At 43.0% G+C, this 48,818-nt stretch carries 43 protein-coding genes, 1 tRNA gene, 3 rRNA genes and 1 other RNA gene (1 of these 48 only partly in view); 15 read left to right on the forward strand and 33 right to left on the reverse strand.

Features of this window, described 5'->3' with window-relative positions; genetic code table 11:
• The 4 genes from AACW06_RS06865 to rlmD all read right to left on the reverse strand — a co-directional run.
• Window positions 1-512, reverse strand: partial view of a CTP synthase gene (locus tag AACW06_RS06865; protein ID WP_053310741.1) — the 5' end (the start) only. It extends 1,129 nt beyond the left edge of the window; 512 of the gene's 1,641 nt are visible here — the first part of the coding sequence; it begins with the start codon at window positions 510-512; the stop codon falls past the left edge of the window.
• Window positions 513-715: 203 nt separating this feature from the next.
• A complete protein-coding gene (gene mazG, locus AACW06_RS06870) occupies window positions 716-1,525 on the reverse strand; it encodes a nucleoside triphosphate pyrophosphohydrolase (RefSeq protein WP_192074525.1) in 810 nt (269 codons plus the stop codon).
• A gap of 90 nt (window positions 1,526-1,615) precedes the next feature.
• Window positions 1,616-3,838 (reverse strand): GTP diphosphokinase, encoded by a 2,223-nt coding sequence (gene relA, locus AACW06_RS06875; RefSeq protein ID WP_192074526.1) that lies wholly within the window; start codon window positions 3,836-3,838, stop codon window positions 1,616-1,618.
• A 63-nt stretch (window positions 3,839-3,901) separates the two neighbouring features.
• Window positions 3,902-5,224, reverse strand: coding sequence for a 23S rRNA (uracil(1939)-C(5))-methyltransferase RlmD (gene rlmD / locus AACW06_RS06880; RefSeq protein WP_192074527.1), 1,323 nt, complete (start codon window positions 5,222-5,224; stop codon window positions 3,902-3,904).
• 185 nt (window positions 5,225-5,409) lie between these two features.
• On the opposite strand from rlmD, the gene barA reads away from it, so the two are divergent.
• The gene (barA, locus tag AACW06_RS06885) at window positions 5,410-8,187 is read left to right on the forward strand and encodes a two-component sensor histidine kinase BarA (protein ID WP_192074528.1); all 2,778 of its coding nucleotides are present in this window, start codon (window positions 5,410-5,412) and stop codon (window positions 8,185-8,187) included.
• A 69-nt stretch (window positions 8,188-8,256) separates the two neighbouring features.
• On the opposite strand, the gene acpS is transcribed toward barA, so the two are convergent.
• From acpS to rpoE, 11 genes are all read right to left on the reverse strand, one after another.
• Window positions 8,257-8,637, reverse strand: coding sequence for a holo-ACP synthase (acpS, locus tag AACW06_RS06890; RefSeq protein WP_053310736.1), 381 nt, complete (start codon window positions 8,635-8,637; stop codon window positions 8,257-8,259).
• A 9-nt stretch (window positions 8,638-8,646) separates the two neighbouring features.
• A complete protein-coding gene (gene pdxJ / locus AACW06_RS06895) occupies window positions 8,647-9,378 on the reverse strand; it encodes a pyridoxine 5'-phosphate synthase (protein ID WP_053310735.1) in 732 nt (243 codons plus the stop codon).
• The gene (gene recO / locus AACW06_RS06900; RefSeq protein ID WP_053310734.1) at window positions 9,375-10,103 is read right to left on the reverse strand and encodes a DNA repair protein RecO; all 729 of its coding nucleotides are present in this window, start codon (window positions 10,101-10,103) and stop codon (window positions 9,375-9,377) included. The genes pdxJ and recO overlap by 4 nt, the downstream gene beginning before the upstream one ends.
• Window positions 10,104-10,153: 50 nt before the next feature.
• Window positions 10,154-11,125: a GTPase Era gene (gene era / locus AACW06_RS06905; protein WP_192074529.1), complete on the reverse strand. Its 972-nt coding sequence runs from the start codon at window positions 11,123-11,125 to the stop codon at window positions 10,154-10,156.
• Window positions 11,118-11,795: a ribonuclease III gene (gene rnc / locus AACW06_RS06910; RefSeq protein WP_053310732.1), complete on the reverse strand. Its 678-nt coding sequence runs from the start codon at window positions 11,793-11,795 to the stop codon at window positions 11,118-11,120. The genes era and rnc overlap by 8 nt, the downstream gene beginning before the upstream one ends.
• Window positions 11,796-11,831: 36 nt before the next feature.
• The gene (gene lepB / locus AACW06_RS06915) at window positions 11,832-12,728 is read right to left on the reverse strand and encodes a signal peptidase I (RefSeq protein ID WP_192074530.1); all 897 of its coding nucleotides are present in this window, start codon (window positions 12,726-12,728) and stop codon (window positions 11,832-11,834) included.
• Between the two features lie 92 nt (window positions 12,729-12,820).
• On the reverse strand, window positions 12,821-14,614 hold the full coding sequence (lepA, locus tag AACW06_RS06920; protein WP_053310991.1) for a translation elongation factor 4: 1,794 nt from the start codon (window positions 14,612-14,614) through the stop codon (window positions 12,821-12,823).
• A gap of 112 nt (window positions 14,615-14,726) precedes the next feature.
• Window positions 14,727-15,197, reverse strand: coding sequence for a SoxR reducing system RseC family protein (locus AACW06_RS06925; protein ID WP_192074531.1), 471 nt, complete (start codon window positions 15,195-15,197; stop codon window positions 14,727-14,729).
• Window positions 15,194-16,171 (reverse strand): sigma-E factor regulatory protein RseB, encoded by a 978-nt coding sequence (gene rseB / locus AACW06_RS06930; RefSeq protein ID WP_192074532.1) that lies wholly within the window; start codon window positions 16,169-16,171, stop codon window positions 15,194-15,196. Before rseB ends, AACW06_RS06925 begins: the two co-directional genes overlap by 4 nt.
• On the reverse strand, window positions 16,168-16,791 hold the full coding sequence (locus tag AACW06_RS06935; protein ID WP_192074533.1) for a sigma-E factor negative regulatory protein: 624 nt from the start codon (window positions 16,789-16,791) through the stop codon (window positions 16,168-16,170). Before AACW06_RS06935 ends, rseB begins: the two co-directional genes overlap by 4 nt.
• Window positions 16,792-16,825: 34 nt before the next feature.
• Window positions 16,826-17,398: an RNA polymerase sigma factor RpoE gene (rpoE, locus tag AACW06_RS06940; protein ID WP_053310727.1), complete on the reverse strand. Its 573-nt coding sequence runs from the start codon at window positions 17,396-17,398 to the stop codon at window positions 16,826-16,828.
• A 491-nt stretch (window positions 17,399-17,889) separates the two neighbouring features.
• Between rpoE and nadB the strand changes: the two genes are divergently transcribed.
• Window positions 17,890-19,497, forward strand: coding sequence for an L-aspartate oxidase (gene nadB / locus AACW06_RS06945; RefSeq protein ID WP_053310726.1), 1,608 nt, complete (start codon window positions 17,890-17,892; stop codon window positions 19,495-19,497).
• 31 nt (window positions 19,498-19,528) lie between these two features.
• On the opposite strand, the gene AACW06_RS06950 is transcribed toward nadB, so the two are convergent.
• Window positions 19,529-19,945, reverse strand: a complete 417-nt coding sequence (locus tag AACW06_RS06950; RefSeq protein WP_192074534.1) for a protein YgfX — start codon at window positions 19,943-19,945, stop codon at window positions 19,529-19,531.
• The gene (locus AACW06_RS06955) at window positions 19,914-20,174 is read right to left on the reverse strand and encodes an FAD assembly factor SdhE (protein ID WP_053310724.1); all 261 of its coding nucleotides are present in this window, start codon (window positions 20,172-20,174) and stop codon (window positions 19,914-19,916) included. The genes AACW06_RS06950 and AACW06_RS06955 overlap by 32 nt, the downstream gene beginning before the upstream one ends.
• 150 nt (window positions 20,175-20,324) lie before the next feature.
• Between AACW06_RS06955 and ygfZ the strand changes: the two genes are divergently transcribed.
• From ygfZ to AACW06_RS06970, 3 genes are all read left to right on the forward strand, one after another.
• A complete protein-coding gene (ygfZ, locus tag AACW06_RS06960) occupies window positions 20,325-21,296 on the forward strand; it encodes a tRNA-modifying protein YgfZ (RefSeq protein ID WP_192074535.1) in 972 nt (323 codons plus the stop codon).
• Window positions 21,289-21,762 carry an aminoacyl-tRNA deacylase gene (locus AACW06_RS06965; protein WP_192074536.1) on the forward strand — a complete coding sequence of 158 codons (474 nt, stop codon included), beginning with the start codon at window positions 21,289-21,291 and terminating at the stop codon, window positions 21,760-21,762. Before ygfZ ends, AACW06_RS06965 begins: the two co-directional genes overlap by 8 nt.
• 564 nt (window positions 21,763-22,326) lie before the next feature.
• Window positions 22,327-22,533, forward strand: a complete 207-nt coding sequence (locus AACW06_RS06970; RefSeq protein WP_053310721.1) for a DUF1107 domain-containing protein — start codon at window positions 22,327-22,329, stop codon at window positions 22,531-22,533.
• A gap of 72 nt (window positions 22,534-22,605) precedes the next feature.
• Here AACW06_RS06970 and AACW06_RS06975 read toward each other — a convergent pair whose 3' ends face one another.
• Genes AACW06_RS06975 through AACW06_RS06985 form a run of 3 tightly spaced genes read right to left on the reverse strand, consistent with a single transcriptional unit; the run spans window position 22,606 to window position 25,614 of the window.
• On the reverse strand, window positions 22,606-23,835 hold the full coding sequence (locus tag AACW06_RS06975) for an FAD-dependent 2-octaprenylphenol hydroxylase (protein ID WP_192074537.1): 1,230 nt from the start codon (window positions 23,833-23,835) through the stop codon (window positions 22,606-22,608).
• Window positions 23,836-23,847: 12 nt separating this feature from the next.
• Entirely contained in the window at window positions 23,848-25,026 is a 1,179-nt protein-coding gene (gene ubiH, locus AACW06_RS06980; protein WP_192074538.1) for a 2-octaprenyl-6-methoxyphenyl hydroxylase, read from the reverse strand.
• A gap of 12 nt (window positions 25,027-25,038) precedes the next feature.
• The gene (locus AACW06_RS06985) at window positions 25,039-25,614 is read right to left on the reverse strand and encodes a YecA/YgfB family protein (RefSeq protein ID WP_192074539.1); all 576 of its coding nucleotides are present in this window, start codon (window positions 25,612-25,614) and stop codon (window positions 25,039-25,041) included.
• A 243-nt stretch (window positions 25,615-25,857) separates the two neighbouring features.
• Between AACW06_RS06985 and AACW06_RS06990 the strand changes: the two genes are divergently transcribed.
• From AACW06_RS06990 to serA, 5 genes are all read left to right on the forward strand, one after another.
• Window positions 25,858-26,166, forward strand: a complete 309-nt coding sequence (locus AACW06_RS06990) for a cell division protein ZapA (RefSeq protein WP_053310717.1) — start codon at window positions 25,858-25,860, stop codon at window positions 26,164-26,166.
• A gap of 19 nt (window positions 26,167-26,185) precedes the next feature.
• Window positions 26,186-26,370, forward strand: a non-coding RNA gene (gene ssrS, locus AACW06_RS06995) — 6S RNA.
• A 2-nt stretch (window positions 26,371-26,372) separates the two neighbouring features.
• On the forward strand, window positions 26,373-26,963 hold the full coding sequence (locus tag AACW06_RS07000) for a 5-formyltetrahydrofolate cyclo-ligase (RefSeq protein WP_192074540.1): 591 nt from the start codon (window positions 26,373-26,375) through the stop codon (window positions 26,961-26,963).
• A gap of 66 nt (window positions 26,964-27,029) precedes the next feature.
• On the forward strand, window positions 27,030-27,686 hold the full coding sequence (gene rpiA, locus AACW06_RS07005; RefSeq protein ID WP_192074541.1) for a ribose-5-phosphate isomerase RpiA: 657 nt from the start codon (window positions 27,030-27,032) through the stop codon (window positions 27,684-27,686).
• Window positions 27,687-27,946: 260 nt separating this feature from the next.
• Entirely contained in the window at window positions 27,947-29,176 is a 1,230-nt protein-coding gene (gene serA / locus AACW06_RS07010) for a phosphoglycerate dehydrogenase (protein WP_192074542.1), read from the forward strand.
• 103 nt (window positions 29,177-29,279) lie between these two features.
• On the opposite strand, the gene ilvN is transcribed toward serA, so the two are convergent.
• The 9 genes from ilvN to AACW06_RS07055 all read right to left on the reverse strand — a co-directional run bounded on the left by ilvN (window position 29,280) and on the right by AACW06_RS07055 (window position 42,072).
• Window positions 29,280-29,774, reverse strand: a complete 495-nt coding sequence (ilvN, locus tag AACW06_RS07015) for an acetolactate synthase small subunit (protein WP_053310713.1) — start codon at window positions 29,772-29,774, stop codon at window positions 29,280-29,282.
• A 1-nt stretch (window position 29,775) separates the two neighbouring features.
• Window positions 29,776-31,515, reverse strand: a complete 1,740-nt coding sequence (locus AACW06_RS07020; RefSeq protein WP_192074543.1) for an acetolactate synthase 3 large subunit — start codon at window positions 31,513-31,515, stop codon at window positions 29,776-29,778.
• A gap of 452 nt (window positions 31,516-31,967) precedes the next feature.
• Window positions 31,968-33,776: an AMP-dependent synthetase/ligase gene (locus tag AACW06_RS07025; protein ID WP_192074557.1), complete on the reverse strand. Its 1,809-nt coding sequence runs from the start codon at window positions 33,774-33,776 to the stop codon at window positions 31,968-31,970.
• A gap of 195 nt (window positions 33,777-33,971) precedes the next feature.
• The gene (gene leuO, locus AACW06_RS07030) at window positions 33,972-34,931 is read right to left on the reverse strand and encodes a transcriptional regulator LeuO (protein WP_192074544.1); all 960 of its coding nucleotides are present in this window, start codon (window positions 34,929-34,931) and stop codon (window positions 33,972-33,974) included.
• A 344-nt stretch (window positions 34,932-35,275) separates the two neighbouring features.
• Window positions 35,276-36,322: an MJ1255/VC2487 family glycosyltransferase gene (locus tag AACW06_RS07035; RefSeq protein ID WP_337923297.1), complete on the reverse strand. Its 1,047-nt coding sequence runs from the start codon at window positions 36,320-36,322 to the stop codon at window positions 35,276-35,278.
• Window positions 36,319-36,852 (reverse strand): phosphatase PAP2 family protein, encoded by a 534-nt coding sequence (locus tag AACW06_RS07040; protein ID WP_192074546.1) that lies wholly within the window; start codon window positions 36,850-36,852, stop codon window positions 36,319-36,321. Before AACW06_RS07040 ends, AACW06_RS07035 begins: the two co-directional genes overlap by 4 nt.
• A gap of 158 nt (window positions 36,853-37,010) precedes the next feature.
• A complete protein-coding gene (locus AACW06_RS07045; RefSeq protein WP_192074547.1) occupies window positions 37,011-40,112 on the reverse strand; it encodes an efflux RND transporter permease subunit in 3,102 nt (1,033 codons plus the stop codon).
• The gene (locus AACW06_RS07050; RefSeq protein ID WP_192074558.1) at window positions 40,109-41,419 is read right to left on the reverse strand and encodes an efflux RND transporter periplasmic adaptor subunit; all 1,311 of its coding nucleotides are present in this window, start codon (window positions 41,417-41,419) and stop codon (window positions 40,109-40,111) included. Before AACW06_RS07050 ends, AACW06_RS07045 begins: the two co-directional genes overlap by 4 nt.
• A gap of 2 nt (window positions 41,420-41,421) precedes the next feature.
• Window positions 41,422-42,072 carry a TetR/AcrR family transcriptional regulator gene (locus AACW06_RS07055; protein ID WP_192074548.1) on the reverse strand — a complete coding sequence of 217 codons (651 nt, stop codon included), beginning with the start codon at window positions 42,070-42,072 and terminating at the stop codon, window positions 41,422-41,424.
• Between the two features lie 397 nt (window positions 42,073-42,469).
• Here AACW06_RS07055 and leuA point away from each other — a divergent pair, with 397 nt between their 5' ends.
• The 5 genes from leuA to AACW06_RS07080 all read left to right on the forward strand — a co-directional run bounded on the left by leuA (window position 42,470) and on the right by AACW06_RS07080 (window position 48,180).
• Window positions 42,470-44,017 (forward strand): 2-isopropylmalate synthase, encoded by a 1,548-nt coding sequence (gene leuA, locus AACW06_RS07060; protein ID WP_053310704.1) that lies wholly within the window; start codon window positions 42,470-42,472, stop codon window positions 44,015-44,017.
• Between the two features lie 76 nt (window positions 44,018-44,093).
• Window positions 44,094-45,185 carry a 3-isopropylmalate dehydrogenase gene (leuB, locus tag AACW06_RS07065; RefSeq protein WP_192074549.1) on the forward strand — a complete coding sequence of 364 codons (1,092 nt, stop codon included), beginning with the start codon at window positions 44,094-44,096 and terminating at the stop codon, window positions 45,183-45,185.
• Window positions 45,186-45,246: 61 nt separating this feature from the next.
• Entirely contained in the window at window positions 45,247-46,671 is a 1,425-nt protein-coding gene (gene leuC, locus AACW06_RS07070) for a 3-isopropylmalate dehydratase large subunit (protein WP_192074550.1), read from the forward strand.
• 10 nt (window positions 46,672-46,681) lie between these two features.
• Window positions 46,682-47,284 (forward strand): 3-isopropylmalate dehydratase small subunit, encoded by a 603-nt coding sequence (gene leuD / locus AACW06_RS07075; RefSeq protein WP_192074551.1) that lies wholly within the window; start codon window positions 46,682-46,684, stop codon window positions 47,282-47,284.
• A gap of 113 nt (window positions 47,285-47,397) precedes the next feature.
• Complete coding sequence (locus tag AACW06_RS07080) at window positions 47,398-48,180, forward strand: DUF547 domain-containing protein (RefSeq protein WP_192074552.1); 783 nt, start codon at window positions 47,398-47,400, stop codon at window positions 48,178-48,180.
• A gap of 44 nt (window positions 48,181-48,224) precedes the next feature.
• On the opposite strand, the gene rrf (AACW06_RS07085) is transcribed toward AACW06_RS07080, so the two are convergent.
• The 4 genes from rrf (AACW06_RS07085) to AACW06_RS07100 form a co-directional block, all read right to left on the reverse strand.
• A 5S ribosomal RNA gene (gene rrf, locus AACW06_RS07085) occupies window positions 48,225-48,340 on the reverse strand.
• 30 nt (window positions 48,341-48,370) lie between these two features.
• Window positions 48,371-48,446 (reverse strand) — tRNA-Thr (locus AACW06_RS07090).
• A 69-nt stretch (window positions 48,447-48,515) separates the two neighbouring features.
• A 5S ribosomal RNA gene (gene rrf / locus AACW06_RS07095) occupies window positions 48,516-48,631 on the reverse strand.
• A gap of 83 nt (window positions 48,632-48,714) precedes the next feature.
• Window positions 48,715-48,818: ribosomal RNA gene (locus tag AACW06_RS07100) — 23S ribosomal RNA — on the reverse strand; the annotation flags it as partial.

The following is a 48,818-nucleotide window of genomic DNA, read 5'->3' on the forward strand; positions in this document are numbered from 1 at the left end:
AACATTGCGTGTTCGCGGCCAACTTCAATCGCTAGCTGACGAATAGCTTCCATGAACGGCAGTGATTCGATATCACCCACTGTACCGCCAACCTCAACGATAGCCACATCGTGACCTTCGGAGCCTGCGATAACGCGGTCTTTGATAGCGTTAGTAATATGAGGGATAACCTGAATAGTTGCACCTAGATAATCACCACGGCGCTCTTTACGCAATACATCGGCATAAACACGACCAGCAGTAAAGTTATTGCGCTTAGTCATTTTGGTACGAATGAAACGTTCGTAGTGACCAAGGTCAAGGTCAGTTTCAGCGCCATCTTCCGTGACAAACACTTCACCATGTTGAGTTGGGCTCATTGTGCCCGGGTCAACGTTGATGTAAGGGTCAAGCTTCATCATAGTCACTTTAAGACCACGAGCTTCTAAAATCGCCGCAAGAGATGCTGCCGCAATACCTTTACCTAGAGAGGATACAACCCCGCCAGTAACAAAAATGTAATTTGTCGTCATGTTTAACCTGAAATTGGTTGAATGAGGGAAATGGATTTCTTCTGGACGGGATGAAAATATACCAGAAGCCCTTATCCGCTACAACGTGAAATCTATCACACTGTTGTTTTTTATTTTTTGCTTCAAATCAAAGTGCACCATTCGATATGACTTATTGCACCACGCAAAAGCAGAAAATTAGCCTCAAAAAGTCAACATAGCCTTCAATATTTATTTTTTGCTGTTTCTGATCTTTTCACTTCATTCCACATCGCATCTAACTCATCCAATGACAAGTCCGTTAGCTGTTTTTCATTTTCTGCCACCATAGCTTCAATCGCTTGAAATCGGCGAGAAAACTTGCGATTTGCTTTATTCAACGCCACTTCTGGGTCGGTTTTTAAATGCCTAGCCAAATTAACCGTAGCGAATAGCAAATCCCCCATTTCATCTTCCACTCGTGCAAAGTCAGGATTGACTTGCAAAGCTTCTTCCATGACCTCGTCGATTTCCTCATGAACCTTGTCGACAACAGGCCCAAGTGAATTCCAATCAAAACCATATTTAGCACACTTTTTTTGGATTTTTGTAGCACGTAAAAGTGAAGGGAATGATTGTGGTATTGAGTCTAGAATACTTTGTTGTTTTTTGCCTGCTTGCGCTTTCTCTTTGGCTTTTTCTGCTTCCCAATTGGCGTTAATTTGAGCTTCATTCTCAAACTTAGTATCAGAAAAAACATGCGGATGGCGACGCGTTAGCTTTTCATTGACCGCAGCAACAACTTCTGAAAAATCAAACAAACCTTGTTCTTTGGCCATTTGGCTATAAAAAATCACTTGGAAAAGTAAGTCACCTAATTCTTCTTTTAGGTTTGGCCAGTCTTGATTATGAATGGCATCGACCACTTCGTAAGTCTCTTCAATAGTATAAGGAACCACACTTTCAAAAGTTTGCTTATTATCCCAAGGGCAACCATTTTCTGGGTCACGCAATTGCGCCATGATCCGTTCAAGTTGTTCAATTGGATGACTCATTTTTTTTGTCCTTAACATCAATTTTTAAAGAAAAAGGTGAGTAGCTAAAGCCACTCACCTTTTAATCGCATTTTGTATTCACTAATTAAATCAGCCAAGACGCTTCACTAACATCACATCTTTCAACTGTTCAAGTCGTTTAATCACTCGTGATAATACTTCAATATTATTGAGTTCAAGATCAAAGTCCATAATCAACAATTGGCGCTTATAATCCACTCGGCTTTTCATACTCGGCACTTTGATTTTTTCGTTGGCTAACAAGGTGGTAATGTCTTTGATTAGTCCACTACGTTCCATTGCCTCAATGCGCAGCGTTAGAATGTACAAACCAACAGAACCCCCACCCCATACGGTATCAATGATACGCTCTGGAGCATGATGACTAAGTTCTTCGAGCTGCTCACAATCACTGCGATGCACTGAAATACCTCGCCCTTGAGTAATGTAGCCCTTGATGAGATCACCAGGAATGGGCTGGCAGCAACGCGCTAAATGGGTCATTAAGTTGTCAACCCCTTCCACTACAACTGCATCTTTATGTGGCCTGCTTTGTTGTGGTGTACGAGCTTCCGACTCTTGAAGCTTTTCGAGCGCCTGTCGATCTTCTTGTTCAGCCGTTGGCTTATTGACTAAGGCATTAATGTGATTAACGATTTGGTTAATGCGCAAATCACCGCTACCAATACCGACAAATAGCTCATCCGGTGTATTTACGTTAAAGCGTTTTAGAGCATATTTTTCGGCATCTTTTAATGTCGCGCCAATTTTAGCTAATTCATCGTCGAGAATTTCACGCCCAGCTTCTAGGTTCTTTTCACGACTCTGCTTACGGAACCATGCGTTAATCTTTGCGCGCGCACGACCAGAATGAACAAAACCTGTCGATGGGTTTAGCCAATCACGCGATGGGTTGGGCTCTTTCTGTGTGATAATCTCAACTTGATCACCCATTGATAATTTATGGGTAAAAGGCACGATACGTCCTGCCACTTTAGCCCCAATACAACGGTGCCCAACTTCAGAGTGAATATGGTAAGCAAAGTCGAGTGGTGTCGCTCCCATTGGCAAATCGACGACATCACCACGAGGGGTAAACGCGTATACGCGGTCATCAAATACCTGGCTTCGAAGTTCATCTAACATTTCGCCAGAATCAGACATCTCTTCTTGCCAATCAAGTAGCTTACGTAACCACGTAATTTTCTCGTCATAGCCACTTCGGGCGTTTGATGCACCTTCTTTGTATTTCCAGTGCGCAGCAACCCCTAGTTCAGATTCTTCGTGCATCTGTTTGGTTCGAATTTGGATCTCGATGGTTTTGCCTTCCGGCCCTAAAATCACAGTATGGATGGATTGATAACCATTGGGTTTAGGGTTAGCGACATAGTCATCAAACTCGCTAGGAAGATGTTTATATTTAGTATGTACAACCCCTAATGCGGCATAGCAGTCTTGCAGTTTATCAGCAATAATCCGTACGGCACGCACATCAAATAGCTCATCAAAAGCGAGGTTTTTCTTCTGCATTTTTCGCCAGATACTGTAGATGTGCTTAGGACGACCACTCACTTCAGCATTGATATTACATACTTTCATTTCAGAGCGTAAATCATCGACAAAATCGCGAATGTAATGCTCCCGGACAATACGCCGTTCTGACAGTTGTTTTGCTATCTGTTTGTAGGTCTCTGACTGCTGATAACGAAACGCGTAATCTTCAATTTCCCATTTAAGTTGACCAATACCTAAACGGTTAGCTAACGGCGCGTAAATATTAGCGCACTCTTTAGCGGCAAGGCGACGCACTTCATCCGGCTCATCTTTCACTTCACGTAAATTACAAATACGTTCAGCCAGTTTAATCACTACGCTGCGAAAATCATCAACCATCGCCAGTAACATACGACGTACATTGTCGACTTGTTCTGATGCTTCACTACCTTGCATCGTCACATTAAGCTGACCAATCGCGGCCATTTCTTCCACGCCATCAATCAGTTTAACGACCTCTTTGCCGTAGGTTTCTTCTAGCACTTCACGCTCAACAATACCGCTAGTCGCAATAGGAAACAATTGGGCGGCAACCAAGGTGGCTCGGTCCATAGAAAGCGTGACCAGTATTTCGATCATCTCTCTGCCACGCCAAAGCAATAGGGTCGATTTTGAGTGACCAGCCAATAAGGTTTCGCATTGGCGGTATACTTCCGTCAGTTTCGCGGAGGTATTTTTCTCTTGCTTTAAGCTCGTAATCCATTTTTTTAGCTCAAACTGTTCGTCTGGATTTAAGTGTGCGCTTCGAACCGCAACCATCTAATTCGTCCTAGTTTTATAGTTTGTGTTATTCGACTAACCGTCTAAAGATTAGTTCTCTCTTTACCGATTTTTTACAAATAGCGCCATAGATTCTAAATGACTCGTATGCGGAAACATATCCAACATGCCTAATTTTACTAATTTATAACCTTGGCTTATCAAGCTTTGACTATCTCGAGCAAGCGTCGCTGGGTTACAAGAGACATAAACAACACTTTTAGCGCCTAAACGAGAAAGTTGATCAACAATACCAACTGCTCCTGCACGTGCTGGGTCGAGCAGTACTTTAGCAAATTTTTCCTTTGCCCACTCTTGGCTCGACAAATCTTGTTCCAAATTTGCTTGGTAGAACGCGATATTGTTTATATTGTTGTGCTTTGCATTCTGTTGTGCTTGTATGACCATCTCGTCAACGCCTTCAACACCAACCACAAATTGTGCACGCTTAGCTATCGGCAAACTAAAATTACCCAAACCGCAGAATAAATCGAGTACCCGATCCTCTGGAGAAATCTGTAACCAGTCCATCGCTTGCTCAACCATTTTCTGGTTCACGTAACGATTGACCTGAATGAAGTTCGACGGCAAAAATGGAATTATCACCCCGCCCTCACTGTAAGAGGCTTCTTTTCCTAAGAGAATTTCAAGTTGCTCACTTTGCGGGACAACGTACAGCGTTGCCTGATGCTGCGCAGCGAATTCAAGTAAGGCTTGTTTATCTTCTGGAGCTAATGCTTTGAGGTGCCTTAGCACAATGACTGCACCTTGTTCACCTAACACCAGTTCTACATGGCCGAGCTGTGCTTGCTGTTTAAACGTGGTTAATAACGCCTTTAAAGGGGCAAGTAGCTGGTTTAACTGCGGCTCTAATACCGAGCAGTCTGTGATGTTTACTATCTGTTTGCTCTGTTTTTTTCGAAAACCAAATAGCAGTTGCTGCTGTTTTTTATCCCACAGTAAGCTGATACGTGCCCGACGACGATAACCTTTATCGGGGCCTGAAACCGGCTCAGACAATGTCAACGTTTGGCCTGCAAATTTTGTCATTAATTGACTGAGCGTTTGCTGTTTATGCTCGATTTGAGCCTCATGGGTCAGATGTTGTAGATCGCAGCCGCCACATTGTGAGTAATGCGGACAAAACGCATTAATGCGCTGCTCACTTGGCTTTAACACTTTGATTAATTGGCCACGAGAAAATTTACTTTTACTTTCACTAAGCTGTATAAGCACTTGTTCGCCCGGCAGAGCACCATCGATAAAGATCGGTTTCTTTTGCTGATAAGCAATGCCTGCCCCTTGGTGATCAAGCCGCTCAATCAATACCGTTTGATGTTTGGTCTCTAGTTGCGTTTTCTTTTTCGGTTGGAAAAAACGTGCCATGCTTTATGCCTACGTAAGATTTAATCGGTGTTTTTCTGCCCTAGCGTCACTATTTAGTGCGGGGATGATTGTCGAATTTACTCGATTTGATTAAGCTAACCGCTAATTAAACGATTTTCGTACTAGCTTCGCTTGTCAAACTGCGGGCTATTTTCCCATATCCACACCACGATGTTTAGACAATAATGACCAGATATGGCTTACGCGCGCGCGTTATTACCTTAACCCTAGCTCCAACCTTGATTATCGGCTTATTGCTGAGTGCTTTCTTTTCCTTTAATCGCTACCACGATCTTGAAAATCAGGTGATTAATGCAGGGGCGAACATCATTGAACCCTTAGCGATTGCTAGCGAAGAGGCGTTAAAGAATCAAAGCCGAGAATCAGTACGACGTATTATCAGTTATGCACACCGCAAAAATTCGAAATTAGTTCGCAGTATTGCTGTATTTGACGCCAACCACGAATTATTTGTAACGTCTAACTTTCACCCCAATTTTGAAAGCCTGACTTACCCAAAAGATAAACCGATACCGATCCTTAGTAGCTCACACCTGACCGAGAATACGTTAATTTTACGCACTCCCATCCTCGAAGAAAGCCGTCTAATTGAAGGTGGGGGCTCTGAAGCCACCACGCCAGCATTAGGTTATATTGCGATAGAGTTGGATCTTTCATCTTTGCGCTTACAGCAGTATCAAGAAATTTTTTCAGCCTTTTTGGTACTAGCGCTTGGGTTAGGGTTATCAGGAGCCTTCGCATTTCGACTATTGCATGACGTCACACGTCCTATTACCCATATGAAAAATATGGTGGACAGAATTCGCCGTGGTCATTTAGATGTGCGCATTGAAGGTAAAATGCACGGCGAATTGGATTCGCTCAAAAAAGGTATCAATGCGATGGCAGTTTCGCTATCGGAATATCATGTTGAGATGCAACACAGCATTGATCAAGCGACCTCTGACTTACGTGAAACCTTAGAACAATTAGAAATTCAAAACGTCGAACTCGATATTGCTAAAAAACGCGCCCAAGAAGCGGCACGCGTGAAGTCAGAGTTTCTTGCAAATATGTCACATGAACTGCGCACGCCACTTAACGGTGTGATCGGTTTTACCCGTCAAATGCTGAAAACACAGCTCAGCAACAGTCAAATGGATTACCTCCAAACCATCGAAAAATCAGCAAACAACTTATTGAATATCATCAATGACATCTTAGATTTCTCTAAGCTTGAAGCGGGTAAATTGGCATTAGAAAACATTCCATTTGAGTTCCAAGAAAGCCTAGAAGAAGTGGTGAATTTGCAAGCCACCAGCGCTCATGAAAAAGGGCTGGAAATCACGCTTAAAGTTGACCAAAAAATCCCAGCTGGCTTAGTTGGCGACCCACTACGAATTCAGCAAGTACTGACCAACCTTGTGGGTAACTCGATTAAATTTACTGAACGCGGCAATATCGATATTAGTGTCGAAATGCGCTCGCAGCGCGATGATGTGGTAGAGCTACAGTTCATGGTTCGCGATACGGGGATTGGTATTTCTGAGCGCCAACAAGCTCAACTATTTCAAGCATTTAGCCAAGCTGACGCTAGTATTTCGCGTCGCTATGGTGGCACGGGCTTGGGACTAGTTATTACTCAGAAACTGGTCAGTCAAATGGGGGGGGAAATCAGCTTAACCAGCCGCCTACACCAAGGTTCAACCTTCTGGTTTACTCTGAGGTTGCACATCACCGAAATGCCAATGAGTGATTGGTTGGACCCTCAGATACTCAGCAGTAAACAATTATTACTAATTGAACCCAATATGCAAGCAGCCTCGATTACACAGCAGATGTTGGTTCAAGCGGGGCTACATGTTACTTATCGTTCAGTGATGCCTGAAGAGTCAGAACATTTTGATTATGTGCTACTTAATTTAGCACCGAGTAAAGAAACTGACATTAAGTTAGTTGAACAATGGGTCAACAACGCCGTTAATATAGCAAATAATGTCATTATTGGTACGCCAAGTACTGAGCTTGCGCTATCCGATCATCTGATGCAGCAATATCCAGTACAGTGCATCACCAAGCCGCTATCGCGGAAAAAACTGCTGCAAATATTGATTGCCCACCAACCCGCCATTCAAGAGGTACCGGAATCACCTAGCGAGTTTGATAAACTACCACTGAAAGTCATGGCGGTTGATGATAACCCAGCCAACTTAAAATTGATCATGGCACTGCTGCAAGAGCGCGTAGAAACCATTGTTTCTTGTACCAATGGCCAAGATGCCATCGAACAGGCGAAAGATCATAAGTTCGATATTATTTTGATGGACATCCAAATGCCGCATATGGATGGCGTTACCGCATGCCAGGAAATCAAAAAGACCCAGCTTAATGCTCAAACCCCCGTTATCGCTGTTACCGCTCATGCCATGGTTGGGGAGCGAGATCGTCTCTTGAAAGCTGGTATGGACGATTACCTAACCAAACCTATCGAAGAACATATTTTGCAGCAGGTATTGATTCACTGGAATCCACACACGACTAGCCATGAAGTTGAAAAGCTAGAGCTCCTTGAGCACTTGGAACCGATGATAGAGGCTCAAGAAGTCGCACATATCGACACCATCATCATTGACTGGCAAACGGCCCTCAAACAGTCAGCCAACAAGGAAGACTTAGCAAAAGATCTACTGAAAATGTTGGTAGAGTCGATCCCTGAAATTAATCAAGTCGTTGCAATGGCATTAGAAGATGATGAATATTCAACGCAAGATCTGCTCCATCATGTACACAAACTGCATGGTAGCTGCTCGTACAGTGGCGTTCCGCGCTTGAAAAAAGTGTGTGCCACTATTGAGCAAGCTCTACGAGCAGGACAATTGATCAGTGATATTGAGCCAGAGATATTTGAGCTGCAAGATGAGATGGAAAAAGTAGTCGTCACGGCAAAACCTTATCTGGTTTAGCCATTAAACCTGAACAATAAGAATAGGTTGGAGTTGCGCCATATTATGGCGCAACTCCAATGAGCATAACTACGATTCGAATATCACCGTTGCGACCGCATAGTGACGTTCATCCGATATCGTTAAGTGGATATGTTGCACACCAGCAACTTCAGCCAATTGCGCAGCCTTACCAGAGAGCGTCAACAGTGGTTTACCATTTTGATCATTGCTAATCGTGAAATTTTGAAAACTCACGCCATGAGCAATACCTGTACCTAGCGCTTTCGATGCTGCTTCTTTGGCTGCAAAGCGCTTGGCAAGATAGCGGCCCTTTTGCTTCAATGACGTAAATACAGCGAGCTCTTGCGGTGTCAAAATACGCTCGGCAAAAGCATCACCACTGCGTGATAATGCTTTTTCTATACGTTCGATTTCTGCGATATCACTACCTAGACCAACAATAGCCACTCGTTACCCTTATTTACGCGCCGCTTGCATGATTGCTCTCATGTCAGCAACAGCTTTATCTAAACCGTCAAACACGGCGCGACCAATGATAGAGTGGCCAATATTCAATTCATAGATTTCAGGCAATGCAGCGATAGCCGCTACGTTATGGTAAGTCAAACCATGACCAGCGTTAACTGTGATGCCAAGGTCACTGGCATAACTTGCCGCTGCTGCAATTTTCTTCAACTCATCTTGTTGATCCGTTTCCGTTTCAGCGTCAGCATAATGACCAGTATGCAGCTCGATAAATGGTGCACCGCATGCTTTAGCGGCGTCAATTTGTTCACGATCAGCATCAATAAAGAGCGATACTTTAATCCCTGCCTCCGTCAGCTTTTCGGTTGCTGCTTTGACTTTTTCAAGCTGACCAAGAACGTCCAAACCACCTTCAGTGGTCAGTTCTTCACGCTTTTCAGGCACTAAACAAACAAATTCAGGTTGTGTTTTTAGAGCAATATCGACCATTTCATCAGTCACGGCCATTTCAAGGTTCATACGAGTTTGCAGCGTTTCACGCAAAATACGAACATCGCGATCTTTAATATGGCGTCGGTCTTCACGCAAATGGATTGTGATGCCATCAGCACCCGCGCGTTCAGCGATTTCAGCAGCGTGAACTGGGTCTGGATATTTGGTACCACGTGCATTACGTAAAGTTGCGATATGATCGATATTAACGCCTAAATAAATTGCGCTCATTTTCCTATACTCCGTACTTTGGAAAAACTGGTCATTGGCAGGAAAAGTTCCCTGCTCTTTAAAGGTTTACCGCCAAGATACGGCTTTAAGGCTATACGTGTAAAGCGTTTTGCCGCTTGAAGTTGTTCTTTGGTCACGAAGCGACGTTCACTAATTGCGATCAACTCATTCCCCATAAAGGTTAAGTTATCTCGGCGCACTGACGCAATAAAGCCTTTCTGTTCGCGATAACGATACGTCATCTCTGGGTCAATCGCTTCGCCTGTTCCTGCGCAATGTAAAAAATCCACGCCATAGCCCATTGCTGCGAGCAGGGCGAGTTCAAAACGTCTCAGTGCAGGCTCTGGATTATCACATTGAGCAAGTTCGGTAAGGGCATGCAAGTAGTCATGAAACAGACCGGGAGCAGGCACTTCTTGTGCTAACACTCGCCCAATCAATTCATTCACGTACATCGCAGAGTAGAGAGTAATGCCATAAAGAGGTAACCCTAAACTGATTGGTTCTGCTTGGCGAAGGGTTTTCATCGAGCTGTTGCCCGACCATTTGAGTAATAAGGGGGTAAAAGGTTGTAAAGCACCTTTGAGATTCGAACGTTTGCTGCGCGCACCTTTAGACATCAAAGTAACACGACCATACTCCTCGCTAAAAACATCAAGGATCAAACTCGACTCGCTATAAGGACGTCGATGGAGGACAAAACAACGTTGTAAACCTTCAGACATAAAGTAACTCAGAGATGAGCAGCACTATGACTACTCATCTCTAATATGGGTTATAGATCGTCAATATAACCTAGGCTACGAAGGGCGCGTTCATCATCTGCCCACCCGGACTTCACTTTCACCCAAGTTTCGAGGTAAACCTTGCGACCAAATAGCTCTTCCATATCTAAACGGGCTTCGCGGCCGATGGTTTTAATTTTCTCACCACCTTTACCAATCACCATTTTCTTCTGACCGCTGCGTTCGACTAGGATCAAAGCATTGATATGAAAGCCATCCGTTTCAGGGTTGTAATCGAAGCGTTCAATTTCAACCGTAACAGAATAAGGTAGCTCTTCACCGGTAAAGCGCATCAATTTTTCACGTACAATTTCAGATGCCATAAAACGCTGAGAACGGTCAGTCACATACTCTTCAGGGAAATGGTGTGTCGCTTTCGGCAAATGCTCACACACGTGTTTACGTAATACATCGACATTTTTACCGTGTTTAGCGGCAATCGGTACGATATCGACAAACTCCATTTTCTTAGATAGTTCAGACATGTGCAGCATAACGTCATTACGATCTTTCACGTTATCAACTTTATTCACACACAGAACAACAGGGAAATTAGCGTTACGTAGTTTGTTAAGCACCATTTCATCATCAGCAGTCCACTGAGTGCCATCGACAAGAAACAGCACTAAGTTGACATCACTTAAAGAACTGCTCGCCGCTCGGTTCATTAAGCGGTTGATGGCACGTTTTTCTTCAATGTGTAGCCCTGGAGTGTCGACATAAATCGCTTGGTATTGACCGTCAGTTTCCACGCCCATAATACGATGGCGAGTAGTTTGCGGCTTACGCGATGTGATCGAAATTTTTTGCCCAAGTAGGTTATTTAGCAACGTTGATTTACCAACATTAGGACGGCCAACAATGGCGACAAAACCACAGTGTTGATCATCGGGTGCCGTTGCTTCATTAGCGCTAGTATTTGATGCAAAGTATGCATCTAAGTCGAATTCGTTATCAGCCATTTGTTAGTTGCTCTAGTGCAATTTCAGCAGCCGCTTGTTCAGCTTTGCGACGGCTAGTGCCTTTACCAATTACAGGGGTTCCTACTCCTGCGACATCACACGACACCGTAAACTCTTGGTTGTGTGCTTCACCTTTAATATTAGTCACTGTATAGATTGGCAGCTGTTTTCTTCTGCCTTGCAGAAACTCTTGAAGGCGAGTTTTTGGATCTTTTTGTGAAACGCCGGGCTCGATGGCATCTAAACGATCTTGATACCAACTCAAAATAATACCGCGTATCACTTCAACATCGCTGTCTAAGTAAATAGCACCAATGATGGCTTCTACGGCATCAGCAAGGATTGAATCACGACGAAAACCGCCACTTTTCAACTCACCTGGACCTAATTTTAAGTAATCTCCTAGGCAAAATTCTCGACCTAGTTCCGCCAGAGTATGACCACGAACTAACGTAGCGCGCATACGACTCATATCCCCTTCATTCACTTTAGGGAAACGATGGTATAGCTCATCGGCGATGACAAAACTTAAAATTGAATCGCCCAGAAACTCAAGACGTTCATTGTGCTTACCATTTGCACTGCGATGTGTCAGTGCTAAGGAAATAAACTCGGGATCATTAAATTGATAGCCGAGTTTAGTTTCTAATTTGCTAATTGGAGAATTCATGCTCTCTCGATGTAATGATGGCTAGCCAAGGCTAGCCTAGTTAATACCACCAATGCGGTTAAAACGCACACCAGTTGGAATCCATGAAGGTAAAACGCTATCGGCATCACGCTCAAATTTGAAGCTGATCCAAATAGCAATGGCTTTACCGACTAAGTTTGCTTCTGGGACAAAACCCCAGTAGCGACTATCAGCACTGTTGTCACGGTTATCACCCATCACAAAATACTGACCTTGTGGAACAACCCACTCGTTAACACCATGACGAGGTTGATACGCATCAACGCGATCACGACGCAATGGATTGATCAAAATTTGGTGTTCAACCTGGCCTAGCTTTTCATTCACTTGAATTAAAGGGATACCATTTTGGTTGAACTCACTCTCTTCAACATTGGACAGTTTGACCTGTTTACATTCTGTTGAACCTTGAGCTTGGATGCAAACTTCCTTGTTACTGCTATAGCGAACCGTATCTCCAGGCATACCCACTACACGTTTGATGTAGTCAATGCTTGGCTGTGGTGGATATTTAAAAACCACAATATCTCCACGCTCAGGCTTACCCGTTTCAATCAATTGAGTACGCCATACTGGGTCTTTCAAACCATAAGCATATTTCTCAACCAGAATAAAATCACCAACCAATAGTGTTGGCATCATTGAACCAGATGGAATTTGAAACGGTTCATAGATAAACGAACGCAACACCAGCACCAAAGCAATCACAGGGAAAATAGAGACACTATTTTCTACCCACCATGGTTGAGCGGCGACTTTAGCCGTCACACTGGCATCTAATCCATTGGTTTGCGCTTCAATACCGGCCACTTTGTGCTGGCGTTTCTTTGCCCAAACCAACTTTTCGAGCACCCAGACAACTCCGGTCACTAAGGTCACGATCACCAAGATGAGTGAGAATGTATTTGCCATGGACTTCCCTTATCTAAAAATACGAAAGTGAAAGAGCCGAAACTCTTTCACTTATGATTACTGCATGATGAACGGTACATTCAACGCAATGATTAATCTTTACCAACATGAAGAATCGCAAGGAACGCTTCTTGTGGTAACTCTACGTTACCAATTTGCTTCATGCGTTTCTTACCTTCTTTCTGTTTCTTCAACAGTTTCTTCTTACGACTCACATCACCACCGTAACATTTTGCTAGTACGTTTTTACGTAGCTGTTTGACGGTTGAACGAGCAATAATATGGTTGCCAATCGCGGCTTGAATCGCAATATCAAACATTTGACGAGGGATGAATTCTTTCATCTTCTCAACAACTTGACGACCACGTGTTTGCGAGTTGTCTTTATGCGTGATGATAGCCAAAGCATCCACTTTGTCACCATTAAGCAAAATATCAACACGAACCATGCTTGATGCTTCAAAACGTTGGAAACCGTAATCCAATGATGCGTAACCACGTGATGTCGACTTCAAACGGTCAAAGAAATCGAGTACCACTTCAGCCATAGGAACGTCGTAAGTCAGTGCTACTTGGTTGCCGTGGTAAACCATATCAACCTGCACACCACGCTTTTCAATACACAAGGTAATCACATTACCTAGGTATTCAGACGGTACCAGAATGTTACAACGAGCAATCGGCTCACGAATTTCTTCAATGTCATTAACCGCTGGCAATTTAGCAGGGCTATCAACATAAAGTACCGTACCGTCAGTTTTTTCAACTTCATACACTACCGTTGGTGCGGTGGTGATAAGATCAAGGTCGTATTCACGCTCTAGACGTTCTTGAATAATCTCCATATGGAGCATACCCAAGAAGCCACAACGAAAACCAAAACCTAGTGCTGCCGAGCTTTCTGGCTCATAAAAAAGTGATGCATCGTTAAGGCTAAGTTTACCTAATGCATCGCGGAAATTTTCATAATCATCAGAAGAAACCGGGAAAAGACCAGCATAAACCTGAGGTTTCACCTTTTTAAATCCTGGTAACGCTTTTTCACATGGTGTTTTTGCTGAAGTCAACGTATCGCCAACTGGCGCACCAAGGATGTCTTTAATGCCACAAACAACCCAGCCCACTTCACCAGTATTTAATTCAGTTTGGTCGACTTGTTTTGGCGTAAAAATCCCCAAACGATCAACACCCCAAATTTGCCCGGTACTCATCACTTTAATCTTATCATTCTTCTTCAATACGCCGTTTTTCACGCGTACAAGAGAAACCACACCTAAGTAGTTATCAAACCAAGAGTCAATGATCAAAGCTTGCAGTGGCGCATCAGGATCACCTTCTGGCGCCGGAATACCAGAAACGATCTTTTCGAGTACATCATCAACCCCGAGACCAGTTTTAGCTGAACAACGAACAGCATCAATCGCATCAATACCAACGATATCTTCAATCTCTTCCGCTACACGCTCTGGTTCTGCGGCTGGCAAATCAATTTTGTTAAGAATAGGAACAACTTCCAGTTCCATTTCAATCGCAGTGTAACAGTTAGCCAAGGTTTGAGCTTCAACACCTTGACCTGCATCCACTACTAATAATGCACCTTCACAGGCGGCAAGAGAACGGGAAACTTCATAAGAAAAGTCAACGTGTCCAGGAGTATCGATAAAGTTGAGCTGGTATGTCTCGCCATCTTTTGCTTGGTAGTCGAGCGTCACACTCTGCGCTTTGATGGTGATGCCACGCTCACGTTCAAGATCCATAGAATCGAGAACTTGAGCTGCCATTTCACGATTACTCAATCCACCACAAACTTGGATTAAACGGTCAGAGAGGGTCGACTTACCATGGTCGATGTGGGCGATAATCGAAAAGTTACGAATGTGCTTCATAGGTTTGGGATGACTAAACTCTTGCAAAAAGGAACATAAGAACGCGACATCAAGTGGCGTTTCCATAAAGTTGGCAGATTCTACCCAATTTCGATAGGGATCGCATCATAAATTAGGCAATGGGCTCACCGAGGACTCGAACCAAAACCACTTCAAGCTGTGAACGTTTTTCAAGAACGGTGGAGAATTGCTTGGCAATGATGATCCCAACGGCGATAAAAAGTGCCGCGCTCATAATCACCAAACCTTCGTCACCATTAAACATAGGGGCAATAACAGCATCACCGAGCCAAGCTCCAAGCATCATCATAAATAACGGTACTAGGTAAACCAAAGCCGCCGATTGAAGTAAGCTTTTTTCAGGAAAACCAATTTCAATCACCTGACCAGGCTTGACTGTTTTGTCTGTATTGAGTTGCCAGTGCAGTGTTTTGTTGCCCACAGCTTTAGAAACAATCCCCGTCCCACAACTTTTTGATGAAGAACAAGTGCTGCAACTGGTCTGCTGTTCACAACTGAGTTCAACATGAAACCCTTGTTGCTTTAATTGAACAGAAGTCACTGTCGCCAACGCCGTCATCATGGTGCCATCACCTTATTGGTTTTGTTTATCGCTTTAAACGTAATTGACTGAGCAATACGCTTAGCGGTTTCTGGTGGAATATCACCCACCACCGAGACCTCATTATTGCCTTTCACAAAACTATGTAAAGTACGGCGACCTTGGCGAACCAATTGACCTTTTAACGAATAATTGTCGCTATCTGAAATATACACAGAGAAACTGAACAAACCATCGCTAAACATTTGGCTTTCAACCAAACGTTCAGTAATGGCCATACGGTAGCGGTTCAGTTCTTTGGGTTCGAAACCACCAGGGGTCCAACCTACATTCCAAAAACTTTCGTTAAGGTTACCCTTTGGTAAAGACAATACTTCCGGAAGTTTGACGGCATTGAGCCCTTCCATCGCATCGGCAAGTTTGTCGCTGATCGCATAAGATATGGTGCGATATTGCTCTAATACTTCACCATCTCTATCAACTAAATCTGCTCGTAGTGGCAAATAACTGGCTTCATCAACCCATAAAACATAGGAATAACGCAGCCCATCTTTAGGCACAATACGCACAACCTGACAAGCAGTACCCGCTTCGCGAGCACGACCGACTTTAACAAAGTCGTAATATTGGCTTAATGCGCCAACATCGCTATCGAGCATAGGAATCGTCGGTGCAACCATTGAGCTCGACTCGATGGTGAACGGATCTACGCCTGGCTCAATGTAACTGACTTCATCACCACGACGAATCACTTCTCTGACCGGCCCACTGAGATAGACGAGGTGAGCAAATTGTTGGTTACTTTTACTCGCATGACGATACAGTAAAGGTTCGATACTGCTTTTCTTAATAAGAATGTAAGACAGCTCATAATTTAAGTGCTGACTGGCTTCGTTCATTTGAAGCAACAAAGCCTCTGCAGGTTGGTCATCTGCAAAGGCTAATGTAGAGTTCAAACTGAACAGCGCCAACGCACTGATCAGGTATTTATTCATTCAGCTACCGATTGATGTACATCGTTGTGCAAACTAGCATTTTCACTATTTAAGCGAAGTTGCAGCTCGTAATCTTGTAATAACGCGTTAACGCGGCGGCGTTGCTCTTGCATATTAGCATCATTGTTGTGTCGCTTGACAGAATCACGAGTCAAGCTAACCGGTTCAACACTACCAGTGAACGGTACTGTTTGTAATACAGGTAATTGATCACCTTGAGTAGCGGTTGGATCACTACCACTGTATTGCTGCACCCCCAAAACAACCACAAGCGAGACACAAGCAGCCACAGCGACTTGTCCAAACTGAGAAAGCCATGCTGGTAATTGTCGACGGGCTTGCGATGACGTAGGTTGAGACTCACGATTTCCATGCTGAATATCAACAACAGAGGCCGAATGTAAACGACTGTGCGTAGGCTCACTTTCCAATGCTAACGCCACACTTTCTGCAATATTCCATTCAACTCGTACTGGGGCATCACCACGCATCACATCACCAATTACATGGTAATTCTTCCACGTTTGTAAACTTTCTTGGTCAAGCTCTAATTCTTGGATTAGTGCCTTATCGACCATTTCCCCATCCATGAGTGCTGAAAGTTTTTCTTTGTCAGCCATTATTTATTCACCATATTCATTACTGGTTTGAACGCTATAAAAGAGGTTTTATCTTCTTTTCTACCGCTTCACGAGCACGGAAGATACGCGAACGCACCGTTCCTACAGGACAATCCATAACTTCTGCGATTTCCTCGTAACTTAAGCCTTCAAGCTCACGCAACGTCATCGCCGTTTTTAAATCTTCAGGTAACGCTTCTATCGCACTGAACACTACCTGTTGCAATTCTTTGGACAACGTAATGTTCTCAGGGTTCGATATTTCTTTTAGCGCATTACCATTTTCATAATATTCAGCATCTTCAGCATCAACATCATTTGCGGGTGGCCTACGGCTCTGCGCAACAATGTGATTTTTAGCAGTATTGACAGCAATACGGTATAGCCAAGTGTAAAACGCGCTTTCTCCACGAAAAGTTGGGATAGCACGATACGCCTTGATGAATGCCTCTTGGGCGACATCCGCTACATCTCCAGAATTGCTCACATACCGAGAAATAAGGTTGCAGACTTTATTTTGGTATCTTAAGACCAAAAGGTTAAACGCTTGCTTATCCCCACTCTGAACTCGCTCAATCAATACCTGATCGGTCAACTGCTCGTTCATTCGAGCGTGTACTCCTATTGTTATTCCCCTTACCTTCTCAGATATGGGCATTCATTATGCAAAGTGTAGTATTGACACCACCGCTTACATGAGCACTATTGTGACTCAAGGAAGAATGGGAAGTTCCATTCTGTCTAAAAATATTTGCCATTCACAATCGATAAGTGTGACGTAACTTCAATTCGGCAAACCTCACAACATAGTGAGGGTCGATAGTACGAAAGACAATGGCATTGACTAAAGTATTGCATTTTAACGAGATAATTTACCTTTATTTTATCTAGATGATCGAAGTCCCGCTTACGCAGCTAATGGATATACCAAAACTACTTGGAGTTACAGGTAAACGAACGCCGCCAACACCGCAGCATCTTCAAGTAAGAAGGGATAAAACCTTGCGACTTAAGCACTTCAAGAGTATAGATACATGCAGTACATTTTTTAAATAAGAGTTGGATAACTCTACTATAGTTCGGGAATTTAAAAGTTTTATGAACGCAAACCGTGAACATCAATGTGATGTATTAGTGGTAGGTAGTGGTGCAGCAGGCTTGTCGTTAGCTCTGCGTGTAGCAAAACATGGAAAAGTAATTGTTCTAAGCAAAGGACCTCGCAGTGAGGGGGCCACCTATTACGCTCAAGGAGGAATTGCGGCTGTTTTTGACGAATCAGACAGTATTGAATCACACGTTGAAGATACACAAATCGCAGGGGCTGGTATTTGTGAAGAAGATACCGTGCGCTTTATCGCAGAACACGCGAAAGAGAGTGTTCAGTGGCTAATTGATGGCGGTGTTCCTTTCGACAGAGAAGAAAATGACAGTGATGAAGCTCCTCGTTATCATTTAACTCGCGAGGGTGGTCATAGCCATCGACGTATCCTTCATGCTGCCGATGCAACTGGCATGGCGATGCAAACTTCCCTTCAAGATAATGTTCATAACCACCCAAACATCACCATTCTTGAACGTCATAATGCATTAGATTTGATCACTGAAGACAAAGTTGGTGGTGACAAACAAAAAGTCATTGGCGCTTATGTTTGGAACCGTAATCAAGAACACGTTGAAACCATCCGCGCGAAATTCGTGGTCTTAGCCACAGGGGGCGCATCGAAGGTATATCAATATACATCCAATCCCGATGTCTCTTCTGGTGATGGCATTGCCATGGCTTGGCGCGCAGGATGCCGCGTTGCAAATTTGGAGTTTAATCAATTCCACCCAACCTGCTTGTTCCATCCTGAGGCTCGTAACTTTCTTTTGACAGAAGCATTACGTGGCGAAGGAGCATTTTTAAGACGCCCTGATGGCTCACGCTTTATGCCTGATTTTGATGAGCGTGGAGAACTGGCACCGCGTGATGTGGTTGCCCGAGCGATAGATTTTGAGATGAAACGCCTAGGTGCTGATTGCATGTACCTAGACATCAGCCATAAGCCTGCTGATTTTATCGAAAAACACTTCCCCACCATCCATTCTCGTCTAATGGAATTGGGGATTGATATGACCAAAGAGCCGATCCCGATAGTGCCTGCTGCACACTATACTTGCGGGGGGGTAATGGTCAACAAGCAAGGTCAGACCGACATCAAACACCTTTATGCAATCGGTGAAGTCAGCTATACCGGGCTACATGGTGCTAACCGTATGGCTTCAAACTCGTTACTTGAGTGTGTTGTCTATGCATGGTCTGCGGCGCAACATATTCTGAAAGCACTGCCTGAAGCACAACTTCCTCCAAGTTTACCAGCTTGGGATGAAAGTAAAGTGAATAACTCAGATGAAGAAGTTGTTATTCAACATAACTGGCACGAGCTGCGTCTATTCATGTGGGATTACATGGGCATCGTACGTACTGACAAGCGTTTGGAGCGTGCATTACGTCGCATCCAATTGCTGCAACAAGAAACTCATGAGTACTACAGTCATTTCCGTGTTTCGAACAATTTATTGGAACTGCGAAATTTATTGCAAGTCGCCGAGCTGATGGTTCGCTGTGCAATGCAACGCAAAGAAAGCCGTGGTTTGCATTACACATTGGACTACCCACAATTGGCCGAAGATAGCGGGCCTACAATTCTGACACCGCAAGGCTAGGAATAAACATGTAGTTAAACAAAAGGAGTCTTTATGGCTCCTTTTGTTGTTTATTGATTTGCCCTAATCGAACCAATAGCTGTCGATACAGTTCATCACTACAAGTGTCTCGCCACAATAGATAGCGCTGCCCACATTCTGAGTACAGCACAAGCACCATAAACGAAAATTGCAATGAGACCTTTTCAATAATAAATGTCTGTTCAAGCCACTGACATCTGTCATCCTTATGCAAGGTAACATCACCGCTAACACATGGAGGCAATAGATCGAATTGGTAACCCGCTGACAATAAGAAGATGATAAAGAAGAGAGTCGAAACAAGAGGAAGAGGAGAAATCAACAACGCCCATATGACCAACATCAACAATATGATATGAGCCAAACAGGCGAAATAAGAAGCTTGAAGTGTAAACTTAACGTACTTTGCTGAGGTTATGAGCGACAATCTTGTCCACCATAGCGGCATGCCCTAAATTTTCACTGCGACCATGCCCCATGATCCACATGAATAGATCTGGATCATCACACTCCAGTAGGGAAACGAAATCTCGTTGTTCAGTTTCACCAAGCGAGTCGAAGCATTCTTCAAAAAATGGCATTACAACCACATCTAACTCTAGCATTCCTCGACGGCAGGCCCACTTAATTCTTGCTTTTTCTTCAGTGGTGTACATCGGTTTTCCTCACCTTATGTTTATTTGCGCAGAGTGTATCAAGCGGATGGTAATTCAACTAGTAGATGAGTCACAGTCCCTGTTCAAGCTGACAAAAAAACTGAACCAGACTAACATAGTGTCTACATTTTACTTTTTAGGTAGACAAACATGGACTGGCAAAACGCATTTACACCTCTCTCAGTGACCGCCAATGACACGCTTCCCCCCTTAATGATGTCTCATCTCAATTCATGGGGAGCAATCACCATGAAGGGCGATGACAAAAAAGCCTATTTGCAAGGTCAAGTGACCTGCAACGTAGTTACCCTTGAGGAAACACAATCCACATTCGGTGCACATTGTGACGCCAAAGGTAAGGTTTGGTCAGTGTTTCGCCTTTTTCACCACAATAATGGTTATGCGATGTTCCAACCATTATCAGCGATAGAAGCAGAGCTCAACGAACTGAAAAAGTACGCGATTTTTTCAAAAGTAGAGATAAAACAAAGTCAAGATGTTGCTTTAGGTGTATTCGGTGACAACGCTGAACAATACATTAATGCATTAACTAAAGATCAAGGTGATGTTCGCAGTATTGAAGGTGGTAGCGCTGTAAAAATATCACCACAACGTTGGCTATTACTGATAACTGAACCTATCGCACAAAAGCTCATCAGCAGCAGTGATGCCACTAAAGTCAGCGAAGTACTTTGGACACGTTTTGATATCGAAGAAGGTATTCCGCTTATCACTCAAGTAGATCAAAGAGAACACATTCCTCAAGCGTTGAACTTGCAAGCGCTGAATGGAATTAGTTTTAGTAAAGGTTGTTATACTGGTCAAGAAACAGTAGCTCGCGCTAAATACCGTGGTATCAACAAACGGGCCATGTACCTTGTGCAAGGCAATACCGAGCAAGCATTGAACAGTGATGAACCCATTGTATTGGAGCGTTCGGTCGGTGAGAATTGGCGTAGTGTTGGGCACTTACTCGCCTATTATACCTTTGCCGATCAAACAGCCATTGGCTTGATTGTGCTGCCTAACAATTTAGAAGATGACACTCAATTTCGTCTAGCTAATAAACCTAGCACTCGTTGGTTGATCCAAACGTTGCCTTATTCTCTTGAAGATGAATAACACATTCGATACACACATCACTCGTTATTTAACAGAGCAAGGGGTCTCTTATCGCCTAATGCCCCATCAAACTCCAGCGAAAACGATTGAAGATGCCGCCAAGCAGCGCGGCATTCACCCAAAGCAAATGGTAAAGTCGATAGTTTTAAAAGAGTTAGGTGGCCGATATGCACTCGCCTGCGTTCCGGGAAATAAAGCTGTTGATCCCAAAAAAGTACGCGCCATATTTCAGGGACGTCGTATGACCTGTGTGAATATCGAAGACGTTGCACTCATTACAGGCTACCAAGTAGGCACTGTCACGCCATTACTGCTACTCACATCAATGCCTATCATATTTGATAGGCAACTACTGAATGAGCAACAAGTAACTATCAGCAGTGGTACCCAAATGGCTGGAATCGCACTTCGCTGTCAAGATTTAGTCGCGCTTTGCCATCCAATTATCGCAGACATCGTCCGCTGAACAATGAAACAATGTAATCCATTACATTATTTCGTGAGCAATTCCGAAATACATTAAAATTGACGGTGAATTTTTAGTCAAAATTAAAACATAAATAGTCATTGCGAGTTTTTTAACGTACTCTTGCAGACGTTGGTCAAAGCATAATCAGAATGAACATTCTTTTGTATCCTTCACCAACAAAAAAGTGAATCCACTGATTGTTTCAGGACATCCACTTTTTGTGTAATGCATCTGTGACTATTCGCCCGCACATTTAGCGGGCATTTTTTTGTCAGAAAATTCACCAAAAATTATCACATTTAAATAAAATGCAACTATTATTAAAAGTGTCATATTGTTCGGGCTTAATAAGCACCGAGTAAAACAAGGGCAAGTTCATTAGCAAACCCTGTTTTGAGGAAAACATCACACGAACTTGGATATTTATCCAAAATTTTGCCAACAGCAGCACAAATATCCAAACAAGTTAGGCTTTACTGCATAATCCCCTATTAATATCACACTATTTTTAACGGGGGTTTAATATAATTTGCAGTGCAAGAACAATAGAAGGATCGTAGTATGAGACTGTTTAAGCGCTATACACCGGGGATGATTGCAAAACACGTAAGTCGTCTTTTTAAAGGAAGAATTTACATTTACGGTGTGGGAAAATTTGAATTTAATAATGGCAAATTGGTCTTGCCAGAGCGTGCAGAGAAACGCCATTTCCAAACAGTAAAAGAAGTGAATCAGGAAATAATGAGATTACGTTGCGCTTACGCTTGATGCAGTTTTAACGACAGAATTTACAAGGGTTGGCGATTTGCCAACCCTTTTGCTTTGTATCAAGTAATAACTTTAAGGTTCCAACAACACCATTTTGCTTTTTGCCAAATCAGGTAGGTGGCCTTTTAAACCTAATGCTCTCTTCATAATCTCGTCTTTTGCTCCGGGAAGATGGCCAGCTAAACGCATCCCAATACCTCGAATCAATTTCTTCGCTGGGTTGTCACCTTCGAACAAATCTTTAAAACCTTGCATCGCTGCTATCATTTTCGCCGCTTCCGCTTTACGCCAACGCTCATAGCTACGTAGATTACTCTTAGTCCCCACATCTTCACCTTTAGACCAAAGTGCAAGCACTTCTTGAGCTAAACTGGCGGCATCTAATAATCCGAGGTTAACGCCCTGCCCCGCAAGTGGGTGAATGGTATGTGCAGCATCGCCAACCAACGCAATACGCTCAAGGGCAAAGTCTCTTGCATAACGCATTTTTAGTGGGAAAGCCGCTCGTTCTCCAACCACTTCACATAGACCTAAACGGTGATCAAACTCTACAGTTAGCATCTTATTGAACTCATGCTCCGACAAATGTACCAAGCGTTCTGCGCGGCTTGGTTCCGTTGACCAAACAATGGAACTCATATGAGGATCATTCATCGGTAAGAATGCCAGAGGACCTTGCGGTGTAAAGATTTGTCTTGCCGTTGATTGGTGAGGCTCACTTGTGCGAATGTTAGCAACAATCGCACTGTGCCCATAATCCCAGTGAGTCAGAGGAATATCCTGCTGTTGACGGACCCAAGAATTCGCACCATCAGCTCCGACAACCAGTTTCGCCGTCAATGATTGCCCATTATCTAATGTCAACCAAGCCTCACTTTCACCGACAGCCAAAGATTGACATTTTGTTGGCATGTATAGCGTCACATTAGCCTGCTTTTTCACTTGCTCTAGCAGCGCTAACTGAATCACTCTGTTTTCGACAATATGTCCTAAGTCTGGTTGAGTCAGTTGGTTAGCACTAAATTCAATGCGTGCAAAACTGTCACGCTCCCATACTTCCATCGCAGAATAAGGTGCAGCACGGCGCTGCAAAATACCCGACCATGCATCAAGATTACGCAAAATCATTTCGCTAGAACGACTTAAAGCTGACACTCGTACATCGGGTAGTTCGTTAAGCTCACCATTGGGGACATTACCCTCGATCACGGCAATACGAAGATCGCTGTGCTTAAAGGAGGCCGCTAATGCTAAGCCGACCATTCCACCACCAACAATCGCAATATCAACGCTTTGCATCATATTCAAACCTTTTTATCGATTAACCACGCCGAGTGTACGACGCAGCAGAGGCATTTTTAGCCACGGTAAATTATCCATCATCGCCAGTCCTACATTTCGACCAATGCGAGTCGCTAACCAATCATTAGAAAACAGATGCACCAGTGATGAGGTCAAGGTAATCGTCGCTAATCTGTCTTGCTCGCGGCGCTGTTTAAAAGCATGTAAACCACGATACTCCCCCACATCACTCAATTGCTTGACCAGTTCATCGGCCAAACTAACTACATCTCGAATGCCTAAATTAAAACCTTGCCCTGCGATAGGATGTAAGGTTTGAGCCGCATTACCAACAATAGCAAAACGATGCGATATATTTTGCTCTCGGTAGCGTAATATTAATGGGTAACTGGCACGAGCACCCACTTTATTCATTTTACCTAAACGCCAACCAAATGCTTGTTGAAGCTGCAATAAGAAAGCGTCATCGCTTAAGCTGAGTATCTGTTGTGCTTTTTCTGGTGGTAAACACCACACTAAAGAGAGGCGATTATCACTCATGGGTAACAGTGCAACAGGGCCATCTGCAGTAAAACGTTCGAAAGCTCGTCCCTGATGCGGTTGCTGAGTCAGTACATTGGCAATAACAGCAACTTGCTCAAAATCATGCTCATATAGAGCTAACCCCACCTGTTCACAACAAGTGGAAATAGCGCCATCTGCCGCAACCAGTAATTTCGCCGCTATGTTTTGCCCATCAGCCAGTGTTACTACTACACTTTTCTCACTGCGTTCAACTTGCAGAACTGATTGGGGACAAAACAATTCAATGTTTGAACATTGCGCTATTTGCTGGGCATAAATCAGCCCGACATCAGCTAATTCAACCACATAACCCAACGCATCTAAACCCAATTGATGATGAGTTATATCCGTCATTCCCGCATGAGTACGATCTGACACGTGAATGTGTTCAATGGCGGTTGCTACCTTTTGTAGCGAATTCCATAAACTTAGGCGCTGTAGAATTTGCACCGTACCATACGACAAAGCAATGCAACGAGAATCAAAGCCTGGGTGAGCTTCACTATCGGCTTGATACGCTTCAACTACAGCAATGGTTAACTGACCTTGAGACAGGCGATCTAGCGCCAAAGCAAGTGTTGCACCAGCCATTGCGCCACCCGCAATAATCACATCAAATTGCTTCACAACAACCTCACATTAATGAATAGTTGGCTTAGTTTCTTGTACTGGTTTAATGCCAAATTCCGCATGAATGATCAGTACGCAAGCTTTGATGTGTTCGATCACTTGTTCCAATAGCTGGGCTTGCTCATTTAAATCGTCATCTTCATCAATGCCCAACTTGGCGATTTCTTCTAAATCCGCTAATGCTTCTTTAGATTCTGCAGATGCTTTTTTTAACGCCGTGCCCACCAATCCTAACCCAGAGATGAAGTGGTTCACCCAATCTGCGACGCCATCGACTAAATCAAATAAGCTAGCCCCTGCCTCATCATCTGGTAGTAACAAAGAGAGTTCGATATCTGAACCTGTGATTTCATTTTTGGTGATTTCAAGCGTTTGATCAGCAAGTGTCAATGCGCGATCCGGCCAACCCATACCATCATTGGTATAATCAAAAATCAAAGGCTGCCAGCTTTTGTCACTGAGGCTTAAGCCACCCGCAAGCATACCAGCGAGTAACCCGTGTAATTCAGCAGGGTTTACTGCAAGCGCCGCCGATTGAAGTTCAGTGGCAAAGGAAAGATAAGTTGGCAGTGTTTTTTCGCTCATGAGTGACTCATTCTAAAATCAAATAAACTTGATCCTACCACTTCGCTCCAACTGCGAAAATGCTCAAAGCACCAATTGTGAGTAGCTTTTGTTCAATTTGTCCAATTACTGTGTTTTTAGTCCCTCATTTTTATCGCTCTTGTCTGAAAAGCTTGAATCTTAGTGACGCTTTACCTATAGTTTCCACCTCGATGGTCATGTGAGTAGCACCATCTTAGACAGCGCGAAAAGAGTTCATCCATCATGAGTAATCAAGCGGTAGACGTAGAAATTTTAGGAAAATTGACTCGTGTTAATTGTCCATCAGGACAAGAGCAGTCATTGATCCAAGCGGCTCAAGATCTTGATAATCGATTGAAAGAGATGGCAGAGCGTACTAAGGTTACTAATGAAGTAAAACTACTGACCATTGCTGCATTGAATATTTGCTATGAGCTACAAACCAAGCAAAATGAAAGTGCAGGCAAACAGAATCAATTAACCGAGCGTATGGAAAAGCTCGCCGCATCATTAGATGATGTACTTAGTAAAGTAAAGCACGGACAGCAGTAGCATTACAGTAAAAACCAAATTTACCCTAGAGTGTTCGTCAGGCGGATTTAAGTCCCTGAGCCGATAAGCAACACCAAAGGGTTAGTATTTGGTAACTATTGAGCAAGCTCGGCTCGTACCGAGAAGCCTACGGTTATCATTGCTGATCCGCCTTGAACCAGCTGGTTCAAGGGCCAAAATCCTCAACGGCACTCCGGGGTATTCCTATGCAACTTTCTCGTCAAACCATTAGAAAAAACATTCGCCAACAACGTAACCAATTATCATCGGCTCAACAGCATAACGCTGGGCTTGATCTTGTTACTCAATTTTCTACGTTAGATGAACTAGATATAAGCCAACATATTGCCTTATATCTAGCAAGCGATGGTGAGTTAGACACTCAACCACTCATAGAATGGCTATGGCAACAAGGCAAATACACTTACCTTCCCGTTTTACACCCGTTCTCTGCCGGCCATTTACTGTTTCTTCATTATGATGCCAATACACCAATGGCAACCAATAAGTACGGTATCGCCGAACCCAGACTCAATCAGACTTTGGTCCTTCCAGTAAATCAACTCGATATCATCTGTACACCACTGGTCGCTTTTGATAAACAAGGTCAGCGACTCGGTATGGGCGGTGGATATTATGATCGAACTCTAGAGACGTGGTTTAAAACTGGAATAGGAGCACAACCGATTGGACTAGCCCACGATTGTCAATATGTTGAAAGCCTCCCAAGCCAAGCGTGGGATATCCCTTTACCTAAAATAGTGACCCCGAGCCGAATCTGGCAATGGGAATCGTAAATTATTGAGGCTATAATCGCGCCCGCTAAGACACGTTACCCCATTAATCGATATCAGGAGATTGGCATGACTCAAGATGAAATGAAAAAAGCCGCCGGCTGGGCTGCTCTAAAATACGTAGAAAAAGGCAGCATTGTTGGTGTCGGTACAGGCTCAACTGTGAATCACTTCATCGATGCATTAGGCTCAATTAAAGATGATATTAAAGGTGCCGTATCAAGCTCTATCGCCTCAACAGAAAAACTGAAAGGCTTAGGTATTGAAGTATTTGACTGCAATGATGTAATTAAACTTGATGTTTATGTCGATGGTGCTGATGAAATCAACCCAACCCGCGATATGATCAAAGGTGGTGGCGCAGCACTGACTCGTGAAAAAATCGTTGCGGCAATTGCCGATAAATTCATTTGTATTGTTGATGGTACAAAAGCGGTCGATTTCTTAGGCAAATTTCCATTACCTGTCGAAGTGATCCCAATGGCTCGTTCTTATGTTGCTCGTGAGCTCGTCAAGCTTGGTGGTGACCCAGAATATCGCCACGGTGTCGTCACCGATAACGGCAACATTATTTTAGATGTGCATGGCCTAAAAATTACTGATGCAAAAGCACTGGAAGATAAAATCAACGGCATTGCAGGAGTAGTCACCGTTGGTTTATTTGCTCACAGAGGGGCTGATGTGGTAATCACCGGTACTGCAGAAGGTGCAAAAATCGAGGAGTAACGCACATAATTGCGAAACTTTCCGTTATTTGATTACAAACGGTACCATTAGGTGCCGTTTTTCGTGGCTATCTTGCAGAAAATTATTCCTTATTCCGTAATTTTCTTACCCAAAACAAAAAAAGTTTGTTACTTTATTATTCAGAAGACGCACAGGGAAACGCTTATCTTCCTGCAAAATGGTTAATCATCCTCTTTATTTAACTTTTTTGCTCTATGTGCGCCGCATTTGCCCACCTTTCCATTTTAAGGACGAGAATAATGGCCAAAGTTTCACTGGAAAAAGAAAAAATCAAGATTCTGCTTCTTGAAGGACTTCATCCTTCTTCTGTTGAAGTACTGCAATCAGCCGGCTATACCAATATAGAATACTATAAAGGCTCTCTGGATGACGCAGAACTGCTTGAAGCGATAAAAGATACGCATTTCATCGGTATTCGTTCCCGCACAAATTTGACGGAAAAGGTCATTAATGCCGCAGAGAAATTAGTGGCTATTGGCTGTTTTTGTATTGGTACTAACCAAGTGAATCTTGACGCAGCAGCCAAGCGCGGTATTCCAGTATTCAACGCCCCATTTTCAAACACTCGCAGTGTCGCAGAGCTTGTTCTTGGTCAAATATTGCTTCTGCTACGTGGTATTCCTGAAAAAAATGCGCTGGCTCACCGCGGTATCTGGAAAAAAAGCGCCGACAATTCTTATGAAGCTCGTGGTAAACGCTTAGGCATCATCGGTTACGGCCATATCGGTACCCAACTTGGTATCATTGCTGAGAACTTAGGGATGCGAGTCTATTTCTACGACATCGAAAATAAGCTATCACTCGGCAATGCGACACAAGTTCACACCATGAGTGAGCTATTGAATAAATGTGATGTGATTTCATTGCATGTACCAGAGACTCCTGACACAAAAAACATGATGGGCAAAGAGGAGTTTGCACGCATGAAGCCTGGAGCCATTTTTATCAATGCGGCTCGTGGAACTGTGGTTGATATTCCAGCATTATGTGATTCTTTAGAGTCTGGTCATTTGGCTGGTGCGGCGGTTGACGTATTCCCAGAAGAGCCGGGAACCAATTCAGATCCGTTTGAAACACCATTGATGAAGTTTGACAATGTTATCCTGACTCCTCATGTTGGTGGCTCAACACAAGAAGCACAAGAAAACATCGGTATTGAAGTTGCTGGCAAGTTAGCGAAATATTCAGATAACGGTTCAACGTTGTCGAGCGTTAACTTCCCTGAAGTATCATTGCCAATTCATCGTAACAGTTCACGTTTACTGCACATCCATGAAAACCGCCCTGGTATTCTGACACAAATTAACACCATCTTTGCCGAAGAAGGGATTAACATTGCTGGTCAATATCTACAAACGTCTGCTGAGATCGGTTATGTGGTTATCGATGTAGAAACGGCACGCTCAGAAGAAGCATTAGCGAAACTGAAAAGCATTGCAGGAACAATTCGCGCGCGTATTCTTCACTAATCCGCACGTTGACAACATTCGCTACCTTTAAAGAGGATGGCGAATGTAGGAAAAAGTAAAGAGGCCACAATTGTGGCCTCTTTCATTGTCGATTGTTAACCAATCACGCTTTAAGTGCTCGCTCTCCGCGAGCAATGCCAACCACGCCACTACGCGCTACTTCGATAACATCAGTTACTTCAGATAAGGCCTGAATGAAAGCGTCTAATTTCTCGCTCGTTCCAGTCAATTGAACGGTATATTGTGATGCTGTGACATCAATAATCTGACCACGGAAAATATCAGCGGTACGTTTCACTTCGGCACGAGCAAAACCACTCGCTTTCACTTTAACCATCATTAACTCACGTTCAATATGCTCGAGCTCAGAAACCTCTTGCACTTTAAGCACATCAATCAACTTATGCAGTTGCTTTTGGATCTGCTCAAGTTGCATTTCAGTGCTCTTGGTTGTGATATTTAAGCGCGATAGCGTTTCATCATCCGTTGGCGATACGGTAAGTGATTCAATGTTATAGCCACGTTGAGAGAATAGACCAACAACACGAGACAACGCTCCTGGTTGGTTTTCCAATAATAGTGAAATAATATGTCTCATATTAGGTTCTCTCCGTTTTGCTTAACCACATTTTATCCATCCCTTCGCCTTTAATTTGCATTGGGTACACGTGCTCAGTTTCATCCACATTGATATCAACAAACACCAATCGATCTTTCATATCGAGCGCTTTTTTGAGGCCCGCTTCCAGTTCATCTGGTGTTGAAATGCGAATTCCGACGTGTCCATAGGCTTCCGCAATGGCAGCAAAATCCGGTACAGAACTCATATAAGAATTAGAGTGACGACCTTGATAAATGATGTCTTGCCACTGTTTTACCATGCCAAGAAAACGGTTGTTGAGATTGATAATTTTAACTGGGATATCGTATTGCAATGCTGTCGACAGCTCTTGAATGTTCATCTGAATACTGCCATCACCGGTAACAACAACAACCTCTTCCTCTGGCATAGCGAATTTAACACCCATGCCCGCCGGCAAACCAAAGCCCATCGTGCCTAAACCACCAGAATTTATCCATCGACGCGGCTTATTGAATGGATAATACAATGCCGCAAACATTTGGTGCTGACCGACATCCGATGCGACATACGCATCACCATTAGTTAGTCTATGTAAGGTTTCAATAACCTGTTGCGGTTTAATCCGTTCACTAGAGGTTTCATAAGTAAGGCATTGACGATCACGCCACACTTGGATCTCTTGCCACCATTGTTCAAGCGCTTGCTCATCATTGGTGCCACCTTGTTCCACCAGCAAATTGAGCATGGTTTCTAATACTTGATCAGCTGAACCAACTATCGGTAGATCAACCGGAACGTTTTTAGAGATTGACGATGGATCAATATCGATGTGCATGATCTTCGCATTAGGACAATATTTCTCAAGGTTATTAGTGGTACGGTCATCAAAACGTACCCCCACACCAAAAATTAAATCAGCGTTATGCATAGCCATATTTGCTTCATACATGCCATGCATACCAAGCATACCTAACGCATTTTTATGAGTTCCCGGGAAAGCACCTAACCCCATTAATGTACTCACAACAGGTAAATTTAGTGTTTCTGCTAGTTTTAGAATGTATTGATCCGCCCCCGAAATAACAGCACCGCCACCAATATATAACACTGGTTTTTTTGCTTCTAATAATGCTTTCAACGCTTTTTTTATCTGCCCTTTATGACCAGACATTGTTGGGTTATAGGAGCGTAACTTGATTGATTCAGGGTAAGCGTATGGAAGCTTGAGCTGCGGGTTCATCACATCTTTAGGCAAATCAATCACAACAGGGCCAGGGCGCCCTGTGGATGCGATGTAAAAAGCTTTTTTAATCGTTTCAGGAATATCTTCTGCTTTTTTGACCAAAAAACTGTGTTTTACGATAGGTCGAGAGACACCCACAATATCACACTCTTGAAAGGCATCATTACCAATCAGGTTATTTGGCACATTGCCTGAGATAACGATCATTGGGATGGAATCCATATAGGCGGTAGCAATACCTGTAACGGTATTGGTTGCTCCAGGTCCAGAGCAAACTAACACAACACCAGCTTTGCCTGTTGCGCGTGCATAGCCATCAGCCATATGAGTCGCAGCCTGTTCATGGCGAACCAGTACGTGCTTGATTTGGTCGGTTTTGGCGTGCAGTGCGTCGTAGATATCAAGAACAGAACCGCCAGGGTAACCGAATATTTGTTCTACACCTTCTTCGATCAGAGATTGAACCACCATCTCTGCACCAGATAACATCTTTTCTTCCGATAACATTGCCATCTTTTCTCCTTACCAGTTGCCATTCACATGGTCAGTGAATTAATCTGGTTTTACATAGTCTAGGGCTTATTCGTAGCCTAATTCGAAAACTTTCCACTTTCGGCTATGTCTTGCTCTTGTCATAACAAAAAGCAAGGTAACGCAACAACTTTAACCCTTTCTTATCATCGGGTCTAACGTTCAATAGCGCACATTTCGGAGAATATCTGGTTGGAAAGGCTGAATTCAGATAACTATCTCGACCAAACACCAAAAATTAGTTCAATAATAATAAAATAAAATAAAATAAAGCGTTAAATTTCTCAACCAACACTACTGAACATCAAAAAAGTGAGTAGATTAAAGGAATCGAATCCTCTATCCATACCATTAAAACAAAAAAATCCCCCACAAATAGAAGACCTATCACTATGGAGGATTTTTAAACAACTGAATATTTATCTTAGATAAAATTAATCGCGTTTCGACTTTTCTTTGTACATTTCTTCAATTTCATTTTGATAGCGATCATTAATCACTTTCCTACGCAATTTTTGCGTTGGAGTCAGTTCACCTTTGTCCATTGAGAAAGCTTTCGGTAATAATTTGAACTTTTTCACTTGCTCAAACTTAGCCAGCTCTTTTTGTAAATCATTGACGCGCTTTTCTAGCATCTCAACCACTTGGTTGTTTTTAATCAGCTCAAGTCGGTCATGATATTTGATGTTTAGCTCTTTCGCATACTCTTCCAAACTATCATAGCAAGGAACGATCAAGGCCGAGACAAATTTACGCGTATCAGCAATGACTGCAATTTGTTCGATAAAATGATCTTTACCAATAGCGCCTTCAATCACCTGAGGTGCAATGTATTTACCGCCAGAGGTTTTCATTAACTCTTTAATACGGTCAGTAATAAACAGATTCCCTTGTTCATCAATATGCCCTGCATCGCCTGTTTTCAAAAAACCTTGCTCATCAAACGACAGTGCGGTTTCTTCTGGCATCTTATAATAGCCACGCATCACCATCGGACCACGTATCAATATTTCGTTATTTTCACCAATTTTGACTTGCGCACTAGGCATCGACATACCGATCGAATCAGGGTTGAAACATTTATCATCCCAACATGATACCGTAGCCGTTGTTTCCGTCATTCCATAGCCAAGTTTTACGTTGATGCCGATCGCATGGAAAAATCGCCCAATCGTTTCATCTAACTTAGCGCCACCACATGGCATAAAGTTAATATTTCCACCAAGCAAAGCACGCAATTTTGATAACACAAGTTTGTCAGCAAGGGCGTAGCTTTTCTTAAGCAACAACGAAGGTTGACGATTTTCTTGATGACATAACGCCATCTTCGCCCCCATATTCACCGCCCATGTGAAAAGTACTTTTCTAATCAAAGGTGCTTTTGATACTTTTTCATGAATGGCTGAAAAGATTTTTTCGTAGAAGCGCGGTACTGCGCACATGACGGTTGGCTTTATCTCGCCCAAAGCATCACGTACCTGCATGGTATCTTGCAAATAGCAGTTAGTTGCACCGCTATATAGAATATAAAAAGTCCAAGCACGTTCAAAAACATGTGACAACGGTAAGAAACATAGTGAGACATCATCGTTAGAGATATTTAATCTCTCATCATGTCCCTCAAGCTGAGCGGCAATGTTAGCGTAGTCAAGCATGACGCCTTTCGGCTGTCCTGTTGTGCCAGAGGTATAGATAAGTGTCAGCAAATCATCCATATTGAGCTGCTCAAGGCGAGCGCCTAATTCAGATTGCTGCTCCTCTGCCGACGATTCAACAAAAGAGTGCCAGTGAGTTGCAGAGGCAAACCCTTTAAGATCAATGTTATCACTCATGGCGATAATCAATTCGAGCTGTTCACACTCGTCAAAAAAGCTCATCGCTGCATCGTATTGTTCCTGTTCACCAACGAACAGCACTTTTACATCAGCATCTTGCACAATATAGCTAGCTTGATCAGCAGTATTGGTTGGGTAAATAGGAACGGTTACCGCTCTAAGCTGTAACGAAGCAATATCCGCAATGGTCCATTGCGGCATGTTGTTAGAAAAAATCCCGATCTTATCTTGGATTTTTATCCCTTGAGATAACAGTGCAAGCGACATCGCGTCAATACGTTGTCCAAATTGCTTCCAACTAATCCCGTGCCACTCTTTATCTATTTTGTGTTTTAGAGCAACGCGGTCACAGCCTTTAGCTATCTGTTCACGAATTCGTTTTACGATATGAAAATTTAAATTGGGCATCATTTTTACCTATGGCTTACACATGTAAGCTTTTTGAGCGCACAAGTGTACATTTGAAAGCGAAAAAGGCAACTGACGGATATCAAACTTATCAATTAATTCTCCATATAAAAAAGCCTTGAACTAGCATTTCTAGTTCAAGGCTAAAGAGACGTCAGGCTAGTATCAGCAAGCCACTAAGTTTATACAGTAAGCCTAGTTTAATGCGACAACTTCACCACAAATCATCATCAATTGATCTCGTAACCAAATGTGACCTTTGTCTTTTTCGCTTGATTCATGCCAGCTCAGATAGCCACTGATTTGCCCATTTTCAAACGGGAAGTCTAGAATTTGTAGCTGATCGCGATTAGCTGCATTTTCTACCATCCAACGAGGAGCAATCGTCACCAATTCAGACTGACCAACCACATAAAGAACATTACTTAAGCTTGTGCCTTCATAATACGGCACACATTCTAGTTCACGATAAGCTTGTTCAGAGAAGCTACGTTGACCATGAACTCGAGATAATTTGGCATGCTTTTCGTTAAGCAGTGTTTCCGGAGTAACCAAACCATCAATGCGTGGGTGAGATTTTGCAGCGACCACCACTAATTCATCTTGGAAAATTTCGGTACTTGAGAAACCTTGCTCATCAAAGCGAGCATAATCAATCACGAAATCAATTTCTTGATAACGCATACGCTCAGCTAATAAACGGTCAAATTCCGCATCAAGATGGAGTTGTACTGATGGTGCCTGCTCATGCACTGAAGACATTATTCTTGGAGCAAAACGCATATCACAAGGGCTGCAAATCGCCAGTTTGAATAAACGAGTCGAAGTTTCTGGAGAAAACACAGAGCTTGGAAGCTCATTACGAATAAGTTGTAGTGCTTGGCGAATCGGACCAAACAATTGACGAGCACGTTGTGTCGGTTGAATACCTCGACCTTGGCGCATGAACAACTCATCATTAAACATCACTTTTAAACGTGCAACAGCGTTACTTACTGCTGGTTGAGACATACCCAAATTGTGGGCTGCACGAGTAATATTCTGTTCTTGCATTACTGCATCAAAAACAGTCAGCAGGTTTAGATCCACACCACGTAATGTGCTTTCCATGCGGTAACTAGCAATAGCGCTCATTGCATCTTTTTTATCTAACATTTGGGGACGCCTCTTGTTGTTATCGTCAACATAGTCAAAGTTAATATCTTAGAAAGAGATAACCTGTGATTGTTATACATACCCAGCAATGACTGGGCCGGAGGCTACTATCTGCTAAGCATTTATCGATTAGCAACAAGATTGATAAAATATCAGTTTTTTTTATCCATGCTTAAAGATTTCCTTTATTAATCAATATGATGGGTTTTTATAAAAAAGCGTAAAACACATTAATTTATACGTTTTACCAAATGCATTGAGCACACTTATTAATTGGCTTCCACACTTGAAGTTTATTCATAGGGTTGATTGATTGCAGTTTAAAATCAGAATCGTGGTCAATATTAGCTAAATTTAACATAGGTGGGAAAATCGACTTGTCGCCATAACAATTGACTCAAGTCATGATGATTATCCCACTGGCCTTGTTGTACCCATTCGACAATCGCTTTAGCAACATCAGGATAAGTCACTCGCTCAACTTGCTTATCATCTAACCAATCGCGTAATGCCGACGGGTCCAGAAAATCCATTGATGATGCAAGTCCTAGATTCTCAAGTGTCGCAACATTGCTTTGCTGTTCAAACTGACCAGTTAGTGGTTTAAGCAATAGTTTTTTGCCAATAGAAAGAGCTTCCGAAGGCAATTCAAAACCCCCATTGGCAATAACACCATCGCAACGATGTAGATGATATTGAAAACCTTGATGGCACAGTGGACGTAGCTCTACATTTTCAATATGGCACTCTTCAACTACTAATGGGTGATAACACACAAATGCTTGTTTTGAAAAACGGCACAGCAGTTCAAGCATGTCATCAACATTTTCAAAGGGAAGATAGACTAAAATAAAATGTTCGTTAGATGTATGTTGCTCTGAACGATAAACAATAGGAGGAAGGATCGGTTGGTCAAAATGATACCAATGCAACCCGAGATAGTAATCAGCAGGTGCAAAGCGTCCAATGATCGTCTTATCCAACCAACTCGCCCCTTTGATTGGTACTTGATGACGAAAAGCATTTTGATGGCTTATGCCTATACACGGTATACCTTGCCGTTTCGCTGCCCATGCTGAAATCGGTTCAAAATCATTAATTACTAAATCATACCCTGAAAGGTCTAACTGGCGGACCTCATTGTAGAATGTCATCAAATTATTATTGAGCGCCGTTTTAACATAGTTGACTTGTCCTTGCTCTGTTTCAAAAGTAAAACCACGCCGGGTTTGATAATCACCAAAGCTCTCCATCGAAAAATATTTTGCCTTATCTCGACCAGAAAAAAGAAATTGCACTTCAATATCTGTCTGTTTAAACGCTTCACTCATGACTCGAGAGCGAGCAATATGGCCATTTCCTGTACCTTGCACTCCATACAAAATTTTCAAACCGTTCTCTCCACCAGCCATAAAGCAATATGCACACTACTCACGCCAAGCACAGCACCAATCACAATATCAGTTAGAAAATGGACCCCAAGTAAAATGCGAGATACGCCAATTAAGCATGCCCAAGTGATAGCAAAATCGTAGCTATGGGGATAATAGTGACCAATTAAAGTCGCGATAACAAAACCCGCCGCAGTGTGACCTGATGGCAAACTGTAGCGGTCTGAGGGGGTAATAAATGCAGTAAAAGATGGGGAAAATTCTTCAGGCCGACGGCGTTGAAAGCTATTTTTTAGCGCCCAATAAATGGGAAGTTCAATTGCAAACGCAATTAAACCGACAATCAGGAAGAAAGATCCGTGGATAGGATCTAACCGCCATGCGATTCCTCCCAGCACTGCATATAAATGCCCATCTCCAGTATGAGAGATAGCCTTACTAACCTGAGCTACGGGTTGATTAAAACGATGTTGTAAGCAAAATAGCGAAAACGCTACGTCAAACTTAATGATCTGTCCGATGGCACGCATAAGTGACTCCTGTCATCTAATAAACGTCGTACGCTCTAAACGTAAAAGTTTAAAATGACAAATGCGTGATCATTTGTTTGAAAATGAATGAATTTACATTACACCCCCCTAGCCCTTCCCTTCACAAAAGAGCTAGAGATACACTTTATCGATAAGGCTTAAAAACGTTGGTGTTTCTTAACCAAGCCCCAATCCGCTAAAATTGCGTACGCCGCAGGCACCATAAACAGCACCAGTAACGTTGAGGCAAAAATACCGAACACGATAGAGATAACCAGCGGCTGAATAACTTGAGCTTGCAAACTAGTTTCCGATAGTAAAGGCAGCAGCCCTGCGGCAGTTGTGACCGATGTTAGAAATACCGCGCGAAATCGTTCTCGACTCGCTTTAACCACTGCATCATGTACTGATTCACCGTCATCAACATGGTGACGAATGTATTGCACTAACAAAATAGAATCATTCACCACTATCCCTGCCAATGAAACAAAACCCATAATGCTCGGCATGCTGAGCGAATGACCAAGTAATAAGTGCCCCCAAACCACGCCAATAAAGGCCAGTGGAATTGCCGTCATCACGACCACTGGCTCTAAATAACTGCGAAACTGATAGCTGAGAATCGCAAACACACCAAATAACCCTATCAAAAAACCTTTACCCATTGAACTGCCGGTCTTAGCGGTGTCTTTAGCTTCACCCTCAAAATCAAAACGCAAACCTGGATATTTCGCGATTAAGCGCGGTGCTTCATCACGCTGAAATTGCGCAATAATTGCCGATGAGCTGGCTTTACTGTTTTCTATATCACCAAAAACACTGATCGTTCTTAGACCATCAACTCTTTGAATACGTACATAATTACGTTGAAATTGCAGTGTCGCAATCGATGCTAAGGGAAGTTGGCTACCATCCGACATGATAATAGGAAAATTGGCCAACTGCTGAAGATCGGCCGCCTCTAGCTTATCTAAACGCACTTCGATGGTGATATTCTCAACCCCCAGCTGTATTTCATCAGCATTTTGCCCAAAGAACGCAGAACGTAATTGCCCAGCGATCATTTGCCCATTCACGCCATAACTTTCAGCGCCAGGTAGCAATTTCACTAAAATCTCTTCTTTGCCCATACGCATATCGTCAAGTACACCGTGCACTCCATCAAATTGATTCAGGTATTGTTGAATATCTAAAGATGCCGCTTTAAGTGCGGCTAAATCATCATGCTTCGCACGGATTTCAATCGCTCTTCCTCCCGGCCCCATGGTCGGCTGTTTGTAAACCATGGAAATAGGATCCGCGATCTCTCCTACATCTTGTCGCCAAGCGTCAATAAATTGATCAATTAAGGTATTGCGACTTTCAGCACCAAGTAAATCCAGCCTCACTGTTGCAAGGTGTGGCCCTGACTCATTTGCATCACGGTTTACATTAAATTGAGTGGTAATATGCTCAACAAGGTTAACTCCATTTTCTACTTTTTCACTCCACTCGTGGTTGAGTCTCTGAGCTGAATCAACCACTTTTGCCACCACTTTTTCTGTTTGGCTCAATGAAGATCCTGGGGGCAAAATAATTCGTACTTCTGCGATATCACCATCCATTTCAGGGAAAGGCTGAAACTTCACTACCCCGCCGACAATCAATGCAATCGAAACAAGCAGCAAAGCAAACACCGCACCTAGAAAGGCATAACGAAATTGAATAACTTTTTCGACAGCGTTCACCAAAGTGGTGTTACGGAATCGTTCAAAATGCTCCAGTAGCAACAGTTTAAATTTGAAAACTTGGTGCTCTTTACGCTCCTTTTTTAAGGAGTGGGAAAGGTGATTAGGTAAGATAAGAAAAGCTTCAACCAAACTAAGAGATAGCACTAAAATTAATACTTGCGGCACGGCTTTTAACACAGCGCCCATTTCACCATCGAGAAATAGCAGGCTGCCAAAAATACAAACAGTGGTCAAAAATGAGGATAATATTCCGGGCAAAACCTTATTGACACCATTAATAACTGCCTCATCCACTTTTTGTCCTCGTTCTAGGTGAGCAGCAATGGATTCAGCAATCACAATCGCATCATCCATCATGATGCCGATCGCCATTAACAGCCCAACCAATGACATGATGTTGATTGACAAACCAAGGTTTGCCATTAGAAATAACCCACCAAGAAAGGCAACAGGCAGACCAGCTGCAACCCAAAATGAATAGCGAAAGCTAAAAAATAGCCACATGGTGGCAAAAACTAGCACAATCCCCTGCCAACCATTACGCACCATCATCGTCAGACGATCCCACAACACGGATGAGAGATCATTCGTCATCTCTAAGCTGACACCATCAGGAGCAAGTTGGCGTTGATCCTCAACAAATTGGCTCACCCGCTCTTTGATGCGCAGTGCATCATCTTCTTTATTTTTACTGATCTTGAGCAGTGCTGAGGCTTTGCCATCAAACAGCACTTTTTGCTCATCAAGTTCAAAGCGATCCGTAATGATCGCAATATCTTTCAGGCGAATCATCGACCCATTATCACCTGCAGCGATAATAATGCTTTCAAGCTCATGAGGTGTGACACGACGTTCATCAAAACGGATCAGAAAATTTTTGTCCTGAGTTTCGATATTTCCACTGGGCAGTTTGACGTTTTGTTTACCAATTTTCTCGGCAATATCACCCACGCTCAACTCCAATTGACGAATGGCCTGAGTATTAAGTTCAACTCGATATTGATGATCAGAAAAGCCGCTAACCGAAACCAGTGAGACGCCATAATCAAGCTTCAATGTGCGCTTTAGTTTTTCTGCATAAGCTTTCAGTTCAGGCCAAGTGGTGTTGGCTGTAATTGCGACGTCTACAACTGGCTCGTTCCAATCTAACTCCTGGACGACTGGCGATTCGATTTCCGTTGGAAAATCGTTAATCGAATTAATCTGTGTCTGCACATCAACCAGCATGCGACCAATATCAGCTTTCTCATTCAACTTAAGAATCAAACGCGCTGAACCTTCAATAGCTTCACAACGGGTTTCTTCGATATTCGCTAGCCCATCAACCGAATCTTCCATTCGCATACATAGACTTTCTTCGACTTCCTGTGGTGAAGCGCCAGGGTAAACAATACTTGCAGTAATATAATGTGGGTCAAACTCAGGGAAGGTTTCTCGTTTAATGGTCGGTAATGATACAAGACCAATTAACAACAATGACATCATCAATAAATTAGCGGCCGTTGGATGGCGAGCGAAGAATCGAATCATGAGATGCTCTCCTCAGTCTCAGATTCACGTAGCAACATACCTTCAATCGCAGGTAAGAGATCGTTTAAGATCAAGCGCAGTCCTTGCTCAAGATCACCGTCAATAATCACTTGATTATCGCGGCGATAAAGCACTTTGACTGGTTTAATTTGTAGACGCTGATCTTGATCTTTAATGTAAATTTTGTCGCCGTGTAACGCTCGCTCTGGAATAACCCAGCTTGGGTTCTCCTGTCCCTCAATTTCGGCTTTGACAAACATACCATTCACTAAAGGAGGCTGACTTGAAGGCTGCAAGTTGCGATAATCTTGCGCTATCTCTAAAATCACTCCGGCCGTTGCTTGGCTAGGATCAACCGTTTCACTGACTCGCGCCACTTTAGCAGACCAACGAGCACGCAAGTTACCGCTGTTGAGCTCAATATAGGCATTGATAGAACTCATATTCGGTAGAGGAATGCCGGATTCATCAAGGCTGAATTCGCCAATACTAGCCGCTAAAGTCTGCAAATCATGAATAGACAATTGCGCTTCCACTTCCATGATATCCATGCCATGAGCGACCACCATTATCTGTTGCACATTAACCACTTGATTCTGCTCAACTTCAACTTCGGCCACCCGCATTGTTTCAGGCAAAATAATACGGGTCTTTTCTAACAAGCGCTGTGCCTCTTCTAATTTGGACTGATTTACCTTGATCACCGCGTGCGCGACTCTCTTTTCATCAGGCATCAGTGATATCTGATTCTCAATTTCTTGGACCACTTTCTGCTGCGAGAGTGTGGTTTGAGTCTGTTGATCAAGATCAGATTGAGAAGTTAAACCACGTTTGAGTAAATTCTGTTTTCTCTCCAATTCTTTACGGCTAATATCTAAGCGATTTTTCTCAATGTTCAGCGTTTGTTTTAAATTCCACTCTTCTTGATTCAGCTTCGACAACGAGGTTTTACTGGATTGAAGGTCGGCCTCGGCTTGGGTCAACTTCAACTCATAATCGAGAGGATCAATGCGCAAAATTTCGGTACCTTGAGCCAACACTTGTCCCTTTTCTAGCCTCGGATATCGATACACCACTTTGCCCGAAACTTCAGCAATAGCCTTCCATTCAACTTTTGGGGAAACTTTGCCAAAACCAATTGCCAACGGTGCCATCGATCTCAACTCTAAAGGCACGGTTTCAACTAAGCGAGCACGATCAATCGCTGGTTTTACTGGTAAGTCAGAACGGAGATTGATAGCCAAAACCAAAATAACAACACCAACAGCGAAAGCAGGAAAGAAAAGAAGTTTGCGGTTAATGTTCATCATTAATCCTTAGATGGTGTGGGTAGAATAACCCCTTGTGTCATAAGTAAAATATTATGTTCATACAAGCGGTTAATGAAATCATCGGTTAACTCAATGCCATGCATAGCAAGCAATGCTGGCGGAGCGATGAAGGGAAAGACCATCAGACTAATCAACGACATTCGACATAATTGTGGATCAACATTAGGTCGAATAACGCCTTGCTGCATCAGTTTTTCAAATATCACGTCTAGCATTGGTTTGGCTACATCCAGGAAAACTTTTTCCATCAACTTACGTTGAGTGTCTGAAGGCGACATATGCATAACTTGCGAAACTAAACGCGGAAACTGTGGAGCTTTGATCATTTGATGAAAAAAGGTTCGCATTAATTCCGTCAGATTTTTATGGCTACTCTCTACAACCAAAGTTCGCATTTTCTGCTGCATCGGCATCAAGGTCTCACGTAGCATAGTTTCAAATAACCCAGCCTTACTGCCAAAATAGTATCGAATCATCGCCACATTCACTTCTGCTCTCTGTGCAACTAAACGTGTTGATACTTTGTCATATGGCATCACCACAAACAGCTCTCTGGCATGTTGAATTAACGCTTCTCGTGCTTGTGTTTTTTCATTGGGCCGCCCGACTTTTCTTAGTGTATCTGCCATATATCAATATCCTAGATATTAATCATCCGATTAATTATAGAGCGATGCATTTTGAATCAGTACTTTTATTATTAATCACTATTTCATCAAGTGATTAATTTATACTTTCACCTCGTTTTGATGAAAACTGATCCGATATGCATAAAAAAACAACTTAATGGTTGACGTGTTAGGTCGAGTACGGTACTAATTTGTTAACTTAATTTTGTGGAATGTTAACTATGACATTTTGTTTTTCTAACCTGCTGGGCCTGCTCCTTATCGTGAACCATTCGCGCGGGTAGGTTGTGGAAGAAAAACACCACACAAGATTACAAAAAACCCGCACTGAGATGCGGGTTTTTTTATAACTATATTCGGGAAGTAAACGATTAATTATCGGTACGAGGGAGCAAACATGAACGATCAAGTCATTATATTCGACACCACATTGCGAGATGGCGAACAAGCATTGTCAGCAAGTCTAACCGTTAAAGAAAAACTGCAAATTGCTTACGCACTCGAACGCTTAGGTGTCGATGTAATTGAGGCGGGATTTCCTGTTTCATCTCCTGGTGATTTTGAATCAGTACAAACCATTGCAAAACATATTAAGAATAGCCGAATCTGTGCACTTTCACGAGCAGTAGCCAAAGACATTGATGCCGCTGCCGAAGCCTTAAAAGTTGCCGATGCTTTTCGTATTCATACTTTTATTTCAACTTCTACAATCCACGTACAGGATAAACTTCGACGTAGTTATGATGATGTAGTTGAAATGGCGGTAAATGCAGTAAAACATGCTCGTAATTACACCGATGATGTTGAGTTTTCTTGTGAAGATGCGGGCCGTACACCTATTGATAATTTATGCCGAATGGTAGAAGCAGCGATTGATGCCGGAGCACGCACTATCAATATTCCAGACACGGTTGGCTATACCGTACCGAGTGAATTTGGCGGCATCATTCAAACTCTATTTAATCGCGTACCAAACATCGATAAAGCCATCATTTCGGTACATTGTCATGACGATTTAGGAATGTCAGTTGCAAACTCCATCGCAGCGGTACAAGCCGGCGCACGTCAAGTCGAAGGCACCATCAATGGAATCGGCGAACGTGCAGGTAACTGCTCTCTTGAAGAGATCGCGATGATCATCAAAACACGTCAGGAGTTATTGGGCGTACATACTGGGCTTAAATATGACGAGATCCACCGCACCAGTAAATTGGTCAGCCAGCTTTGCAACATGCCAATTCAAAGCAACAAAGCCATTGTCGGTGCCAACGCCTTTAGCCACTCATCGGGCATTCACCAAGATGGCATGCTAAAAAATAAAAATACTTATGAAATCATGACACCGGAATCCATCGGTCTAAAAAATCAGGCGCTAAACCTAACTAGCCGCAGTGGCAGAGCCGCCGTTAAGAGCCATATGGACAGCATGGGCTACAACGAGAACGAATACAATTTGAACGCATTGTATGAAGATTTCTTGAAGTTAGCCGACCGAAAGGGGCAGGTATTTGACTACGATTTAGAAGCATTGATGCACTTCTCTAATCTGCGTGATGAAGATGATTTCTATAAGTTAAATTATTTGAGTGTCCAATCTGGTAGTGTCATGGCAACCACCAGTATTAAACTACTTTGTGGCGATGAAGAAAAATGCGAAGCCGCCGTCGGCAATGGCCCTGTCGATGCTCTATATCAATGTATTTACCGCCTAACCGGTTATGACATTGTGTTGGATAAATTCGACCTAACCGCCAAAGGCGAAGGTGAAGATGGCCTTGGCCAAGCTGATATTATTGCCAACTATAAAGGGCGTAAATATCACGGTACTGGCGTTTCAACGGATATTGTAGAAGCATCAGGACAAGCGCTACTACACGTTATCAATAGCATTCATCGCGCAGACCAAATTGCAGAAATTAAGCAAAAGAAAGTCGCAACCGTTTAAAGTCCCTAGAAACAGAGACTAAATCGGTTTAGGCTCTGTTTAGGAACCCCAAATATTAAAATAGTAAAGGATTCACATGACAGACAAAACGTACAAAATTGCCGTTCTAGCCGGGGATGGGATTGGTCCTGAAGTAATGCAACAGGCTAACAAGGTATTAGATGCTATTGAAAAAAAACATGGTATTCGCTTTGCTCGTGAAGAGCATGATGTTGGTGGCATTGCCATCGATAACCATGGTTGCCCATTACCAGAAAGTACGGTTAAAGGTTGTGAAGAAGCAGATGCCGTATTATTCGGTTCAGTCGGCGGCCCTAAATGGGAACATTTGCCACCCAACGATCAACCAGAACGTGGTGCCCTTCTCCCTCTACGTAAACATTTCCAGCTGTTTTGTAACTTACGCCCAGCACAAATCCATTCAGGTTTAGAAGACTTCTCACCACTACGCACTGATATCTCGGCTCGTGGGTTTGATATTGTCGTCGTCCGTGAACTCACCGGTGGGATCTACTTCGGTCAGCCTAAAGGTCGTGAAGGTGAAGGAGCAAATGAAAAAGCATTTGATACTGAAGTGTACCATCGCTACGAAATCGAACGTATCGCAAAAATTGCTTTTGAATCAGCACGCCTACGTCGCAAGAAAGTATGCTCGGTAGATAAAGCAAACGTACTACAAAGTTCTATTTTATGGCGTGAAGTCGTTGAAGGCATTGCCAAAGATTACCCAGATGTGGAGCTTTCACACATTTATATTGATAATGCGACAATGCAGCTCATTAAAGACCCATCTCAATTTGATGTCATGCTGTGTTCAAACATTTTTGGTGACATAATTTCAGATGAATGTGCAATGATCACTGGCTCAATGGGCATGCTGCCATCCGCAAGTCTAAATGAGAGCAACTTTGGTTTATACGAACCTGCAGGTGGCAGTGCGCCAGATATCGCTGGTAAAAACATCGCAAACCCAGTGGCTCAAATCTTATCGGCAGCCCTCATGCTTCGCTATAGTTTGGGCGAAGAAGACGCTGCGCAAGATATCGAAAATGCAGTGTCTAAAGCTCTATCAGCAGGAGAGCTAACTGCCGATCTCTCTGGCGGTAAACCAGCGCTTTCGACTTCAGAAATGGGCGATAAGATTGCCATGTATATTTTAAATTCATAATTGGTAGTTCTAGGCTGTTGCCTAGAACTCTATAAAGCTCTCAGAGCTCAAGGAAGAAGCAATGTCACACGCAAAAACCTTATACGAAAAAATCTACGATGCTCACGTTGCTGTCGCAGCGGAAGGCGAAAATCCGATCCTGTATATTGACCGACACCTTGTCCATGAAGTGACATCCCCACAAGCCTTTGACGGCCTGCGTGAAAAAGGTCGCCAAGTACGCCAAGTCAATAAAACCTTCGCCACCATGGATCACAACGTTTCAACCACTACCAAAAACATCAACGCATCGGGTGAAATGGCACGTATCCAAATGGAAACTCTTTCTAAAAACTGTAAAGAGTTCGGTGTAACCCTCTATGACTTGAACCATAAATACCAAGGTATTGTGCATGTTATGGGGCCGGAACTAGGTATCACTTTACCGGGTATGACGATCGTTTGTGGTGACTCACACACCGCAACACACGGTGCATTTGGTTCTCTAGCCTTTGGTATTGGCACTTCAGAAGTTGAGCATGTACTTGCTACTCAAACCCTGAAGCAAGCTCGCGCTAAGACAATGAAAATAGAAGTTAAAGGCAAAGTCGCACCTGGTATTACAGCAAAAGATATTGTCTTAGCAATTATTGGTAAAACAACAGCGGCTGGCGGTACGGGTTATGTCGTTGAGTTTTGTGGCGAAGCGATTACCGACCTTTCAATGGAAGGCCGCATGACTGTCTGCAATATGGCAATTGAACTTGGAGCCAAAGCGGGCCTTATCGCACCCGATCAAACCACATTTGATTACATAAAAGGACGTAAGTTCTCTCCTCAAGCAGCCGATTTAGATGCAGCAATTGAGTACTGGAAAACATTAAAAACAGATGATGACGCTAAGTTTGATGCAGTCGTAACCCTAAACGCAGCAGACATCAAGCCACAGGTCACTTGGGGTACAAACCCTGGGCAAGTTATAGCTGTCGACGAAGCGATCCCATCTCCAGATAGTTTTGCTGACCCAGTAGAAAAAGCATCAGCAGAAAAAGCATTAGCATACATGGGACTTGAAGCGGGTAAATCATTATCAGACTACAAAGTAGACAAAGTCTTTGTTGGTTCTTGCACAAACTCTCGTATTGAAGATATACGAGCAGCCGCTCAAGTAGCAAAAGGAAAGAAAGTCGCTTCACATGTTCAGGCACTGATTGTTCCAGGCTCAGAACAAGTCAAAGCGCAAGCGGAAGCGGAAGGTTTAGATAAGATCTTCATTGACGCCGGTTTTGAGTGGCGTTTACCTGGCTGTTCAATGTGTCTAGCGATGAATAATGACAGACTCGGTGCTGGAGAACGTTGTGCATCGACATCAAACCGAAACTTTGAAGGTCGGCAAGGTCGTGATGGACGCACACACTTAGTGAGTCCAGCAATGGCTGCTGCTGCTGCAATCGCAGGGCATTTTGTCGATATCCGTGATATTCATTCTTCAGTATTAAACTCATAGGGGATTACCAATGTCAGGTTTTAAACAACATACAGGATTGGTCGTTCCTCTTGATGCAGCGAACGTCGACACAGATGCAATTATTCCTAAGCAATTTTTACAAAAAGTTAATCGTATCGGTTTTGGTAAGCACCTTTTCCATGATTGGCGCTTTCTAGATGATGCAGGTGAACAGCCCAACCCAGACTTTGTAATGAACAAACCTCGTTATCAAGGCGCGAGTATTCTAGTTGCCCGTGAGAACTTTGGCTGTGGGTCATCAAGAGAACATGCTCCATGGGCTTTAGCGGACTATGGTATTCAAGTCATGATCGCTCCAAGTTTTGCCGATATTTTCTATGGAAACTCTATCAATAACCAAATGGTTCCAGTACGCCTTACCGATCAACAAGTGGATGAGATATTCCAGTTTGTAGAAGAAAATGAAGGCGCGCAAGTAACCGTGGACCTTGAATTAATGCAAGTGAAAGCGAATGGCAAAACATACTCGTTTGAAATTGATGAATTTCGTCGCCACTGTTTACTTAATGGGCTGGATAACATTGGTTTAACACTACAGCATGAAGCAAAGATCGCAGCTTATGAAGCAAAGATTCCTAACTTTTTGAAATAGTTATTATCACTTTCGATTCTCAAAGGTTGGTGTAAATACATCAACCTTTTATTTTATCTGAAATTTATCAAATGCTGTCTAGGTCATATAGGATATGAAATGAGAGGTGAATAATGAAATATCTATTAGCATTATGTTTAACACTTAGTTCAACAAACGTATTGTCCGCACCAAAATCGAAATTATGGGATTACTGGAATCACAGTAACGAAGAAAGCATACAGACTATTTCACATCAAGTTTGGCAGACAACGCTTGATAGCTATTTAATCAAAGACAATCACAATAATCTCTTTGACTATAAAAATGTAAATTCAAAAGATAAGACTGATTTAGAGCAATATATTTCACAGTTATCCAAACTTGACCCAAGAGAATACACAAAAGCGGAACAATATGCCTACTGGGTTAATTTATACAACGCATTAACAGTTAACTTGGTAGTCGACAATTACCCAATTTCATCTATCACCAAACTTGGAGGCTTGTTTTCATTTGGTCCTTGGGAACAAAAGATCATTACTATCAATCAAAAAGAGCTGACTCTCAATGATATTGAACATCGAATTTTAAGACCTATTTGGAAAGACCCACGAACCCATTACGCTGTCAACTGCGCTAGTTTAGGATGCCCAAACTTACAAAAACAAGCTTTCACAGCTAAAAATACTGAACTGTTATTAAAAAAGTCAGCGGTTGAATTTATTAACAGTGAAAAAGGAGTAAAGCTTACCAATGATAAATTGGTACTATCTTCTATCTATGACTGGTTTTCTGAGGACTTTGGTACAAAACAGCAACTTTTTCAGCATCTAGCACGATATAATAAGACACTAAAAGATACTGAAAGAGACGTTAGCTATCACTATGACTGGAAATTAAATGATGTGCATTAGATAGCAAAAAACCTCAGCATTTCTGCTGAGGTTTCGCAATTCAAACCTGGCGATGTCCTACTCTCACATGGGGAAGCCCCACACTACCATCGGCGCTATTGTGTTTCACTTCTGAGTTCGGCATGGAATCAGGTGGGTCCACAATGCTATGGTCGCCAAGTAAATTCTTTTTAGCTACAGAGCTTAAAACTGGTGCTGATACCCAGAATCGAACTGGGGACCTCACCCTTACCAAGGGTGCGCTCTACCGACTGAGCCATATCAGCACACTATATACATATCGTCCAAGAGGACTAAAAAAGCCCGTTTTCTCAAACGGGCTTTTTAAAATTAAAGCCTGGCGATGTCCTACTCTCACATGGGGAAGCCCCACACTACCATCGGCGCTATTGCGTTTCACTTCTGAGTTCGGCATGGAGTCAGGTGGGTCCGCAACGCTATGGTCGCCAAGCAAATTCTTAAATTCGGAAAGCTGTCTTCGTTCTTCACATTCAATGTTCTTCTATTGAGTCCACAAAACCCCTTCGGTGTTGTATGGTTAAGCCTCACGGGCAATTAGTATTGGTTAGCTCAACGCCTCGCAGCGCTTACACACCCAACCTATCAACGTTCTAGTCTCGAACAACCCTTTAGGACAC

This window comes from Vibrio sp. S12_S33, assembly GCF_963889785.1.
GTDB classification, from domain to species: Bacteria; Pseudomonadota; Gammaproteobacteria; order Enterobacterales; family Vibrionaceae; genus Vibrio; species Vibrio aestuarianus.

What these genes read in the sequence shown, in the direction of transcription:
- AACW06_RS06975 (WP_192074537.1), bottom strand. Translation starts at nt 23,835, where the DNA reads ATGATGCAAAGCGTTGATATTGCGATTGTTGGTGGTGGAATGGTCGGC.
- AACW06_RS07020 (WP_192074543.1), bottom strand. Translation starts at nt 31,515, where the DNA reads ATGGCAATGTTATCGGAAGAAAAGATGTTATCTGGTGCAGAGATGGTG.
- AACW06_RS07000 (WP_192074540.1), top strand. Translation starts at nt 26,373, where the DNA reads ATGCAACTTTCTCGTCAAACCATTAGAAAAAACATTCGCCAACAACGT.
- serA (WP_192074542.1), top strand. Translation starts at nt 27,947, where the DNA reads ATGGCCAAAGTTTCACTGGAAAAAGAAAAAATCAAGATTCTGCTTCTT.
- leuA (WP_053310704.1), top strand. Translation starts at nt 42,470, where the DNA reads ATGAACGATCAAGTCATTATATTCGACACCACATTGCGAGATGGCGAA.
- AACW06_RS06925 (WP_192074531.1), bottom strand. Translation starts at nt 15,197, where the DNA reads ATGATGACGGCGTTGGCGACAGTGACTTCTGTTCAATTAAAGCAACAA.
- ygfZ (WP_192074535.1), top strand. Translation starts at nt 20,325, where the DNA reads ATGGACTGGCAAAACGCATTTACACCTCTCTCAGTGACCGCCAATGAC.
- rnc (WP_053310732.1), bottom strand. Translation starts at nt 11,795, where the DNA reads ATGAATTCTCCAATTAGCAAATTAGAAACTAAACTCGGCTATCAATTT.
- AACW06_RS06935 (WP_192074533.1), bottom strand. Translation starts at nt 16,791, where the DNA reads ATGGCTGACAAAGAAAAACTTTCAGCACTCATGGATGGGGAAATGGTC.
- rpiA (WP_192074541.1), top strand. Translation starts at nt 27,030, where the DNA reads ATGACTCAAGATGAAATGAAAAAAGCCGCCGGCTGGGCTGCTCTAAAA.
- AACW06_RS06955 (WP_053310724.1), bottom strand. Translation starts at nt 20,174, where the DNA reads ATGTACACCACTGAAGAAAAAGCAAGAATTAAGTGGGCCTGCCGTCGA.
- AACW06_RS06985 (WP_192074539.1), bottom strand. Translation starts at nt 25,614, where the DNA reads ATGAGCGAAAAAACACTGCCAACTTATCTTTCCTTTGCCACTGAACTT.
- leuO (WP_192074544.1), bottom strand. Translation starts at nt 34,931, where the DNA reads ATGTTAGATAAAAAAGATGCAATGAGCGCTATTGCTAGTTACCGCATG.
- lepB (WP_192074530.1), bottom strand. Translation starts at nt 12,728, where the DNA reads ATGGCAAATACATTCTCACTCATCTTGGTGATCGTGACCTTAGTGACC.
- AACW06_RS06990 (WP_053310717.1), top strand. Translation starts at nt 25,858, where the DNA reads ATGAGTAATCAAGCGGTAGACGTAGAAATTTTAGGAAAATTGACTCGT.
- AACW06_RS07040 (WP_192074546.1), bottom strand. Translation starts at nt 36,852, where the DNA reads ATGCGTGCCATCGGACAGATCATTAAGTTTGACGTAGCGTTTTCGCTA.
- AACW06_RS07045 (WP_192074547.1), bottom strand. Translation starts at nt 40,112, where the DNA reads ATGATTCGATTCTTCGCTCGCCATCCAACGGCCGCTAATTTATTGATG.
- rseB (WP_192074532.1), bottom strand. Translation starts at nt 16,171, where the DNA reads ATGAATAAATACCTGATCAGTGCGTTGGCGCTGTTCAGTTTGAACTCT.
- ilvN (WP_053310713.1), bottom strand. Translation starts at nt 29,774, where the DNA reads ATGAGACATATTATTTCACTATTATTGGAAAACCAACCAGGAGCGTTG.
- AACW06_RS07025 (WP_192074557.1), bottom strand. Translation starts at nt 33,776, where the DNA reads ATGCCCAATTTAAATTTTCATATCGTAAAACGAATTCGTGAACAGATA.
- AACW06_RS07080 (WP_192074552.1), top strand. Translation starts at nt 47,398, where the DNA reads ATGAAATATCTATTAGCATTATGTTTAACACTTAGTTCAACAAACGTA.
- AACW06_RS06970 (WP_053310721.1), top strand. Translation starts at nt 22,327, where the DNA reads ATGAGACTGTTTAAGCGCTATACACCGGGGATGATTGCAAAACACGTA.
- mazG (WP_192074525.1), bottom strand. Translation starts at nt 1,525, where the DNA reads ATGAGTCATCCAATTGAACAACTTGAACGGATCATGGCGCAATTGCGT.
- relA (WP_192074526.1), bottom strand. Translation starts at nt 3,838, where the DNA reads ATGGTTGCGGTTCGAAGCGCACACTTAAATCCAGACGAACAGTTTGAG.
- rlmD (WP_192074527.1), bottom strand. Translation starts at nt 5,224, where the DNA reads ATGGCACGTTTTTTCCAACCGAAAAAGAAAACGCAACTAGAGACCAAA.
- nadB (WP_053310726.1), top strand. Translation starts at nt 17,890, where the DNA reads ATGAACGCAAACCGTGAACATCAATGTGATGTATTAGTGGTAGGTAGT.
- lepA (WP_053310991.1), bottom strand. Translation starts at nt 14,614, where the DNA reads ATGAAGCACATTCGTAACTTTTCGATTATCGCCCACATCGACCATGGT.
- AACW06_RS07050 (WP_192074558.1), bottom strand. Translation starts at nt 41,419, where the DNA reads ATGAACATTAACCGCAAACTTCTTTTCTTTCCTGCTTTCGCTGTTGGT.
- era (WP_192074529.1), bottom strand. Translation starts at nt 11,125, where the DNA reads ATGGCTGATAACGAATTCGACTTAGATGCATACTTTGCATCAAATACT.
- leuC (WP_192074550.1), top strand. Translation starts at nt 45,247, where the DNA reads ATGTCACACGCAAAAACCTTATACGAAAAAATCTACGATGCTCACGTT.
- pdxJ (WP_053310735.1), bottom strand. Translation starts at nt 9,378, where the DNA reads ATGAGCGCAATTTATTTAGGCGTTAATATCGATCATATCGCAACTTTA.
- leuD (WP_192074551.1), top strand. Translation starts at nt 46,682, where the DNA reads ATGTCAGGTTTTAAACAACATACAGGATTGGTCGTTCCTCTTGATGCA.
- AACW06_RS06965 (WP_192074536.1), top strand. Translation starts at nt 21,289, where the DNA reads ATGAATAACACATTCGATACACACATCACTCGTTATTTAACAGAGCAA.
- barA (WP_192074528.1), top strand. Translation starts at nt 5,410, where the DNA reads ATGACCAGATATGGCTTACGCGCGCGCGTTATTACCTTAACCCTAGCT.
- AACW06_RS07055 (WP_192074548.1), bottom strand. Translation starts at nt 42,072, where the DNA reads ATGGCAGATACACTAAGAAAAGTCGGGCGGCCCAATGAAAAAACACAA.
- recO (WP_053310734.1), bottom strand. Translation starts at nt 10,103, where the DNA reads ATGTCTGAAGGTTTACAACGTTGTTTTGTCCTCCATCGACGTCCTTAT.
- rpoE (WP_053310727.1), bottom strand. Translation starts at nt 17,398, where the DNA reads ATGAACGAGCAGTTGACCGATCAGGTATTGATTGAGCGAGTTCAGAGT.
- leuB (WP_192074549.1), top strand. Translation starts at nt 44,094, where the DNA reads ATGACAGACAAAACGTACAAAATTGCCGTTCTAGCCGGGGATGGGATT.